We start from the raw sequence: 57671 nt of genomic DNA, 5'->3' as shown, positions 1-57671 counted from the left end.
GGATGGCGGTCTGCCCTGCTCCTGTCAATCACTACAACGGAATTCAGTGCTGGTGCTCGTCGCCCTGCAGGTTCAGCGACCACATCAAGCCAAGCACGGCACCCTTGGCCCGGGGCAGGGCTGTGCGGACCATTTCGGCCCCGATCGGCATCCAGATCAGGAAGTGGGCCCAGAGGGGTGGCTCAAACAGTTTTTCCACGGAAATGACGGCGGGCAACAGAACATGTCCCAGAAAAAGAATGGTGACCCATGGGGCCAGGTCGTCGGTTCGGATGTGGTCAAAGACTTCGCCACATCCGGTGCAAGACGGAACAGCACCAAGATAGGATGCAAGCAGGGGATGGTTGCCGCAGCAAGGGCAACGCAGGTTCAGCCCCCGCCAGACAGAGCGCCACAGTGGACGCTGTGCGCGCAGTGTCCGGTTCTGGTGCTGGTGTTTCTCCCACTCCTTTTCCCAGTTGCTGGGTGTCGGCTTGCTGTTCGTGTTGGTCGGGCCTTGTTCATGGTGTTCAGTGGGCATGGTGTGTTCTGGTGCTCCCGGTGGCATGAGAGTGGCGGATTGCTACGGTTCGTTGCTGGTGGTATTGCTCCCCGCTTTGCAGCATGCGCCCTGTTCCGGTTGGCGTGAAGGCGGAACAGCGGTTGAAACGGTGGTTAAAAGGCCGTATCTACAAGACGCACGTGTCTTTTCGGGGAGAGTGCCGTGGGCACACCAGAACAAACGGCTTGTGGTCGGCGCATTCTGCTTGTCCTGTCGGGCGGAATTGCAGCCTGCAAGGCACCAGACCTGATACGGAGCCTGCGTGAGCGCGGGTTCTCTGTGCGGTGCGTGATGACCCAGGCAGCGGCCCAGTTTGTTACGCCACTCACCGTCTCGGCCCTTTCGGGTGATACGGTGTACCAGGATTTATTTTCCCTGACAGATGAAGCCCAGATGGGCCATATCCGCTTGTCGCGGGACGCAGATCTGGTTCTGGTTGCCCCCTGCACGGCAAGCTTGATGGCGCGCATGGCAACTGGCCTGGCAGATGATTTGGCGTCTACGGTTCTTCTGGCGACGGACAAGCCGGTCATGATTGCGCCAGCCATGAATACCAGGATGTGGGAACACCCGGCAACGCAGGCGAACCGCAGTACGCTTCTGGAGCGTGGGATCCGTATTATTGAACCCGGTGTCGGTGAACTGGCATGCGGGGAGTATGGTGTTGGCCGCATGGCCGAAGTACCCGGAATTGTCGCGGCGGTGGAGGCTCATTTCCGGCTGCATGAATCCAGGTCTGTTCTAGCGGGCCTGAGAGCCTTGGTGACCAGTGGGCCAACGATAGAGGCCATTGATCCGGTGCGTTTCATCAGCAACCATTCTTCCGGGCGTCAGGGCCATGCTGTCGCTGCGGCTCTGGCAGCGTTGGGGGCTGATGTGACCCTGGTCCACGGACCGGTCTCCCTTCCGGTCCCGTCTGGGGTATCCGCTGTGCCTGTCCAGTCTGCCCGCGAGATGTTGCAGGCCTGCCTGTCCGTGATCGAGGAGGGCAGGGTTGATGTTGCCGTTTGTGTGGCTGCTGTTGCAGACTGGTACGCACATTACACATCGTCCAAGATCAAGAAGGGGCAGGACCCTGCGCCGTTGTCCCTGACTTTGCACCCCAATCCGGATATTCTGGCGACCTTGTCCCGACCGGGTCCACATCGGCCACGTCTGGTGATCGGCTTTGCGGCTGAAACCGGTGGTCTGGTTGAGCAGGCCCGCGCCAAGCGGCAACGCAAGGGATGCGACTGGATATGTGCGAACGATGTCTCCCCGGGGACCGGTACGTTCGGGGGCATGCGCAACACCGTGTATCTTGTTACTGAAACAACTGAAGAATCCTGGCCTGCCATGGACAAGACCGAGGTGGCGGCCCGTCTGGCCCGGTCTGTTGCCTCTGCCCTTGGATGCGCCCCATCTGTTTCCTCTTCTGCCGAGAAGGTTTCCTGACAATGACAACATCTGCTCCGACCATTCGCGTTTCCGTGGTTCGTTTGCCGCATGGATCCGACCTGCCCCTGCCAGCGTGTGCGACGGAGCTGTCTGCCGGTATGGATATGTTTGCGGCCTTGGAGAGTGCCGTGACACTTGAACCCGGCAAGCGCGCCCTGGTGCCGACCGGTCTTGCGTTTGCGTTGCCGGCTGGCTTCGAGGCCCAGGTTCGCCCGCGTTCCGGGTTGGCGGCCAAACACGGCGTGACGGTCCTGAATACACCGGGCACCATCGATGCCGACTATCGCGGCGAGGTAAAGGTTATTCTGGTCAATCTGGGTGATGAGCCCTTTGTTATTGAACACGGCATGCGTATTGCGCAGGTCATCTTTGCCCCTGTGACCCGTGCCGTATGGGCCGAGGTTGAAACGCTTCCCGCAACAGACCGGGGTGAAGGTGGTTTTGGGTCAACCGGTACCCGTGCACAGGAGGACAGGGTCGTTCTGTCGTGTTGAAGCCATCACGCAAAGCGTGGTTTGCCCTTGTGGCTGTTCTCGACATTGCCTGTCACGCGGGCGGGCAGCCTGTTCAAAGCCAGGATATCAATCACAGGCAGGGCATTCCCCGCCGTTATCTGGAAAAATCCCTGCAGCACCTGGTGCGTTCTGGTTTGCTGCAGGGGGTTCGCGGACCTCGTGGCGGGTATCGTCTGGCCCTTGAAAGGCGGCGTATTACGGTTGGTGCCGTCCTGCGTGCTGTTCAGGAAATGGAAGAAGAAGGTACACACGATACTCTTCCGGATTCAGCTCTTGGGCAGATGGTGGTGCGCCCGCTCTGGGATGATATGCAGGATGCCTTGATGAAGCGTCTTGAGGCTGTTTCTATTGATGACTTGTGTTTGCGTGCGCGTCGGGAAGGTCTTTTCCCCGAGGCGGGACACGGTATCGATTTCACAATCTGAGAGTTGTGATGACGGTACCTGAAATACTGTACAGCAAGGGGGATATTGATGACATCCGTGACAGCTTCGTTCCGTGGTCGTATTTACGACAGTATCCTCGATACAATTGGCGCCACGCCGCTGGTTCGTCTGAGGCGTCTGGCGGCTGATGCCGGTGTTCATGCCGATATTCTGGGCAAGTGTGAGTTCTTCAACCCTCTGGCATCAGTCAAGGACCGCATTGGCGTGGCCATGGTGGAAGCCCTGGAGGCCGAGGGGCATATCCGGAGGGGGACTGTCCTGATAGAAGCGACCTCGGGCAATACGGGCATCGCCTTGGCTTTTGTTGCTGCGGCCAAGGGATATCCCCTGATTCTGACCATGCCCGACAGTATGTCTGTGGAGCGGCGCAAGATGCTGCGGCATCTGGGGGCGAAGCTGGAGCTGACGCCGGCCGCAGAAGGAATGAAGCGGGCCGTTGCCCGTGCGGTGGAACTTCTGAAGGAAATCCCGGGATCTGTTATGCTGCGCCAGTTTGACAACCCGGCCAACCCTGCCGTGCACCGGGCGACAACGGCCGAGGAAATATGGGCTGATACGGCGGGTGAGGTCGATGTTGTTGTTTCCGGCATTGGAACCGGCGGGACCATAACCGGTATCGGGGAGGTTCTGAAAGCCCGGCGTTCCGGGATCCATATTGTTGCCGTTGAACCGGAAGACAGCCCGGTCCTTTCAGGCGGTATGCCGGGTCCACACAAGATTCAGGGGATTGGTGCCGGCTTTGTGCCGTCTATCCTGAACACATCAGCTTATGATGAAATCCTGCAAATTGGTAACGAGACATCTTTTGCCATGGCGCGCAAGGTTGCCCGTCTGGAAGGGGTCCCCGTTGGTATTTCCGGTGGAGCCGCATTGGCTGCTGCGCTGGAAGTTGCAGCTCGCCCGGCCTTTTCCGGGAAAAAGATCGTCGTCATTCTGCCAAGCTTTGCCGAACGTTATCTGTCAACAGCCTTGTTCGAGGACAGTTGATCCTCGACAGGGGCAGGACTCTGGGCCATATCTGTACCGGGCGTGTGTGCCCTTCCTTTTTCCTGCCGTTGTTTTTCCTGCCGTTGTATGGTTCTTCTCATGGATTTTACCGAAGAACAGGTCCGTCGTTATGCCAGACACATCCTCCTGCCCCAGGTCGGGGTCAGGGGACAAGATGCCCTTTTATCATCCCGTGTCCTGGTGGTGGGGGCAGGGGGGCTTGGGTCTCCTGTCCTGATGTATCTGGCTGCCGCCGGTGTGGGGACGTTGGGGATTGTTGATGATGACCGGGTTGACCTGTCCAATCTGCAGCGTCAGATCGCCCATACAACGGACCGTGTCGGGAAGCACAAGGTTGACAGCGCGTGCCGGACCATCCGGGACCTGAACCCGGATGTGAGGGTTGAAGCGGTTGTTGAACGATTGCTGCCGGACAACGTTCAGGATCTGTTTTCCGGCTATGACCTGATTGCCGATTGTTCCGATAATTTTGAAACCCGTTTCCTGGTTAACGATACGGCTGTGCGTGGCGGCAAAACATTGGTCAGTGCTGCGGTGCTGCAGTTTCAAGGGCAGTTGTGGACGGTTCGTCCCGGTGGGGAGGGGCCGTGTTGTCGTTGTCTGTTCCGCGAGCCGCCCCCTGCCGGAGACGGTCCCTCCTGTGCCGAGGCCGGTATTCTGGGGGCTGTGGCAGGTGTGCTGGGAACGTTGCAGGCGACCGAGATTCTGAAAGAGCTTCTGGGGATTGGTGAGGGGTTGTGTGGCCGGGTCCTTGTGTATGACGCCCTGTGCGCCCGGATGAGAACAATCACGGCGCATCGTGATCCGGAATGCCCGCTATGCCCGGAACCAGCTTCTGCCAATTCCGGGCTTATTCTCTGACGTTGTATGTTGCCTGCCTCAGCTTCCCGGGCTTTTGCGGTTGAAGGTTCCCGGGGCCGGTGAAACAACCTGTGGACCCGCTGGCTGGATTTCCATGACAGCCAGTCCACGTTCGACAATTCCGTCGGGGCGGAAGCGGAACAGGCCATCCCATCCTTCAAAGCCAGACGGATCTGTCAGTTTCTCGGGACGAAAGGCTTGCCCGGGGTGTGCTGCCATGGCGGACAGGCGTGCTGCCAGTGCGGTCAGATCGTAGCCCAGGCTGGCAATCTGGCTCGATGGCGGCTTGCCAAAGGCTTCCTGGTAGCGGTTGATAAAAAGCCCCCGCGCCGCAGGAGGCGAAGCCGGATACCATGCCCCGCGCAGAGCTGGGTCTGTCCGGGTGGTACCTTCGTTCCACAGCATGGGGCCGATCATACGAACGTTGGAGGATGTGACATCAACGCTGGCCAGAAGGGCAAGATCTTCCATCAGGTCTGTGCCCGAAGATGTCATCAGAAGGGCGTCGAACGGCAGGGCCCCCGCTGTTTCACGGATTTGCAGTGCGGCGGCAAGTTTTACGGATTCCGGATCGGTCTTGTTTTCCAGACTCTTCAGTTGTCGGTTCCGCTCGGCAACCCGGGCCTGGAAGGATGTCAGCGTTGCGATTCTGGACCGGGCATCTTCCCCCGTTGTGCGCAGCAGGGTGTTGACCAGTGTGCCGCCCGCTTCCATGACAGCCTGCTCGTAGGCACCGGCCATTGCCCGTCCGAATGGTGTGTCGGTGGACAGGACCGCAAAGCGGGTCAGCCCTTGTTCACGGGCGTAGGAAACAACGCGCGTGGCTTGTTCCCGAATCAAGAAGCCAGCAACATATATGCCGTGTTCAGCCGCTGTGGGGTCTGTTGTCAGGGTCAGGGCCGGAACGCCGGCATTCTGAACCTGCGGGGCAATAGCCTTGACTTCAGAAGAGAACAGGGGGCCGATCAGGATTGATGCCCCGTCGGTAATCGCGCGTTCGGCAGCCCGTCTGGCACCGTCAGGTGTACCGGCTGTATCATAGGGATGCAGGGATGTTGAATCGCCGCCCATGTCAAACAGAGCCAGCTGGGCCGCATTGACAATGGACTCTCCGGTCTTTCCGGTTTCACCACTCAGGGGAACCAGAATGGCGACCTTTGTTTTTCCCTGGAGGAGATCCTGCCGGGTGACAGATTTTCCGCTCTCTGTCTGTGACGGGGTCTTCTCCCCGTGCGGTGGGGATGCTAGGTCTATGCCTTTGCAACCGGCAACAAGAGCAAGGGTCATGATACTGGCCAGTGCCACAAGCCGCTTGAGACAGGCAGGATAACGTGAAACCCGACTCCCCGGGAAAGAAGAAAGGTGCACGGTTAACCTCCGGTGCCACTGGAAAAAGAGAAGGCCATGCTAGCGGTCATGATGCCGTTAGTAAACCTGTGCCAGAACGGACGCTGTCTGCCGGCCTGTATATTGTTGCCACACCGATCGGCAACATGGGCGATATTACGGAACGGGCCTGTCGTGTTCTGGCGGGCGCAGATGTTGTTGCGTGCGAGGATACCCGGGTCACCGGGGCCATGCTCAAGCGGCTGGGTATGTCTGTGCCTCTTCTGGCTTATCACGAGCATAATGCGGACCGGATCCGTCCGCAGCTTCTGGCTCGTGTGGCCGGTGGCGAGGCTGTTGTCCTTGTCTCCGATGCTGGAACACCGCTGATTTCCGACCCCGGATACAAACTGGTCCGCAGCGCTGCCGATCAGGGCCTGTCTGTCATTCCGGTTCCCGGTGCTTCGGCGTTGCTGACAGCGCTTATGGTTGCCGGCCTGCCGACGGACCGTTTTCTTTTTGCCGGTTTTCCGCCGTCCCGTTCAAAGGCAAGACGGGACCTGTTCGCTTCCCTGGCAGCGGTTCCGGCAACACTTGTTTTTTACGAGTCCGTTCATCGCTTGCCCGAAAGTCTGGCCGATATGGCGGCTGTTCTGGGTGATCGCCCGGCCGCAGTCTGTCGTGAGCTGACAAAGCTGTATGAAGATGTACGGCGTGGGGCCCTGCCGGAGCTGTCCGCCCTGTATGAGCAGGAGGGGGCACCGCGTGGCGAGGTTGTGGTGGTCGTAGGGCCTCCGTCCGACACCGGCGAGCCTGTCTCCGCAGACGATATCGATGCCCTTTTGCGGCAGTCGCTGCAAACCCTGTCGATACGGGATGCAGTGTCCTTGGTTGCGGGGCAGACCGGTGTAAAGAGGCGTGATGTCTACGCGCGGGCCTTGGAATTGACAACGCCGGGACACATGCATGGTGACTGAGGGCTGTTCCGGGTCATCAGTCCGTGGTCGTCAGGCCGAGCAGGTTGCGGCTGTGTTCATGGAGCTGATGGGCTGGCGCGTTCTGGGCCGGAATATCCGTGGTGAGCGTGGCAGCGGGGTCGGTGAGCTTGATTTGATTGTCTGCCGGAAGAACCTTGTTGCTTTTGTTGAGGTGAAAGCGAGGGATCACGTGCCGGATGCCCTGGAGGCGCTGTCATCCCGTCAGCGATGTCGCCTTGAGCGTGCGGCAGAAATGTGGATGGCCCGCCATGAAGATGTGTCCTGTCAGGGGGTTCGCTTTGATGTTGTTGTTGTCCCGCAGTCCGGATGCCCGCAACATGTTCCGGATGCCTGGCGCCCTTGGGGGTAGTTTTTGATTCTTATTCGCTGCACAATGCCTGTATGAGGCAAAAAGCACGCGGGTATAACGGCTTGGTCCCGGTCTTTTTTCTCCTGCTTGCCCTGTTTTTGACACCGGGGTGTACCAAGCAGGGGGTTCTTGTTGGTGCGGCCTCGTCCTTTGTTTCTGCGGCGCGTGAAGAGCGCGGGATTGAAGGCGTCGCCACGGATGCCTGGATCTATACAGAGATCCAGCGTCTGTTTCTGGAGGAGGACCACGCGCTGATAACCGACATTGATGTAACAGTCTTCGAGCGCCGTGTGCTTCTGACCGGTATGACCGAAGATCCCAGAAAGGCCCGTGTTGCTGTGCGTCTGGCTGCATCACCCCGCCCGGTCATCGAGGTTATTGATCGTATCCGCCGCTTGTCTCCGGATGAGGATACCGAATACCTGCGCCCTGTCGTGACCCTGAGAGATACACTGATTGCGGTAGAGATCCGCTCTGCACTTATGTTTGATGCCCAGATCCGCGCCATCAATTTCTCGGTCGATGTCGTGGATCGCGTTGTCTACCTGATGGGCATTGCCCAGAATCAGGAAGAGTTGTCCCGGGTCCTGGACTGGTGCCGTTCAGCAGGGTATGTGCGGGATGTGGTCAATCTTGCGGTGCTGCGTACGGACGGGCGTCGTCTTGCATCCGGAACCCGTTTGGCGACGGATTTCCCCGAGGGAGGGCTTTGATGGCAAATCCGGTCACGGACCATATTCTCGACACCTTGTCGGCGGTTGATGATCATGCATTGGATCTTGCCATGGCGGCCCTTGCCTTGGCAGACACAGCCCGGCCCGGACGTTGCTTTGAGTCTTATGTCACCCATCTTGGTATCCTGGTTGCGGAAGCCCTGCGCGAAGCTGGCCGGGCGTCAATGCCGGAGGGTGCCCGCCGGCGGAGCGAGATCCTGCGGTCTGTTCTGGTTGACCGCTGGCATTATCACGGTGATGTCGAAACGTACGAAGATCTGGACAATGCCGACCTGATGCAGGTGATAGACCGGCGCAAGGGACTGCCGGTTACCTTGGGGATCCTGTATCTGCATGTGGCCCGCAAACTGGGTTGGGATGCCGATGGCCTGGCGTTCCCGGGGCACTTCCCGATCCGTGTGTGCGGTAATGCCGGGGACCGTGTCATCATGGATCCGTTCCACGATGGTGTCGAGATTTCACCGGCTGATTTGCGAGCCTTGTACAAAAGCGTCAAGGGGCAGGGAGCCGAGCTGGCCCCCGAGGCCTATGCTCCGGTTACCAACCGCGAGATCCTGTTGCGCCTACAGGGGAACATCCGTCTGCGTGCCCTGCAGGAGGGGGACTATCCAACAGCCTTGGCTGCGGTCCAGAGAATGCTTCTGATTGCCCCGTCCGATTTTCGTCTGTGGCGGGAAGGCGGTTTGATGCATATGCGTCTTGGTGACCTGGACAGCGCCCTGACAGCTCTGGAACGTTATCTTGGTATTGCCCCTCCGGGACCGGACCGGGACAGTATTGCCCGTGTGATGGAAGAGTTGCGTCAGGGGCGGTCTTGAGCCGAGTATGGGGGCACTTTTTACCGTGGACCCTTTTGCGTCCTGTTCAGAATGGATGTTGCCTACATGAGTCTTGCTGTTGCCGTTCAGATGGATCCGATGGAGTCTGTTTCCATCGATGGGGACACCACGTTTGCCCTGGCGGAATGCGCCCAGTCCCGGGGGCATCGGCTGTGGCACTACCAGCCACGTGATCTCAGCTTCCGTGATGGGGTGGTTACGGCCTGTGCCCGTGCCCTGATCGTGCGCCGCGAGCGGGGGAACCTCTTTACCCTGGGGCCTGCCGAGACCCTGGACCTGTCTGCTGTGGATGTGGTTCTGCTGCGTCAGGATCCACCGTTTGACATGAGTTACATTACCAATACTCACTTACTGGAGAAAATTCATCCCCGCACCTTGGTCGTCAATGATCCGGTAGAAGTGCGCAATGCCCCGGAGAAACTGTTCCTGACCCGTTTCCCGGGGTTGATGCCGCCGACCCTTGTTTCTGCTGATCCAGATGCTATCCGGGCCTTCCGGGCCGAGCACCGGGACATTATTCTCAAGCCGCTGTATGGCAATGGCGGTGCGGGTGTCTTTCATCTGAAGCCTGATGACGAGAATCTGGGATCACTTCTTGACATGTTCTTCCAGCAGTCCCGCGAGCCTTTGATGATCCAGCGCTACCTGCCCGAGGTACGCAAGGGCGACAAGCGTATTATTCTGGTGGATGGCAAGCCTGTCGGTGCCTTGAACCGTATCCCGGCTGATGGTGATGCCCGGTCCAACATGCATGCGGGAGGCAAACCTGTTCCGGCTGAACTGACCCCACGTGAAGAGTACATTTGTGCGACCATTGGACCGGAGCTGAAATCACGGGGCCTGATTCTGGCCGGTATTGATGTGATCGGGGACTGGCTGACAGAGATCAACGTGACCAGCCCGACCGGGATCCAGGAGATTCGGCGTTTTGACGGGACAGATATCGCCTCTCTTGTCTGGGATGCCATTGAATCGCGCCGGACCCGGCCTGCCTGATGTTCCGGCTGGTATTTCTTTTGACAACGTTCTGATTTTGCCTGTCTTCTGTAAGATGGGGCTGATATGGTCCCGCTTCTTTTCGATTTGGGCCACAGCCCATGTCTTTTACTGGAAGAATGGCGATCCCTGATGCTGTTTCTGGAAGGTATGATCGTTGGTTTTCTGATCGCAGCTCCGGTTGGACCTGTGGGGATCATGTGCATCCGCCTGGCCCTGAATGACGGTCGTGCCGCCGCTTTTGTCGCCGGTCTCGGGGCTGCTGTGGCTGATACCTTCTATGGCGCGGTTGCCGGTTTCGGCCTGTCACTGGTTTCCGGCTTCCTGATGGAATACCGCGAGGCGTTGTCGCTCGTTGGCGGGTCCGTTCTTCTGGTTCTGGGCATCAGGACATGGCGCCAGCCACCGCCGGAGTTACGGGCTGAATCCGGACTTCACCCCGGTCTCTGGCGTGACTTCACAGCCACATTGTTGCTGACCCTGACAAATCCAGCCACAATTCTGGCCTTTATGGCTGTGTTTGCCTCTCTTGGTTCGGTCCGGGCCGGTGAAAGCCCAGCCCGGGCCTTTACCCTTGTTGCCGGGGTTTTTGCCGGGTCAGCCTTGTGGTGGTTTACGCTTTCGGCGCTGGCCGGGGCTGTTCGGCACCGCTTTAGCCCTGTGTGGCTGACGCGGCTTAACCTTTGTGCAGGCGGGCTTTTGTTCCTGTCCGGTGTGGCAGCCCTGCTCAGCCTTTTTTATCTTGGCTAGTCCTTGTTGTCTGTCTTTTGGCAGCCAAGCTGACTGAGTGCTGACAGATCAGATCGTTGACTTTGCCGTTCTATCCGGAACAATGAATTCTGCGGCAGCGCGGGCCGCATGTGTGTCTTCCCACAGTACGGGAGGTTCTTCATGTCCCTGCGTCTTCAGCTTCAGGACTACCGGCTGACCACGGCGTTTATCCTGTATCACCTGCCAGACCACCCCTCCGTCCTGCAGGAGTTTGTCTGGCAGTTCTACGATGTTGCACCCCGCTACCCCGAACTCCACCGTTTCCTTCATTTCTGGGAGCGGGAGATCGAGGGGCGCCTCCATTCTGTACGGGTTTCCGGCTGCGAGCTCATTACCCCGGGAGAATGGCGCGGTGTTGATACGGAATTGCGGCTGAACTGACCGCCCTCAGCTTCCTGCCAGTGCCGGGATTCCGCCGGATGTGGAATGCTGGAAGTGCAGCGCCTCACCGGGGAAGACCAGCGGATAGGCTGCATGCGCGGCTTGTGCTGCCTCGGCAAACCCGGTCAGGATCAGCTTCAGCTTGTGCGGATAACTGCAGACGTCGCCGACGGCGAAAATCCCCTCGATATTTGTTGCCGCTGTGGTCGGATCGATACGGATTGTGTTGCGTTCCATACCCAAGCCCCACTGGGCAATCGGGCCCAGCTCGGTCGCCAGGCCAAAGAACGGCAGCAACGCATCGGCTTCCAGGCTTCGGGTCTGTCCATCCATATCAACAACATCAACACGGTGGAGAACGCCGTTCTCTCCATGCAGGGCAGATAGTTGGCAGGGCACAACCAGATCAATGGCTCCGGTCTCTGCCAAAGACTGCAGTCGGGCGGCGCTTTCCGGGGCGCAGCGGAATTTGGGCCGCCTGTGGACAACGTGGACACGGGCGGCAATATCTGACAGTGACAGGGCCCAGTCCACGGCAGAATCCCCCCCGCCGGCGATCACCACGCGCTTGTTCCGGAAGTGTTCCCGCTTGGCTACAAAGTAGAAAACGGAATGCCCCTCGTACTGCTCAATCCCTTCCAGGGGCGGACGATTGGGGCCAAAGGCACCGGCACCGGCGGCTATAATTACCACGGCAGCACTGATCCGTGTCCCTTTGCTTGTAGTCGCCAGCCAGCGTCCGTTTTCCCCACGGGTCAGGCCGGTGACCTGCTGCCCCAGATGAAAGACCGGATTGAAGGGTGCCGCCTGCTGTTGCAGGTGATCGACAAGATCCCCGGCCATAACGGATGGAAAGCCCGGGATGTCATAGATAGGCTTTTCCGGGTACAGCGCAGTGCACTGCCCGCCCACGGTATCGAGAACGTCCACAACATGACAGCGAATGCGGACCATACCGCACTGGAAGACGGTGAACAGACCAACGGGGCCGGCTCCTACGATCAGGGCATCTGTATGGTGTATGGTTTCGGTCATGAACAAGCCTGTCCTGGTGACATGCGGGAAAACGGGGGCGACAGAGTGAACTGTTCGTGCCCGGCAATCAAGTTGTTTGGTTCATCGCCGGGTCGGCTGGCAGGGCTGCATCCAGAAGATCGCAGGGCAGGGGCATAAGCCACGGGCCCTCTGTCCACAACAGCGCGCATTGTATGTCACGCTCTGGCCAGATCTTGCGCAGAACAGCCCGGTAGGCAGCCATCTGGAACAAATAGGCTTCCGGCACGTCATGAACATGTCGTGGCGGATGGTGGCCGGATTTGAAATCCACCGCTGTCACTATATCGTTTTCGACCAGAAGGCGGTCAATCACCCCGGATATACTGGTCTTTCCGATGACACCCGAAACAGGAACCTCGGCCAGGGACCCTGGGCCAAAGAGGTGTACAAAAGAGGGTGTGTTCAGGACGGTCATGACCTGTTGCAGGATGATATCCTGCTCAGCCGGATCCAGCCTCCAGACCGGACGGGACAGGAAGGTTCCGGCCGCGTGTTCCCTGACAGCCTGTTCCCGTTCCGGCAGGTATTGCAGGAGGGTGTGAATGATCTTGCCCCGCTGCCGACGGTTTTCGTCTTGTGGTCCATGCAGGAGGGGTGAGGTGGCCGGTGGGTCGGCGACCGGGGGACGTGATGGCATCAGGGGTCGTGAGGGCACCGGTTCTGCAGCAGGCAGGATGCGCAGCAGGGACGGAACTTTGGAAACCGTGGCCAGGGCTTCGGCCCTGTGTTCCCGTGTTCGCGGGGGAACAACCTGTGGGCAGGACAACCGCAGCACGGTTGGTGTCTCAAGGGTTCCATCCGCTTCCAGGAACGGGTCCCGGACTGTTTCGGCCAGCGGGGCCAGGGCACTCTGGATCAGGTTGTACCAACTGTCTTCCGGGGATTCGCGCCGGGTGTCCCAGCCGCAGATGTAGAGTCTGTCCTCAGCCCGTGTCATGGCCACGTAAAGCAGGCGACGGTATTCCCGGGCTGCGGCCGTTCGTTCTGCTGTAACCAGGGCCTCGGTCACAGGCTCTCGGAATGCTGCGGATGGTGGCCAGAGCATGACGGGGTGTTCGTCATTGCTTGACTCGTCCCAGAGAAGAGCTGGTACCCGGGTCGGTATCTGGCGGGTATCCGGCAGAAAAACAACCGGGGCCTGAAGGCCCTTGGAGCCGTGTACGGTCATGATGCGTACCCCACCTGGGCCAGTGTTGTCATTTTCCTCCAGATCGCGGCGGATATCCTGGGAACCGGTTTCCAGCCAGTGCAGGAAGGCTTGTAGGTTCGGAGGGTGGCCGCGGTCATAGGCCAGGGCAAGGTTCAGGAATTCGTCTATCGGGTCGGCGGCATCGGGTCCCAACCGGGCCAGTAGTTTGCTGCGACCGCCCAACGGCCCCACAATGTGGCTGAATAGTTCGAAGGGCGGCAGAAAGTCTGCTTTCTCCATCAATCCACGCAGGGTTGCCCAGGCCGATGCAAAGGCCGGATCTTGGTCACGGTGTTCGCGCAGGGATCGCCACAGGCTGACACCGCGTTGGCGTCCGTGGGAAACCGTGAACAGCTGCTCCTCTGTCAGGCCCAAAATAGGGCCTTTCAGTACACAGGCCAAGGTCAGGTCATCTTCGGGCAACAGCAGGCTGTATCCCAGTGCGATCAGGTCCATGACCGCCATCTGTTCGGTCAGGACCATCCTGTCGACGCCCGCCACCGGGATATCCAGATCTTTCAGGCAACGGACCAGATCATCAACAAACCCACTGCGCCGTCGTACCAGAACCAGGATATCACCGGGGCGAACCGGCCGTCCCTGGCTTTCCAGCGTGTCGCTGCCATTGGTCATCCGCTGGATACGTCGTGCCAGCAACCGGGCCAGCCGGGATGGTGCGCTCTCGCCCCGGATGCGTTCGACAGGCGGTTTCCATGGTGGAGGCTCTTCCAGGGCTGTTGCAGGGACAGGCGGCCAGAGTTCCACCAATCCCCCCTGTCCCGTCCGGAACGGATGGTGGCTGACTGGTTCCCCGGCTGCGGCAACACCATCGACTGCGTGGCTTTGCCGGAAGACCGCATCAACAGCCTGAAGGATAGCTGCTGTGGAACGGAAAGAAACATCCAGGGTGATATCCTCGAACGGATAACCGGATTGCGGGACCATGTAGGCAAAAAGGGCGCGGCTGCGGTCGAATTCATCCGGGTCCGCCCCCTGGAAAGAGTAGATGGACTGCTTGCGGTCCCCCACCGCGAAAAGGGTGCGGTTTCCCTGTGGGCGGTCCCGCCCGTGTCCGTCGAAGAAATCAGATACCAGAGCCTTGATGACAGCCCATTGGTCCGGATTGGTATCCTGCGCCTCGTCAATCAGGACATGATCCAGGCCGCCGTCAAGTTTGTAGAGAACCCAGGCTGCCGTATCGGCGTGCTGTAGAAGCCGGCGTGTCGTGAGAATCAGGTCATCAAAGTCCATCTTCCCCGCCCGCTCCTTGCGGATCTGGTACTCTGCCGTCATGGACTTGGCCAGTGTCAGCAGGGCCAGTGTCGCCCTGAACGTGACGGCGGCTTTCAGGCGGGTGTTGGTGCGGACAATTCGTTCTGTTTCCGCATCCAGCGTTTCCAGGTTGTTCTCCCGCACAGCCTTGGAGGGGAAACGGGACCGTGACCGTGGTTCCCCGTCCGCTGTCAGGAAGGCACGGCCATAGTCCGACCACGTGGCGCAACGTTCCGGGGTTTCAGAAGCAAGCCAGCCGGTTATCCGCTCTGCTGCCTCAAGGTCGGTCTTTCCCCCCCGGGCCAGGGCCATGGCAAGGTTCTTCAGCTGCGCAACAGGTACATAGTCATCCCGGGCAGCCTGCTCCAGGATCCGGTCCGGTGTATCGTTGATATCCAGTCCCAGGCGCTGGGCAAGGCGGAAGGCTACGGGCTCCAGCCCCTGTACCAGAAGTCGCGACAGCCGCCCCCGGTGGGTTGCGATATCGGCCATCAGGGCATTGAACGCATCTTCATGAACATGGCTGGTTACAAGAGCCAATGCAGAGTGAAGGTCCGATGTTTCGTCTTGTCGGGCTGCCAGAAGAATGTGTTCCCGGGCTTCAAGCATCAGTGTGGCGGCATCACGGTCTTCCATGACGGCAAAGTGGGGAGCGATCCCTGCCTCCAGGGGAAAGCGCCGCAGAAGTGCCTGGCAGAAGGCGTGGATCGTCTGGATTTTCATGCCTCCCGGCACATCCAGCATCCGGGCAAACAGGCGCCGCGCCGTGTCGCAGGTTTTCTGATCCGGCGAACACCCGAGCAGGGCCGTCAGGGCGTGTTCCAGATGTTCATCTGTTGCAATGGCCCATTCAGAAAGTGTTCGGGCCAGACGCGTGGACATTTCCGCCGCTGCTGCCCGGGTGAAGGTCAGGCACAGAATACGCTCGGGTGCACTGCCCGACAGCATCAGGTTCAGGACCCGGTCGGTCAGCACCTTGGTCTTTCCGGTTCCGGCATTGGCCCCCACCCATGCCGAAATGGCCGGGTTGGCTGCTTTTTTCTGGGCCTCGCCGGCACGGACCCCCATGGTTTTCATGCCTCACCTCCATCGGCATCGCCGGCAGCCGCCCACTCCCTGACCCGGGCCAGGTGCAGCCAGTCTGACCAAGCCGGTGCCTTTCCGGGGTGGGGGCGTGCCTCGTAAGGTGTATCGGGGTGGGAGAAGGCATCGATCAACCCTCTCAACCCTTCCAGAGCCTGTTTGGCCAGGGTATCCGGTGACAGTCCATGGCCACAGGCGTTTCGTTCCTCTCCTCCGTTGGCAGAGCCTTTCAGGTGCCAGTACAGGAGAGATGTGATCGTCCGTCCGGCAGGAATGCCGGGGAAACCGCCGTGGTGTGCAATCAAGGCTTCCAGTGGCAGTTGGGGTGAGAAACCGGCTGCCACTTCACGGGCAGAGGGCGGGGCCCCGGTCTTGTAGTCCACGATGACCAGGCTGCCATCCTCCAACAGGTCAATCCGGTCAGCCTTGGCGGTCAGAACGAAGTCGCCCAGATCCAGGCTTCCGGATATCTCCACGAATGTTTCCCGTATCATATTCCGCCGCCCTTGCTCCTGGATGGCAAACCAGCGGGCCAGCCGTTCAAACCGGGGCCACCAGAAGGCTTGGACGGATGGCCGGGCGATGGTATCGGCAAACACCTTCTGCCCACTGGCCAGCAGTTCAGCCTCTGGATCGGCAGGCAAGGCGTGCGGGAAGCGTCGTATGAAATCTTCCAGAGCCCTGTGCACCAAAGTTCCGTAGTCAGCCGGGCCGGGCTGGGCATCCAGAGGATCAAGGGGGCGCAGCCCCAGAATATGGCGGGCATAGATGGCATAAGGGTCGCGCATCCACGTTTCAATCCGGGTTGCGGACAGGGCACGTGGCCTTGATTCGACCGGAGGGCGGGGGGCCGGGCGCCGTACAGGTATCATCTGTTCAGGGCGGTCAAACAGTTCAGCCCATTTCAGCCATGGATGCTCCGGCTCCGGAAGGGCAAGGCCGACAGCGGACAGGACCGTTTCAAGACGCAAGAGCCAGCGTGAAGGAACAGTTGGTGTGCCTTCTGCCTTCAGGGAGCGGGTCAGGACGACATGGGGGGAGCCAAGCACCGTCACCAGGTCATGCGCCGTATGCCCGACCTTCTGTTCCGGCAGGGGAAGCCCGAATGCTGTCCGCATCGGGCGGCTCATCCACGGATCTGATCCGGGACGGGGAGGCCAGACCTCTTCGTTCAGGCTTCCCACAATCATGACATCCGCCTGATGCAGGCGGGCTTCCATGGGGCCAAGGATATCCAGGCGGGGGTGACTGCCAAAACGGGTGCGTACGGTACGGCCACGCATCAGGGCATCCAGCAGGCCGGGATAGGCCTGCGGACGGATCTGCCCCAGCACAGCAGCGTGCTCTGCCAGATCAGCGGCAAAGGATGCTGCGGCCATACCGGCATCGGCATCCCACAGCCACAGGGGGCCGGGTCTGTCCGGTGTTGTGGCCAGGGCTTCGGCCATCCGCATGTGCGATTCCAGCAGGATATGCAGGGGTACATCCTGTTCGGCCATCAGGGCGATAAAATCCGCGCAGCAGCGCTCCAGTGCATCCAGGAGAGTGGACAAGCTTTCATCCATGGCCCCGGATGCCAGAGCCGCAGCCCGCAGGCCCGCAATCCCCGGGGCAGGCCGGACACCGCGCAGAACGCTCAGCTCCAGACGCCTGACGCTATCCCGGAACACGGCGGCATCCAGTCCGGCACTGCACAGTGGGTGCTTCAGAAGGGCGAGCAGCGGAACAGGGGCAAAGCGCTGGGCGACCATATCGGCCCCCAGCCGGAGAAACGCCCCGGGGGGGGTGACGGCCAGGGGGCGACCGGCTGAATCATCAACCATAATGCCCCAGCGGGTCAGATCTGCTGCTACCCGTCGGGCAAGGTCCCTGTCCGGTGTCACCAAGGCACAGGTACGCTCCGGTATCGACAGGGTATGGCGCATCAACAGGGCAATTGCCAAAGCCTCTTCCCGCGGGGACGGGCAGTCAAGGCGGGTTATGCCTTGTACGGCTTCTTCTGCCAGGGGTTTGATATGGCGCCATGTGTGGGTTGTCGAGGCCGGGCGCATCAGTTCGCTGCACAGGCGTTCCCGGTCCGGGTTTGCCGTGCGTATGCTCTCTACGCAGGGCCAGTCATGCACAGCATCACGGTTTTTCCCAAGCCGGTCCAGCAGGCGCTTGAGCGCATGTTGGGGATGGCTTTCGTCAATGGCCTCCCAGCTGTCTGCATCCAGGTCGCGATCCAGTCCGGGGAGAACAACGCGTCCCTGTGGCAGCGTCGTTATGGTGGCAAGGAGGCTGGCCACGGCCGGTATGGATCCGGTAATGCCTGCAGCAAGGATCGGACCGGACGGTGGCGTTGTCTGCCAGGCGCGGGCGCGGGCCAACAAAAGGCGGTTCCGGTGTTCCGCAGGGTCCAGGCAGCCCATGCTCTCCAGGATGACGGGCCAATGCCGTGTCAGAATGCTCAGGAAATCGAGCGTAATTTGCCAGTGTCGGGCATAGTCTTCCGGCACCAGTTTTTCCAGGGCATCAAAGCCCAGTCCCTCGGTCTGGACCTGGTCAAGGAGTTGCGCCAGTTCGGATGCCAACAGGGCAGCCCGGTCCGGGGTGCAAGCCTGGCCGGTTGCCGGTGCCGCCAGGATCAGACGGGTTAGCAGCAGCTGGCGATGCAGGGGAGAAATGGGGGGGCGGATGTCCATTGTGCTGTCATCTGTTGCGGACGTATCGGACAACAGGGGCAACAGTGTTATCTCATCCGGGTCGGCAACCGGCAGCAGGCGGGGGAGGAGAAGGGCCTTGCCGTTCGACTGGCGCAGGAAGGCCTCGCGCAGGGTCCGTACAGCCCTGCGTGTGGGAAGCAGAAGGGTGTAGGCCGCCAGCTGCATCGGGTCGCTGCCCGTTTCCTCCAGCAACCCGCGGGCCAGGGTATCTGCGAACGGAAACCGTGCGGGGATATTGAGAAGGGGTCCCCGCAGGGTCACGCCGGTATCCTGGTGCATGGGAGGCAGCGGTCAGCGCACGACCGCTGCGGCATTGTCTGTCGTTGCCGTTGCGGGGTGTTCCAGGTGTTGCAGGATCTGTTCCGTTCTTCCAATGGCTTCGGGCGTTCCGACATGGAACCAGGGGCCATCATGAACAAGACCGTGCAGGCGGTTTGTTGCCAGCAGCTTGTCAAACACCATGTTCAGCGAGAACGGACCGGATGGTGTGTCCATGAAAGCGGCGGGGCCAATCATCATGATGCCGGTATAGACCAGTGGTGCTTCGGTTTCATGGTCCTGAATACGGTGCAGGACACCATGTTCGTTGCGAAAGAAATCACCTCGTCCTTCGTATCCGATGGCTTGGGTCTTGTTTTGCAGCAGAAGCAGGGCATCCATCCGGGCCGGATCCCAGTACCGGGCCAGACGGGGCAGGGTGGCCTCGCTTCCGTTCAGCCAGACAATGTCGGCATTCAGGATCAGGAACGGCGCATTCCCCAAGAGGGGAAGGGCATTGCGTACACCACCACCACTGTCCAGGAGCTGATTGCTTTCGTCAGACAGAAAGATGTCCGGTACCCCCGTTCGTGTGGCCAGATGTGCCCTCATCTGATCCGGGTGGTGATGGATGTTGACGACGGCCCCGGCAACACCAGCGTTTGCCAGGTGATCCAGCGTGCGGTCCAGCATTGTTTTGCCCAGAACACGGATCAAGGGCTTCGGGGTATGGTTGGTCAGTGGACGCATCCGTGTGCCCGTACCGGCTGCCAGAACCATAGCCATGCGGGGAAGAATGCTCATGCCGGTATCCTTTGCCTTGTCTCATGGGGAACATGGCGATTCAGCCATGCGTTCAGGGGGCCAAGCAGCGGGTGTTGGCAGGCTTGTTCCATCAAGCGCCAGACCCGTGGCAGGTGTGGCAGGTAGACAGGCTTTCCGTCCCGTTTCCACAACCGGACAAAAAGCCCGATGACCTTTGCATGGCGCTGGGCGGCCATGACAGACCACGATGCCTGGAAAGCGTCCCGGTCCAGCCCGGGATTGCAGTCTAGATAATAGTCCTGCATGGACTGAACCAGACCCGGGTCGATATCGCGCCGGGCATCTTCCATCAGGCTCATCAGGTCGTAGGTCAGGGGGCCGCGCACGGCTCCCTGGAAGTCCAGAAGTCCGCATGCTTTCAAGCCCTGTCGGCCGGGGAGCAGCATCAGGTTTTCGGCATGGTAGTCACGCAGGACAATCCGCTCGGGCACGGCACGGGCTATGGAAAACAATGTGTTCCACAGGGCATCATACTCGGCCCGTGCATCGTCCGGAACGGGTTTTGCACAATGCAGGCAGAACCAGTCGGGCAGATATCCAACCTCTGTCAACAGGAACGCATCATCATAGGCGGGCAGGAAATCCGGTGCTGGTGCTTGGTGCAGAGCGGTTTGCACATCCATTGCCAGGGAATACAAGTCGCCTTCCCGCGAGCCGGATCCCAGCAGACGGGCATAGAGATCATCGCCGAAATCCTCCAGCAGCAGGAAACCTTGCTCGGCATCTTCAGCCCGTATGGACGGAGTTGATAACCCCAGGCCAGCCAGGTGGCGCCCGATCCTGACAAACGGGCGCACATCCTCCGTGGGGGGCGGGGCGTCCATCAACACACACGTTTCCCCGGTTCCCGTGTCCCGAAGGCGATAGTACGTCCTGAACGAGGCATCCCCGGCCAGAAGGGAGCATGTGGCATGCCCCCATCCATGGGCCTTGCGGAATGCATGCATGGCCGCAAGGCGGTTCGGGTCGGGACGGCGGGGGATAAGAACCTGGTGTGTCATGTGCTCAACCCTGCCAGGCGAGGGGCCCACATCACCGGACCCGAGAAGTGTGCATGGCGCTGCCCACCATCGCCAATGGACAGGGCAAGGCGCAGCGCATGCTGTGGAAGCCAGTGGCCAAGCTTGTCGGGCCATTCGATCACACTGATTCCTCCCGCAAACGCATCTTCTATCCCCAGCTCCAGGGCATCGTCGGCTTGCTCCAGCCGGTACAGGTCAAAGTGCCAATAGCTTGCCTGTGGGGCATCATAAACCTGAAGAAGGGTAAAGGTGGGGCTTGGAACGTCTTCATCCGGGGAGTCGAGGGCAGCCCGGATCAGGGCCCGGCTGAGTGCTGTTTTCCCGGCCCCGAGATCGCCTTCCAGAGCCAGGACATCGCCGGGACGGAGAATAGCGGCCAAGGCATGGCCCAGACGTACGGTGGATGCCTCGTCGGACAGGGTCAGGGATGGGAGTACAGCATCAGTCATCCCGGGGTTATACCCCATACAGTTGTCCTGCAACAGAGGGGAGAATGCAGGCAGCACCAGGACAGGCTGTGCCCGGGGTTATCCCCTTGGGATACGGTGGAATGTAAAGTAGTGGGGCACGCGCCCTTCACGGTGTGCCTTGGCTTCATAACGACTTTCGACAGCATCAGCCCAGCGGATACGCCAATCTGCCGGTCTTTGTGGATTCCAGCAGAACAGGGGATGAACCGGGGCTACGGCAAGGGTGTGTCTCACGTAGGTTGGATCATCGGATGCAACCCGCAAAACAGCATTGTCCTTCATGACCCGGGCCAGGAGATCCAGGTTCCACGGGTTGATGAAACGCCGCTCCCGGTGCCGGGTTTTGGGCCAAGGATCGGGGAACAGAAGAAAGACACGGTCCAGGCAGGCATCTGGCAGAGTATCCAGCCATGGGCGGACGTCATCCCCATAAATCCGGATGTTGTCCAGGTTACGGGACTGTACATGCGACAGAAGCTTGCCGATTCCGTTTACAAATGGCTCGGCCCCGATGAACCCGACATCCGGCCTGGATTCAGCCTGGGCAGCAAGGTGCTCCCCACCCCCGAACCCGATTTCAAGCCAAACTTCCTTGACCGGACGCCGGAACAGGGTTTGCAGGGTCGTCTGCTCCCCTGTTCCGGGCCGGGTAATTTCCAGTTCGGGGAAAAGCGTGTCCATAAGCCCCCGTTGGACAGAGCGCAGGGTCTTGCCATGGCGGCGACCATAAAAGCGACGGCGCTTGCAATCACGCATGTGCTTTTTGTTCTCGCTGTCCCCGGGGTGCATAATGGTAACGCTTTTCTGCATCAGATCTGGATTCTCAGGCGCCGAACTCAGCCTTCAGGGCATCGGCGAGGTCTGTTTTCTCCCACGAGAAGCCACCATCCGCTTCCGGTGTCCGGCCAAAGTGGCCATAGGCCGCAGTCCTAGCATAGATCGGACGGTTCAGGCCCAGATGCTCGCGGATTCCGCGTGGGCTCAGATTCATCATGTCCGGCAGGACCTTGGCAATCTTTGCCTCGTCAACCTTGGCTGTTCCAAAGGTGTTGACGTAAAGGGACAGGGGCTTTGACACCCCGATGGCATAGGAAACCTGGATCAGGCATTTTTCCGCCAATCCGGCAGCAACGACGTTCTTTGCCAGATAGCGGGTGGCATAAGCTGCCGAACGATCCACTTTTGTCGGGTCCTTGCCCGAGAAGGCCCCGCCGCCATGGGGTGCGGCACCGCCGTAGGTATCAACAATAATCTTGCGACCGGTCAGACCGCAGTCCCCGTCGGGGCCACCGATGACAAAACGTCCGGTCGGGTTGACATAGAACTCGCTTTCCGGGCACATCCAGCCATCCGGCAGGACCGACACGACATGGCGACGGACCAGTTCGCGGATTTCTTCGGAAGACGCATTGAAGTGGTGCTGGGTTGATACGACAACAGATGTGGCACCCACAGGCTTTCCGTCAACATACCGCAGCGTAACCTGCGACTTTGAGTCCGGGCCCAGCAGGGTGTTGCCACCATGACGTTCTTCGGCCAGGGACTTCAGGATCCGGTGGGAGAACTGGATAGGGGCGGGCATAAGTTCCGGCGTTTCAGTGCAGGCATAGCCGAACATGATCCCTTGGTCGCCGGCGCCTTCATCCTTGTTGCCTGCCGCATCCACGCCTTGGGCAATGTCGGAAGACTGGCTGTGGATGTGCGAAATAATCTCGCAATCCTTCCAGTGGAAGCCATGCTGCTCGTAGCCGATATCTTTTATGGCTTCGCGGGCGGCTTTACGGAAATGTTCATGGGTCAGGTGATCGGGTCCGCGCACTTCCCCGGCCAAGACAACGAAATTCGTGGTGGCAAGAGTTTCCACGGCAACCCGCGCATAGGGATCCGAGGTCAGAAACAAATCGACAATGCTGTCCGAAATACGGTCGCAAACCTTGTCCGGGTGTCCTTCAGACACGGACTCACTGGTGAAAAGATATTCGTTCCGGGCCACGGGCCTTACTCCACTCAAGGGGTTACACCACACACTCCCCACTGCACCCCATTCCTGACGGAACAGCTCGCAAAAGGGTGACCGCACAAGCACGGTCCGGCAATCCGGCGCCTTATGGCCAGATCATTCCTGCTGGGCAGGAAGTATCGGAAAGGCGCCTGATATGCAAGTAACCTGTATTAATACACGTGCCTTGTGCGGGTTTCCCTTGTGTTCAGGCGGTGCTTTGTTCAGTTGTTATCTGTAAGCAGGTCATTTTCTGACATCATGTCCTCATCATTAATGCATGTGTTTGCACTAGATATGGCGGAAAGAGTTCGAGTCAGTTCATAAATACGACGACGCACTACTGCTTCGTGAATACGGTTGAAAGCACGCACAAGCTCAAGAGTCTCTCGGTTGTGAATTGGTGTGGCTGTATTCTGATTGTCTGTAGGCTGTCCATTATTATCTGTCTTGTTGGCTGTGTTGATGTGGCGTGGAGACTGACAGGCCGTATCATGGGCCATATCCTTGAAAAACTCGCCAATAGATACGTCCAGGATCAGACTTAAATCCCACAGGCGCGATGCACTGATGCGGTTGGCACCGCGTTCGTACTTTTGAACTTGCTGGAATGTCAGTCCAAGTTCTTCAGCCAGGGTACTCTGGCTCATGCCCAGCACGGTTCGGCGGAAGCGGACGCGAGAGCCAACGTGAACGTCAACTGGGTTGGGTTGACCGGATGGCATGCGCCCCCGGGCGGCCCGCAATGATTTGTTGGAAGTGTGCATGATGTATACTCTTTTGTGTCTCTCACTGATGTATGGTGGCAGTAGCCTCAGGATCCGGATCCCGACCGGATCATGCACCTGTCTTTGCATTGTGTTTTGCTTTTCTGACCGTGTGCTCTGAGGCTATGCGTTTCCCGGGTTGATAGCGGCAAGGCAATTCAAGGGCTGTCATTCCGCAGGATCGACCGTAGAAAGTTTGTCACCATTTTGCTTGTATAGGTTGCGTATCTTGCCGCGTCAATCACTTGTGTACGTCACAATAGCTTTCATTTCAGCCTATTGGCAACGTGATGTCCTGAAGGTGATCCTGGCATACGGTGCTGTTTTCGGCTTTGGGCTGTGCTCAGGGTGAGATGTGTTGGCCACTGAAACGTACGCGCAGGGCAAGTGCTGCAAACAGTAAAAGAGTTGCGATCCACAAGGGAATCCTGTGGTGCCAGCGTCCATAAACAGTTTCTGGCAGGGCAAGAGGAAGGTTACTGTCCACAAAGCCAACTGTATCAAGGTCAAGGGATGTGATGACCCGACCCCACGGATCAATAACAGCCGATATTCCGGTGTTGGCAGCCCGAACGACGGGAAGCCCTTCTTCCACGGCCCGTCCAATGGCTGTTGCCAAGTGCTGATAGGGTCCTGTGGATACGCCGTACCACCCATCATTCGTCAGATTGAGAATCCACTCCGGCCGCTTGTTCTGTTCTGTGACCGCACCGGGGAAGATGATCTCGTAGCAGATCAAGGGTGATACGGGTGGTAGCCCGGGCAGTGACAGGGTCCGGGGGCCTTCCCCGGCAGAATAGTCCATGTGTCCCGGTGTCGGGGTAACCTTGTCGACGGGCAGGATGGAGCGTAGCGGAACATATTCCCCGAATGGAACCAGGTGCGCCTTGTCAAAGGGGTCTTGCAGGGACCCGCTGGCATCAACGGCGATCATGGAATTCCAGATCCGGGCAGGTTCCTGTCCCGGAGGCGTTCGCCGTATGGCGCCGGTGACAAGAAGCGGCGCGTGGGCACCGTGGTGTGCGGCTTGTTTCGGGACGGCAGACAGGGCTGACCGGAGTTCAGCATCGGTTACGCCATCTATAGCCCACGGGAGGGCTGTCTCGCCCCAGATAACGTGTGTTGGTGCCGGATCATCTGGATCTGGCGGTACCATGGACAGCGTCATGTACTGCCCAAGGTTTGCCATGCGCGTTCCCTCCTGCCATTTCAGGGTTTGTGGTATGGCGGGTTGAACAAGGCGCAGACGGACTCCGGGAACAGATGGAGCAGGGTCTTCCGGTATGCGTGTCGTCCCGGCTCCGACCATAACGGCAAAAAGGATCCCTCCGATTCCCACGGCGTATCGGCCACCAGGATAGAGCAGTATGACTGGCAGCGAGGCCATGACAACGGTGACAAGTGAAAGGCCGGTGATGCCAATCCACGCTGCAGTTTGCAGAACGGGGAGGGTATCGGTCCACACACTGCCCAGAGGATTCCAGGGGAAACCCGTCAGCAGCCAGCCGCGCAGAAGCTCCATGACAGTCCACAGGGATGCCAAGCCCAGAATGCAGGACAGCCCTTTCAGGCGCAGGGCATGGACAAGGGCTGTTGCTGCACCGATATAGGTTGCCATAAGGGCGGAGAGGCCGCCAACGGCAAGGGGGACCATCCAGCCAAACCGTACCGGATCCAGAAGCAGGGCATGGGATATCCAGTAAAGTCCGGCGCAGAAATGCCCGAAGCCGAAACTCCATCCCATGAGAAAGGCATGTCTGCGGCTATGTGCATGGTCCAGAACCTGTATCAGGACCGGGAACGAGACAAACAGAACCGGAAGAAAGAAGACAGGCGGCAAGGCCAGGGCTGATGCAAGGCCTGCCGCAAAAACAAGCATCAGCTGCCGCATTACGGAAAGACGGGCTGGGTAGAGGGCTATTCTGGCAAGACGTTCCCGCAAAGATTCAGGTGCCAACAGGGATCAGGCCTCTTCCGCAGTGATAGGAGCGGGCAGGTTCCGAATCCGCAAGCGACGAATACGGCGCGGGTCTGCATCGAGAACCTCGAATTCCAGACCGCTCTCGTGTGCGATCAGTTCCCCGCGCAGCGGAATGCGCCCGGCCAGGCGGAAGACAAGCCCACCCAAGGTATCGGTATCTTCCCTGTCGTCTGCGGAAAACAGAGTGCCGAAACGATCCTCGAACATTTCAAGCGTGACGCGTGCATCGGCGGTCAGGCTCCCATCCCCGGCAAGCATCATTTCCGGTTCACTGCCGTTGTCATGTTCATCCTCGATCTCGCCGACAATCTGCTCCACCAGATCCTCGATTGTCACCAGGCCGTCGATGCCGCCGTATTCATCAACGACCATCGCCATGTGGGTCCGCTTCAGGCGCATGTCCACCAGCAGGTCAAGAACCCGTGTTGCCGGTGATATGCACATAACCTTGCGGACAAGGTGACGTAACTCCGGTTCCTGCCCACGCGCAACGACAGGCAGAATGTCCTTGATATGGATCATGCCTACCACATCATCGAGTGTTTCCCTGTATACCGGGATGCGGGAATGTCCCCATCGCCCGGCAAGGTCTGCGACTTCCCGCAGGGGGGTATCCACTTCGATGGCGGTAATATCAGCCCTTGGCACCATGATGTCATAGGCTGTGACATCGCGCAGGTGCAGGATATTTCCAAGGAGGAGGCGTTCATGACCGTTGATGGAATCGGCATCATCATCTTCGATCAGCTCCTCGAGAGCTTCTCTTACGGCCTCGTCCTTGCGTTTGGCACCGGGAAGGAGCCGCCTTAACAGGCGGATCAGGGAGCCGGCTTCATCTGCCCCGTTCTCACGGGGCTTTCTACTGGAAGAATCGTCGTTCATCTTTCGTCTACTGGGCCTGTTGGTCCATCTCTCCACGGATCCTGCAGGCCAAGGCCGGTCAGGATCTCTGTCTCCAGGCTTTCCATTTCTTCTGCTTCGTCATCCTGTATATGGTCATACCCCAGAAGATGCAGCATGCCGTGGACAAGAAGATGGCAGAAATGGTCTTCCGTGGTTTTGCTCTGCTCCTCAGCCTCGCGGGCTGTGGTCTCAAACGCAAGAATTATATCACCCAAGGATTCGGGTATGTCGGGCGGAACGGGCATTCCGGTATCGCGTACGGCGAACGACAGCACATTTGTTGCCTTGTCCTGGCCACGGTAATCGCGGTTCAGGGCTTGTACAGTCTTGTCATCTGCAAGGACGACAGAGACCTCGAACAGCCCGGTTTCTCCGCTTCCTTCCAAGGTTGCCCTGATGCTGCGATCCACACATCCGGCCAACCCCGGGACAAGGTCATCCCAGCGCGGGTCCTGCAGGTCAAGGTGTATCATCACATCGGTGCCGCATATGTCCCGAGCCGGGGTCATGGTTTCAGTTTCCGGCTGTATCATGGCTGTTGCTTTCCTGGTCCCGGCGTTCGTAGGCGTGCACAATGCGGCTGACCAGCTCGTGGCGCAGGACATCGTTCCTGTCAAAACGCAGGAATCCGATTCCCGGAACGCCGTTCAGGATGTCACAGGCTTCCTTCAGGCCCGATTGCGTCCCGCGGGGCAGGTCAATCTGGCTCAGGTCACCTGTAATGACCATACGTGAGTTTTCGCCCAGGCGGGTCAGGAACATTTTCATCTGGGTTGGTGTGGTGTTCTGCGCTTCGTCCAGAATGACGAAGGCATCGGACAATGTGCGCCCCCGCATGAAGGCCAGTGGCGCAACCTCGATTTCCCGGCTTTCCATCGCTTTTGCGATCTGTTCCCCGGGCAACATGTCGTGCAGGGCATCGTACAGGGGGCGCAGATAGGGATCGACCTTTTCCCGCATGTCACCGGGCAGGAACCCCAGCCGTTCACCGGCTTCCACTGCCGGGCGGGACAGGACGATACGGTTCACCCGTCCCTGTATTTTCATGGCAACCGCCATGGCAACGGCCATGTATGTCTTGCCTGTACCGGCAGGCCCCAGCCCAAAGACCATCTCGTGACGGTGCATGAGGCGGACGTATTCCGCCTGATTGGGGCTGCGTGGAACGATCGGGCGCTTGCGGGTGCGGATGGTCAGGTCTTCCACGCCCTCGGCACCAATGACGGCGGCTGGATCAACCGGCAGCATGCGTACGGCAGCATCCACTTCGGCAAAGCCGATCGAGTGGCCACGACGGGCCTCTTCGTACAGTGATTCCAGGACAGCACGGGCTGATACAACGGCCTTGTCCGGTCCCTCCAGCGTCAAGGTATTGCCCACGGGAGACACAGACACGCCCAAGTTTCCCTCCAGACGCTCAAGATTGACGTTATGCGCTCCGTACACCAGTGGCAGCAGGGTGTTCTCGGCAAAAGTCAGGCTGATGCGAATCGGGAACCTCCTTTGTTTTCCGGACCCTGTACGGGGGTGCCCTGTCTTGGGAAACGAGCCGTGCATTACCAATTCTATACCGGACAGGTGCGATCTGTCGCCAAGGGATCGTGACCGGTTTTCCCCACAGGAATGGCGGCCATGCTTGTTGCGCTGCACGAATTTATTCGCACGTGCACAATATCGCCAATGGCTCCGGCTTCGGCTGGAACATGAACGGGTTGCATAAACGGGCTGCGTCCGACCAATTGTCCGGGCTGACGTCCCGGACGATCCAGAAGGACAGCCATTGTTTTGCCAATACAGGATTGGTTGAAGGCATTCTGCTGGCGCATCAACTCTTCCTGAAGAATGGCCAGGCGCTCGCTCTTCACAGGTTCCGGTACCTGGGATTCCATGGCAGAGGCCGGTGTGCCGGGGCGGGGGGAGTATTTGAACGAATAGGCCTGGATAAAGCCGATATCGCGCACCAGGACCATGGTATCGGCAAAATCGGAATCGCTTTCATGCGGGAAGCCGACAATAAAGTCCGAGGACAGGACCAGACCAGGTACCGCTGTTCGCAGGCGATCAACCTTGGCCCGGTATTCGGCTCCCGTGTGGCCACGATTCATGGCCCGCAGGATTTTGTCAGACCCGGACTGGACCGGCAGATGCAGGAAGGGCATCAACTGGGGAATATCGGCGTGAGCGGCAATCAGCTCATCATCAAGGTCCCTGGGATGGCTTGTGGTATAGCGGATCCGGTCCAGACCGTTGATATCGGCCAGCGCACGGATCAACCGCCCCAGACCCCATGTGCCGGTGCCCTGTGCGGCATTGCCATGGTAGGCATTGACGTTTTGTCCCAGCAGTGTCAGCTCCCGCGCGCCATCAGAGACCAGCTTGCGCGCTTCGGCCAGGATATCGGATGCCGGGCGTGAATACTCGGCACCACGCGTGTAGGGAACAACACAGAACGTGCAGAACTTGTCACAGCCTTCCTGTACGGACAAAAAGGCCGAGGGGCCCTGTGCCGTAGGCATTGGCAAGTGGTCGAACTTCGGCTCGGCCGGGAATTCAGTGTCGAGGATGCCAAGGCCCCGCAGCCGTCGCTCGTTTGTGGTGTATCTGCGATCGTCCCGTGCGGCGGCCCGTTCAGCCCGGGCGACCATTTCCGGCAGACGGTGATAGGTCTGCGGTCCCAGCACAATATCCACCCACGGCGAACGGTCCATGATCACCTGGCCTTCGGCCTGGGCGACACAGCCGGCAACAGCAATGATCAGGTCGCGCCCCTGTTCCCGGTTTCCCTCCTGCTGTTCACGCAGCCGCCCGAGTTCGGAGAAAACCTTCTCCGATGCCTTTTCGCGGATGTGGCAGGTGTTCAGAACCACCATATCCGCCTGGGCCTGGTCTTCCGTCGGTTCATACCCAAGGGGCGCCAGAACATCGGTCATACGGGCTGAGTCGTAGACGTTCATCTGGCACCCGTAGGTGCGTATAAACAGCTTTTTCTTGCGTAGCGCCGTCATGGTTCCTGCCGGTATTCCCGGTGTTCCTGCCTATCGTTGTTCGCCCATGCGCAGGGCCTCGATAAAGGCGTTCTGCGGAATTTCCACCTTGCCGAACTGGCGCATCCGCTTCTTGCCTTCTTTCTGCTTTTCCAGCAGCTTCTTCTTGCGGCTGATATCGCCGCCATAGCACTTGGCCGTCACATCCTTGCGCATGGCACTGATGGTTTCGCGGGCAATCACCCGCCCGCCGATGGCTGCCTGGATCGGGATCTTGAACAAGTGCTTGGGAATCAGGTCTTTCAGGCGTTCACAGATTTGCCGCCCACGGTATTCAGCCTGACTGCGGTGCGCCATGAAGGCCAGGGCATCTACCGGTTCGTTGTTGACCAAAATGCCGATCTTGACCAGGTCGCCCTCGATATACTCATCCACTTCGTAGTCGAAGCTGGCGTATCCCTTGGAAAGGGATTTCAGCCGGTCATAGAAGTCAAAGACAATTTCGTTCAGGGGCAGGCGATAAACGGCCATGGCCCGGTTCCCGACGTAGGTCAGGTCCAGCTGCACGCCCCGGCGTTCGCTGCACAGGCTGAGGACGGATCCCAGATAGTCATCCGGAACCATGATTGTTGCCTTGACCCAGGGTTCCTCCACGCGGTCAATCTTGACCGGATCCGGAAAGTCGGCCGGATTGTGAAGTTCTTTGAGCGATCCGTCTGTCAGGTGCATCCGGTACACGACGGATGGTGCCGTGGTGATCAGGTCCAGATCAAACTCACGATCCAGACGTTCCTGAATAATTTCCATGTGCAGAAGGCCAAGGAAACCACACCGGAATCCGAATCCAAGCGCTGCCGAATTTTCCGGCTGATAGTCAAAGCTGGAATCATTCAGCCTCAACTTTGAAAGACTGTCGCGCAGATGTTCGTACTGGGAGCTGTCTACCGGGAATAGGCCGCACCATACCACGGGAATGGATGGCTTGAACCCGGGTAAGGGAGAGGAAGCCGGTTTGGCATCATCGGTGATGGTGTCACCGACCTGTGTGTCGGCCACTGTCTTGATTCCGGCCATGATAAACCCAACCTGTCCGGCGCTGAGTTCCGGCAGTTCGGTCATCTTGGGGGTGAAGACACCGCAGCGGTCCACCTGATAGGCGGCACCGGTTTGCATCATGCGGATTTTCATGCCTTTTTTCAGGCGTCCTTCCTTGATGCGTACAAGAATGACAACCCCGAGATACGGATCGTACCAGCTGTCGACCAGAAGAGCCTGCAACAAGGCATCCACGTTCCCTTGCGGGGAGGGCAGGCGGGTTACAACGGCCTCCAGAACGGCCGGAATATTCAGGCCTGTCTTGGCTGAAATTTCCACGGCATCGTCGGCAGGGATCCCGATCACATCCTCGATCTGGGTACGGACCCGTTCCGGCTCTGCCGCCGGCAGGTCAATCTTGTTCAGGACCGGCACAATTTCGTGATTGGCATCAATGGCCTGGTAGACATTGGCCAGTGTCTGGGCCTCTACCCCCTGCGAGGCATCGACAACCAGCAGCGATCCTTCGCAGGCGGCCAGTGACCGGCTGACTTCGTAGGCGAAGTCCACGTGGCCCGGCGTGTCCATCAGGTTCAGCTCATAGGTCTGCCCGTCCTTGGCCTTGTAGGTCAGGCGGACGGTCTGGGCCTTGATGGTGATGCCGCGCTCACGCTCGATATCCATGGAATCAAGAACCTGTTCCTTCATTTCGCGGTCGGTCAGTCCGCCGCAAAGCTGGATCAGGCGATCGGCAAGGGTGGATTTGCCGTGGTCGATGTGCGCAATGATGGAGAAATTGCGAATATGGCTTAGGTCGGTCATGGCCGTCGTCGAAGTGAATCCTTTGGGCGCGACCATAGGGCCAAAGTGGGCTGCGGGCAATCCTTCAGAACATGTGGGCCTGTTTCTGTGCTTCCGTAACCCGTAAAACGGACGTATGGTGGCGGGCTTGGCAGCCTTTTCAAGAGACATGGTCCGGCTATGCTTGTCGAAATCTCATCAGGTTCCGGCCTTGTGCTGGATATCGCCTATGCCACGGGCAAGAATTTTACCGGTGCGCCTGTTTATGCGCGGGCGGCCTGTTTCCTTGTGCCAGAGGCCGCGCAGGCTTTGGACCGTGCGGCTGCCTTGGCCATGGGACAGGGGCTGCGGCTTTGTGTTTTTGATGCGTTCCGTCCGACGGAAGCCCAGAAAATCCTGTGGAATTTTTTCCCGAACCCCGAATTTGTGGCCGACCCGGCCGTTGGTTCCACCCACAGTCGCGGGGTAGCGGTGGACCTGACCCTGCTTGATGCCGCGACCGGGGTGGCACTGGACATGGGGATGGGGACCCCGTTTGATGATTTCACCCCGGACTCCCACCATGGGGTTACAACCCTGTCTGCCACGGTCCAGCGTAACCGGCTGACCTTGCTTGGCCTTATGCGTCTGGCCGGGTTCGAGCACCTGGAGACGGAGTGGTGGCATTATAATCTTCCTTCCCCCGGGCGTTGGCCGCTTCTTGATGACATGGTCTTTCAAACACGGATGATGCCGCACCATGCGTATTCTTGCCCTTGATACCTCTGTTGCCGCATGTTCGGCCTGCCTGTGGGAAGACGGGCGTGTTCTGGCCGGGGACAGTATGCCGATGATGCATGGTCATGCCGAAGCCCTGGTTCCACTGCTGGCCCGTTTGCGGGACGAGGTCGGTCTTGACTGGGACAGTCTGGACCGTATCGGTGTTACGGTCGGGCCGGGGTCTTTTACCGGCCTGCGTGTCGGGCTGGCGACAGCCCGGGCCTTGCGTCTTGCGACGGGTGTTCCGGTAGCCGGGGTCACAGCAACCCGTGCCTGGGCTGCATCCCTTCCGGATGCGGTACGGGCGACGGCCGGTTCCATTCTGGTTGCCATCGATACCCGACGTGGGGATATGTATGCCGAGCTGTTCCGGGCTTCCGACCTGGTGTCTCTTGCCGGGCCGGAGGTTGTGGCGGCTTCCGATCTCGGGGCCTTTATGCAGCGGGCGGGTGTGGGATCGTCGGTTCCGCTGGTGTGCGGTGATGCCTCAGGGCTTGTTGATCCCCTGGTGCATGCCGGAACTCTTCTTGCAGGACCTGCTGTCCCTTGGCCCGATCCGGCTGTTGTGGCTGCTCTGGCGGCAGGGGCGGTGCTGCAGGACGGGGACGCTGTACCCTCCGCGCTGTATGTCCGTCCGCCTGATGCCGCCATACCAGCTAATGGCGGGCAGCTCCGTCCCGGTGCTCCGGCTCCATGATGGATGGGGCCATTTCCCTGCTTCCCTTAACGCCGGTCTATGCGGATGTCCTTGCCGCCGTGCATGCCCGTGCTTTTGCCCGCCCGTGGCTGGCCGTAGATTTTCGGCAGATGCTGGAGACCAGTATTGTTTTTGGTCGTCTGGCTGTAGCGGGAGAGCAGCCGGCGGGTTTTGCCCTGTTCCGTGCTATGGCGGGGGAGGCTGAAGTTCTGACTCTGGCTGTTGATCCGGATTATCGTCGCCGCGGCATTGCCATCACCCTTCTGAAGGCTTGTCAGGTCGAAGCGGGTACACGTGGTGCGCAAAAGGTCTTTTTGGAGGTGGCAGAGAGCAATGCCGCAGCCCGGACCCTTTACCAGGCCCTGCGTTACGAAACGATTGGCTGCCGTTCAGGGTATTATCTCCTTGAGGACGGCAGCCGTGAAAATGCTGTGGTCATGGGGCTCAGGCTTGTGCCAGAAGGGCTCGCAGGCGATAGAGTTCCTCCAGGGCCTGACGCGGGGTCAGATCATCCGGGTTAAGGGTCTCCAGGGCGCTCAGGACCGGTGGCACCGGAACTGGTACGGGGTCCGGTTCTGGCTCGGGGTACCGTTCCTGGCGTCGGGCTGCAGAGAACAGGGGCAGATCATCGGTCAGGCCTGCAGCCAATCCACCCTGATTTGTTTTTTCCAGACTCTCCAGAACCTCTCCGGCCCTCTGGATCACGGCAGCAGGCAGTCCGGCCAAGCGGGCAACATGAATACCATAGGAGCGGTCGGCGGCACCTTGTGCAATCTCGTGCAGGAAGACGATAGACCCTTTCCATTCCCGGACCTTCATCGAATGGCAGGACAGCTGGTCAAGCCGTTTGGTCAAGGTGGTCAGCTCATGATAGTGGGTGGCAAACAGGGCCCGGCACCGGTTGATATCGTGAAGGTTCTCCACGGTGGCCCAGGCGATGGACAGGCCGTCGAAGGTGGCGGTTCCGCGCCCGATTTCATCCAGGATAACCAAGGAGCGCGGCGTGGCCTGGTTCAGGATGGCAGCCGTTTCCACCATTTCGACCATGAAGGTGGAGCGTCCGCGTGCAAGGTCATCGGCTGCCCCCACCCGGCTGAAGAGGCGGTCCACCACGCCGATCCGGGCGTGTGAGGCGGGGACAAAGCTGCCGGTTTGTGCCAGCAGCACAATCAGGGCATTCTGGCGCAGGAAGGTTGACTTACCCGCCATGTTCGGGCCGGTAATCAGCCACAGGCGCTGTCCGTCTGAAAGGCAGCAGTTGTTTGCCACAAAAGAGGACTCTCCGGCCTTCTCCAGCGCGGTTTCCACGACCGGATGGCGCCCGCCCTGAATGTCAAGGCTGGTATCATCCAGCATCACGGGGCGTGTGTAGCGACGTTCAACAGCCAGTTCTCCCAGACCGGACACAACGTCCAGTGTTGCCAGGGCCGCCCCGGCTGCGGCAATGTCGGTGGCGCGGGCCAGGGTTTCCTCGGCCAAGGTCCGGAACAGGTCGCATTCCATGGCCAGGGCCTTCTCGCCGGCACCGCGGATCCGGTCTTCCAGGTCCGAAAGCTCCACCGTGGTAAAGCGGACGGCATTGGACATGGTCTGGCGGTGGATGAATGGCCCCTCGCGGTCCATCATTGTTTCGGCCCGCTTGGCGGGTACCTCGATAAAGTAGCCGAGCACGTTGTTGTGCTTGATCTTCAGGCTGTCAATTCCGGTGGAATGAACATAGGTGTTTTGCAGGGCGGCAATCAGGCGCCGGCTTTCGTCGCGCAGCCCCCTCAGTTCGTCCAGGACAGGGTTCCAGCCCGGGGCAATAAAGCCACCGTCGCGGACCAGAAGCGGCAGATCAGCCCCCAGTGCCCGGTTCAGGGTGTCGGCAAGGGTATCGTGTGTTCCCAGATTGATGCACAGGGTATCCAGAAGGCTGCCTTGTGGGGGTGATACCTGACTGCGCAACAGGACCCGGATGCCCGGAATCTGGGCCAAGGTATCGCGGATGTTGGCCAGATCGCGTGGCCCACCCCGGCCAAGGGACAGGCGGGACAGGGCGCGCTCCACATCCGGACAACGGCGCAGGGCCTCACGCAGGGTGGTGCGCAGGGTATCGTGCCCGGTGCAGGTTTCGACGGCATCCAGACGGTCATTGATGGCACGGATGTCTGTTAGGGGGGCAGACAGCCACGAGACCAGAAGCCGTGCCCCGGGGCCGGTAACCGTTCTGTCAATCGTGGCCAGAAGACTTCCCCGCCTTTCCCCGCCCATGGTCTGGGTCAGTTCCAGATTGCGACGGGTCGCCGCGTCAATCCCCATCACCGCGTTCTCGGCCAGGCGCCGGAGCGGCGAGAGGCGCGGCAGACGGCCTTTCTGGGTCAGTTCGATATAGTCCACAAGGGCCCCGGCCGCAGCAATTTCGCCGCGACTGAAGCTTCCCAGTCCGTCCAGGCCGCGCAGACCGAACAGGGCTTCCAGACGCTTTTGTCCATTGGCGCTGTCAAAGCGTGAGCCGGGAAGGGGTGACAGGATGTTGCGCCACTCTGCAAGGACGGGTGCTGTATCCTCGCGCGTGGTCAGGCGGTCGGGGACCAGAATTTCACCCGGAGACAGGCGGGCCAGTGCCATGCCCAGTGTTCCCGGCCCGACCGGCTGGGTCTGGAAATCACCGGTCGATACATCAACCCACGACAGCCCCAGACAGCCCCCACTTTCGGCGATGGCTGCCAGATAGTTGTGGCTTCGGGCATCAAGCAGGGAGTCCTCGGTCAGGGTGCCGGGGGTGATGATGCGTACAGCCTCGCGCCGGACCAGACTTTTGGCCCCGCGCTTGCGGGCTTCGGCCGGATCTTCTGTCTGTTCACAGACCGCCACCCGGAAGCCCTTGCGGATCAATTTGGCCAGATAGGCCTCGTGGCTATGCACCGGTACTCCGCACATCGGGATCGGTTGTCCCATATGCTGCCCACGTGCGGTCAGGGCAATGTCCAGCGCCTCGGCGGCCTGTTCGGCATCGTGGAAGAACAGTTCGTAGAAATCGCCCATCCTGTAGAACAGAAGGCAGTCTTCGTGTTCGGCCTTGATCGACAGGTACTGTCGCATCATCGGAGTTGTTGTTTCCGGTATGGATGCAGCCGTTGTATCGGCGGGTGTGGTTCCGGAAAGGGAGCAGGCGGGCAAAAGATCGGCGTCGGTCACGGAACAACCCTGGAAACTATGTTTGGCGGGAAAACTGCTGGTGACCATAACGGCATTCCCGATGTCTTGCCAGTGCCGGACTGCACGATGTGCATACAAAGCCCGTGACGGGGAAACTCTGTGTACGCCGTATCGCCGTTGTAAAATACGCTGGGCATCCTGTCGGCTGGCGGGCACTATGGCTGTGTCGTTCTTCGCCCCGTTCTGTCCAGCAAGGATTATTGGTCTTGGTTTCGCGCCCATCGGACACGGTCACCCCTGTACGCGAGCTGGTTGGCATCCTGCCAACGCCCGATGCGCTGGAGACATGCATTCGTGCACTGCTGAAAGTCGGATTTGTGCGCACGGATCTCTCTGTTCTTGCCGGGCACGATGCTGTCGGGGCCATGGGGCGGGGTGAACAGTCCTGGCAGGACCGGCTTCTGCCGCTGTTGGCTGAAACCCGCTACGAAGTTCCTGTTGTTGCAGGTACGTTGATTGCTTTGGCGGGAAGTCCGGGTGTGGCCCTGGTTGGTATTCTGGCGGCGGCGGGTGTTGGTCTGGCAGCTCTCAAGGAAGCATTTGAGGAATATGATGCTCTTCCCGATGCAGACGATTATGCCTGTGCTGTAGCCAATGGCGAGCTTCTGCTATGGGTTTTGCTGACCGATCCGGGGGACGAGGAAAAAGCGCGTCTGGTTTTGATGGAACACGGGGCCCGTGCCCTGGCTGTTCATGAACAGGTGCCTGCCGTGGATTAGGCGGGCAGGAACAAGGGGCAGGACGGGGGTCATGGGGGAAAAAGGTGACAAGTCATTCCGGGCGACGCTGGAGCGGGATGCCCTGGCCATGCATGCATCGGGTCGTCCGGGCAAGATCGAGATCGTACCGACCAAGCCGCTGACCACCCAGCGAGACTTGTCCTTGGCCTACAGTCCCGGTGTTGCCGCGCCTTGCCGCGAGATTGCCCGGGATCCGTCCCTAGCGTACGATTATACGACAAAGGGCAATCTGGTTGCCGTTATTTCCAATGGTACCGCCGTTCTTGGGCTTGGTGATATCGGCGCTCTGGCCGGTAAGCCGGTGATGGAAGGCAAGGCGGTTCTGTTCAAGAAATTTGCCGATGTGGATTCCATCGATCTTGAGGTCGATACGCATGATGTGAACGAATTTATCAACTGCGTTCGTTTCTTGGGTCCCAGTTTTGGCGGCATCAATCTTGAGGATATCAAGGCCCCGGAGTGTTTCATCATCGAGCAGCAACTGCGCGAGATCATGGACATTCCGGTTTTTCATGACGACCAGCATGGCACCGCAATCATTGCGGCGGCCGGGCTGATCAATGCCTGCAAGTTGACCGGTCGCCAGCTGAACGAGGTACGGATTGTTGTCAACGGGGCCGGGGCCGCCGGGATTGCCTGTGTCGAACTGATCAAGGCCATCGGCGTGCGTCACGAGCATGTCACCCTGTGTGATACCAAGGGTGTTGTGTACGTGGGGCGGACCGAAGGCATGAACCAGTGGAAATCCGCTCATGCCATCCAGACGCCGGCCCGCACGCTGGCCGAGGCCATGGAGGGGGCAGACGTCTTTCTGGGGGTATCGGTCAAGGGGGTCGTCACGCCGACCATGCTGGAATCCATGGCGGCACGCCCGATTGTTTTCGCTATGGCCAACCCGGATCCGGAGGTCACACCGGAAGAGGTGTATGCAGTGCGGACCGATGCGATTGTTGCAACCGGGCGATCGGATTACCCGAATCAGATCAACAATGTGCTTGGATTCCCCTATATCTTTCGCGGCGCCCTGGATGTGCGGGCCCGTACCATCAACGAGGAAATGAAGATTGCCTGTGCCAAGGCTTTGGCCGCCATGGCGCGCGAGGATGTCCCCGATGAGGTGGCGGCGGCCTATTCCGGTCGGCGGCTTCAGTTCGGGCCTGAATATCTGATCCCGGTTCCCTTTGATCCCCGACTTGTATCGACCATTCCCCCCGTGGTGGCAAAGGCGGCTATGGATAGCGGGGTTGCCCGTCGTCCGATCGAGGATATGGACGCATACCGGAGCGCCCTTGCTGCACGTCTCAACCCCATGGTCGGGTCCATGCAGGCGATTTTTGCCGAAGTGGCCGCTCGCTCATGCCGGGTTGTCTTTGCCGAAGGTGAGGAAGAAAAAGCAATCCGTGCGGCTCTCGCATTCCGGAATGCCGGTTATGGGTATCCGGTTCTGGTTGGCCGCAAGGAACGGATTGCCGCCACAGTCAGCAGCCTTGGACTGGATGCCGATGCCCTGGAGGGGGTGGAAATCCATAACGCCGCCCTGTCGGAGCGGAACCATTATTACGCGGACCATGTGTACAGTCGGATGCAGCGGCGCGGGCTGTTGTGGCGGGACTGCCTGCGTCTGGTCAATCAGGACCGGAACGTGTTCGGGGCCTGTATGGTCTGCCTGGGGGATGCCGATGCCATGGTGACCGGCCTGACCCGTACCCATGGAAGTGTTCTCAAGGGGCTTTTAAAAGTTGTGGATCCCAAGCCGGGATCCCGTATCTTCGGGATGACAATCATGCTGTCGCGTGGCCGGACAGTGTTTATTGCCGATACCACCATTCACGAAACGCCCTCGGCGGAGGAGCTGGCCGACATTGCCGTCGGTGCAGCGGCCAGGGTGCGGCAGATGGGGCATGAGCCAAGGGTGGCCCTGGTCAGTTATTCCACGTTCGGCAGCCCGATGGGGCCGGATACGGCCCGTGTTCGTGATGCGGTCCGTCTTCTGGATGCACGGGATGTCGACTTTGAGTACGACGGCGACCTTGGGGCCAACGTGGCCCTGGACAGCGAGCTGATGAAAGTATACCCGTTCTGCCGTCTGTCAGGGCCGGCGAATATTCTGGTCATGCCCGGACAGCATTCAGCCAATGTGGCCTACAAGCTGATGGACAAGATGGGTGGAGCGACGGTCATCGGTCCAATGATGATTGGCCTGGATGCGCCGGTACAGATTGTGCACCTGGACGCCAACGTCTCTGATCTGGTGACGATGGCGGTTCTGGCCGTTCACGATTCCCTGCGCCGTTGAGCGGAAAGTGTCACCAAAATTTCTCTTTTCCGGACAATCCGATCCGGATCATTCTGTTGGATCCCGTATTCTGGCAGGCACTGTTGCTATTTCATGCTTACAGTCTGCCCCGGATCAAGGATTGACTATGCCCGAAGCCCACAGGTCCGTTTCGTTGTCCCGTTGTGTTCGTGTTGCCTTGATTGGCAGTGTTCCCCCGGTGGGTGTGCTGATTGGCCTTGTGACGTTGGGCCGCCTGCCGGTCGGTGATGCCTTGTTGTCCTGGCTCTGCATCGTGGTTGGCCTGACGGTTCTGGTGCGGCCTTTTCTGGCTGATCTGGCTGCGGTTGCGGCTTGTTTGCGTGATGATGGCGTGGGGGAGGGCAGTCATCACCTGCCGGATCTCCGGTTCTCTGAAACCGGCCGCGACATTGTTCAAGCTGCGGCGACGCTCAGGAGCGAGATACGCCAACGGCTGAGACAATCCGAGCACATGGCCAATATGCATGGTTCCCTGATTGCCAATATGCCGCAGCCCCTGATTCTGGTTGGTCAGGACCAAATTGTCCTGACCGCCAGTCCGGCTGCGGGTGCGTTGTTTGCCAAGGATGTTGTCAACCGCCCGCTGGCATCAGTCCTGCGTGATCCGCCGGTTCTGGAAGCTGTTGCCGGAACCCTGCAATCCGGTGTTCCCCGATCCTTGAACCTTGTGGTGTCTTCTGGCCCGGTCGAGCGATACTTTGATCTGAAAATTGAACCAGTCCCGGCTCCAGAGGGTGACCGACAGGCTGTCTTGTTGTTTCACGATGTTACCGTTCTGGTTCGTGCCGAGAAAATGCGGGCTGACTTTGTTGCCAATGCCAGCCACGAGTTGCGTACGCCCTTGACAGGAGTCATCGGGTTCCTGGAGACCCTGAATGGCCCGGCCCGTGATGACCCTGATGCGCGGGAGCGGTTTCTTGGTATCATGTACCAGCAGGCCCTGCGCATGAAGCGACTGATTGATGACCTGATGTCCCTGTCACAGGTTGAGCTACATGAGCACGCCCACCCGACAGAAGCCGTAAACTTGGCTCTTGTCGCCTCTGATGCGGTTGCAGTCCTTGAACCTCAGGCCGAGGAGCGTGGTATATCCCTGGTGCTGGATGTTCCGGGCAGTCTGCCCCCAGTTCCCGGGGATGCTGACGAATTGTCGCAGGTCGTGCAGAACCTGCTGACCAATGCCATCCGTTACGGACAGGACAAGAAGCCGGTAACAGTCGAGATAAGGGTCGGAGGCAAACCACCCCCGTCCATGCCTCGCAACGGGCGTGATCATTGCCTGTCGCTGACGGTACGGGATCATGGCGTTGGTATCCCGCGTGAGCATATTCCCCGCCTGACCGAGCGTTTCTACCGCGTTGATCCTGTTCGTTCCCGTCAGCTGGGTGGAACCGGGCTGGGCTTGGCTATCGTGAAGCATATTGTCAACCGCCATCGTGGTACGCTGCATATCGACAGCACTCCGGGGCAGGGCAGCGCCTTCAGTGTATGGCTCCCCTACATGGAGCAACATTGTCACCAGACAGGGAAAACGGGCTGACATCCGTTGCTCCGGCAGTGCTTTTGGTCAATGATGCGCCCCCGCCCCGGAGTGGGCCGTTTTTGTTGTTGAGGAGGTATAGGCTGTGCCCGGTAATCCGCATACGGTCCGGTCGTTTGACCATGACATCAATCGTCTGAACCAGACCATTGCCCATATGGGGGGATTGGCGGAAACACAGCTGGTATCAGCTCTTCAGGCCATGGAGCAGGGCGATACGGATCTGGCGGCGCGTGTGATCGGTGCTGATGGTCAGGTTGACGGTGATGAGGATAGCATTAATGAACAGGTTGTGCGTCTGCTGGCCCTGCGTCAGCCGGTTGCCGATGATCTCCGCCTGATCATGTCGTCGCTCAAGGTTGCCTCGGCCCTGGAGCGGATTGCCGACCATGCGACCTCGACCGCTCATCGTGTTGAGGTGTTGCGTCAGTCACCACATATCCCGGCCATTCGGTCCGTCCTGCGCTTGGGATGGCTGGTGCGCGACCTTCTCAAGGAATCCCTGGATGCCTTCCTTGCCCAGGATACAGACCGTGCCCACAAGGTGCGCGACAGCGACCGGGAGGTTGATGACCTGTACTCATCCCTGTTCCGCGAGCTTCTGACCTATATGATGGAAGACCCGCGCAATATCACACCGTGCACGCACCTGATGTTTATTGCCAAGAACCTGGAGCGTGTTGGTGACCATGCAACCAATCTGGCCGAGATTACCTGTTTTATTGTGACAGGTCAGCAGGTGACCGGGCAGCGCCCCAAGGCGGACCATAGCTCTTCGATGAGTTTGTAAGGGTCTGTTCCAAGACTGTAAAAAGCAACACGGCGGCCTATAAAGGGCCGCCATGTCTCTTTTTGCTTTGTCTGAGTCGGCTACGCCTTACCCTTTTTGCTTGGCCCGTTCGATTGCTTCGGCAATGGCCCGGCCGGCAGCCTCGGCATCACCCCAGCCCTTGACCTTTGCCCATTTTCCTTCTTCCAGATCTTTGTAATGCACGAAAAAGTGCTCGATCTGCCGGATCAGGGTTGAGCGCAGGTCTGTATAGTTCTGCACGTTGTCGTGATAGGGATGCAGTTTCGAATGCGGCACAGCTAGGATTTTCTCATCCCCGCCGGACTCATCTTCCATGTACAGGACCCCGACAGGGCGTGAGCGCAGCACGGACCCGACAGCCACAGGCATGTTGCTCACCACCATGACATCAATCGGGTCATTGTCATCGGAAAGGGTATGCGGTATAAAGCCGTAATTGCACGGATAGTGCATGGCTGTGTGCAGGAAGCGGTCAACGTACATGGCTCCGCTTTCCTTGTCGACCTCGTATTTGACCGGGTCGCTGCGCAGGGGAATCTCAATAATAACATTGACATCATGCGGAGGGTTGTTTCCGACAGGGATCTTCTTGATATCCATCTGATATGGCCTCGGTTGTCCGGTTGCTGCAGCAGGAAAGCCTGCGTGGCGAACCTGGATGAGAACGGGTGAATCCTAATGGCAGTATGGCCGGGATGCACCAGGGAATTGGTCTCTGTTTCCCGTTGGTTTTGTACGTGTCAGACAGGACCTGTATCTTCGGCCCGAATTGGAAGGCGGGGTGGCGTAATCGACAGGTGCCGTTCAACCATCTTCAGCGCAAGTGTCAGGCCGTAGATCATCAACAGATAAATCAGTCCGGCTGCGAGCAAAACTTCCAACGGTTTGTAAGTTCGTGCGATAATAATGTTTGCACTTCCCGTCAGCTCGGCAAGCGTGATGGCGGATGCCAGCGCAGACCCCTTGATCAGGAAGATGATCTCGTTTCCATAGGCAGGCAGACACATCCGGCAGGCCCTTGGCAGGACAATACGCCAGATGACCTGTCGACGCGTCATCCCCACGGCGTGGGCTGCCTCAACCTCGCCAGCTGGCACGGCAACGATACTTCCACGCAGTATTTCCGCAGAGTAAGCCGCCGTATTCAGGGTGAAGGCGATCAGGGCGCACCAGTATGAATCCCGCAACAGGGGCCACAACAGACTGTCACGAACAGCTTCAAACTGGCTGAGCCCGTAGTAGATCAGGAAGATCTGGATCAGCAACGGAGTCCCGCGGAAGAAAAAGATGTAGGACCACGGAAGAGCCTGTATCCACCAAGGCCCCCCGATGCTGCGCAACACACCCACCGGCACGGCAATGAAAAAGCCGATGATGACTGAAAGTGTCACCAGCTCTGCTGTCAGAACCGCGCCGTCAAGCAGGTGCGGCAGGCTTGAGATCATCAGGTCAAGGCTGAAGTCCATGGTCGTAAAACCTCAGGCAGGGCGGCGGATGCCGTGGTATGTCCTTTTTTCGAGGACATGGAGTACGGCGGTTGTAACCGCTGTCAGCAGCAGGTACAGGGCAGCGGCTGCAGAAAACATGGTAAAGGAATCCCGTGTTGCGGTACGGGCCATGTCGGCCTTGTACATAAGGTCGTGCACACCGATGACAGAGACCAGGGCGCTGTCCTTCAGCAGAACGAGGAACAGGTTCCCCAGTCCGGGAAGGGCCAGCCTCCAGACCTGGGGCAGGATAATGCGACGGAATACAAGAAAGCGCCCCAATCCTATAGCCGTACCGGCTTCGATCTGCCCCTTGGGGATTGATTGGAGGGCACCACGGAAAACTTCGGTGGCATAGGCGCCAAAGGTTGTGGCCAGTGCCAGGCATCCGGCCGCAAAAGGTTTCAGTTCCAGGGGCCACCCCGGAATCAGGCCCAGCAGCCACGAACCACCATAGTAGACCAGAAGGACGACCAGCAGTTCCGGTAATCCGCGCAGAACGATTGTATAGAGCTCAGCCAGTCCCCGCAGGGGCGCAGGGCCATAGACCTTGGCCGTTCCGCCGGCCATGCCCAACACAATACCAATGCACACAGAAACCACAGAGACCTGCACGGTCACGAGAAGACCTTCCAGGAGTTGTAGGCCAAAGCCGTATAGCAAGATACAATCCTCTACGGTTGGCGGCCTTTGCTTCTGTCACAAAGCGGCAGGCCACCGTGGTGGGTATCAGTAGATGTCAAACGGGAAGTAACGCGCGTTGATCTTTGCGTAGGTTCCATTCTCGCGAATGGTCTTGAGGGCGCTGTTCAGGCGTTCACGCAGGGCATCCCCCTTGCGCACGGCAATGCCGACCTTGTCACCATCGTAAAGGACCGGACCCTTGAACTCGAATTTTTCCCCCATTTTCGACTGCAGCCAGTCATAGGTGACATAAACATCGGCGATGATGCCATCCAAGCGTCCGGATGCCATATCGGAAAAGACTTCTTCCTGGCCGGCATAGAGCTTCAGGTCCACGCCCTTGTAGTTCTGTTCAAACCAGATTGCCGCAAATGTCGCGCGTTGGGCACCAATAGTCTTCCCCCGCAGGCCTGCCCTGGAGATATCCAGCGGCTTGCTCTTCGGACCACTGAACTGTAGCTTGTTCGAGTAGTAAGGGCTTGTGAAATCAACTGCTTTCTTGCGTTCTTCAGTAATCGACATTGAGGCAATGACTGCATCGTACTTTCGTGCCATAAGGCCGGGGATAATGCCATCCCAGTTCTGGGTGACAATTTCACACTCCGCCTTCATGGTTTTGCACAGGGCCTTGGCAATATCGACATCAAAGCCGACCAACTCTCCCTTGCCGTTGACGCTGCTGAACGGGGGGTAGGTTCCCTCGGTTACAATGCGGATCTTTTCGGCAGCAACAGCGCCGGATGCAGACGCAAAAGCAAGAACCGCCGCCATGATACAGCTGACAATTTTTTCCACGAGAGCACCCTCCTTGCGTTTTCGGGGTTATGATTGACTGTTTTTATTATGCCGCTCAGGACAGGTGGCTGGAAAGGAACTGACGCAGCCGGGGTGATGATGGGTTGGTCATGACCTGAGATGGATGTCCCTCTTCTTCTATCCGCCCCTGGTGCAGGAAGACAACCCGGTTCGAAACATCACGGGCAAAGCTCATTTCGTGTGTGACAACCAGCATTGTCCGGCCTTCCTCGGCCAGTCCACGCATGACACCAAGCACCTCTGCCACCAGCTCGGGGTCCAGGGCACTGGTTGGTTCGTCGAACAGGATAACCTGCGGATCCATCGCCATGGCCCTGGCTATGGCCGCCCGTTGCTGCTGCCCACCGGAAAGATGGGACGGGTGTACGTGACGCTTGTCTGCAATACCCACCTTGGCCAGAAGAGCTTCAGCCTTTTCATTTGCCTCTCGCCGGGAGAGGCCGAGAACCTGGACAGGGCCTTCGGACACATTCTCCAGAATGGTCATGTGTGGCCACAGGTTGAAGTTCTGGAAGACAAAGCCCAAGCGGCGTCGCAGTGCGGTCACCTGTCGTTCGCTGGCAACAGCCATGCCCCCGTTACGGTCGGGGCGCATGCGGATTTCTTCTTCCCCAATGCGGATCGTACCTGAATCCGGCACTTCCAGCAGGTTCAGGCATCGCAGGAACGTGCTTTTTCCCGACCCCGAGGAGCCAATGACAGAGATGACATCGCCTTCAAGAGCTGTAAGGGAAACGCCCTTCAGGACCTCCAGTCCATGGTAGCTCTTGTGGATATTGTCGGCAACCAGGGCAACAGCCCTGTTGTCACCGGGGATCGCTTCACTTTGCACCGTATCCTCGACAGCGGGAGCCGGAGCGCAATGGTCTTGCTTGTGCCCCGGAATTGCAGAAGAGGGCTTGTTCTGTGCCAGTTTGCAGATCTTGTCAAGAATGTTTGTTTTCATTTGATTCGCAAAGTCCTTGAATTGCGGCTTGTTTTATTCACATTGATCCGCCTTTCAGGCTTCATTGCATAGTTTATCGTGTTGCTTCTCTCTCCATGATGCTCATTATATCGCATCCTTCTACATGTATTTATCTTTCAGTCATCATTCTGGGATGTTCTTGTCGTCTTTGTGCATCATATTTGTAGTTATATCCGTCATAATGACGAAAATTTACATCATTATGTTAATTCATGTCCGTTCGCTCCTCTGTGATCCTTGTTGCCTGGAAGTACGGCAGTCCTGTACGTTTCCCACGGATTTAAGGGTGTGGTCGGGTGCCTGGGCATGAAAAACATAAATTTGACGTCTGACAATGTTGATGGCTGTTCGCCGGAGATCCTGCATGCCTTGACGGTGGCATCGGTTGGCAGTGCAGCTGGCTATGGCGCTGATGACTGGACAGCCCGGGCCCAGGATTCCTTCCGGGAAGTGTTCGAGAAGCCTGATCTGGTCATGTGGCCGGTTATAACGGGAACCGCTGCCAACAGCTTGTCCCTGTCTGCCCTGTGTCCGCCCTGGGGCAGTATTATCTGTCAGCAGGACAGCCATGTAATGGGTGATGAGGCTGCTGCGCCGACGGTTTTGGGTGGTGGGGTCCAGTTGATTCCCGTTCCGGGAGAGCAGGCTAAACTGTCACCCGAAGGCGTGGAGGTGGCCTTTTCCCGTTCCTCTTCCCATGGAATTCATCGTGCCAGGGCTGCGGCTGTGACCCTGACGCAGGCTACCGAACTTGGAACGGTTTACAGCCTTGATGAGATCGAGGCTGTATGCTCCGTTGCCCGGTGCTTGGGAATGGCTGTGCACATGGACGGTGCACGTTTTGCCAATGCCGTTATGGCGACGGGTGTTTCTCCGGCGGATATGACTTGGAGGGCCGGGGTGGACGCCTTGTCATTCGGGGCAACCAAGAACGGGGCATGGGCGGCAGAGGCTGTTTTGTTCTTTGATCCCCGGCATGCGGACACCTTCGGGCATCTTCTGAAGCGGACCGGCCACCTTCTCAGCAAGAGCCGTTTTGTGAGTGCCCAGCTGGAAGCGATGCTGGATGATGGCCTTTGGCTACGCAATGCATACAATGCCAACGCCATGGCCGCGCGCCTTGCTGCTGGTCTTGGTGATCTCCCGGGTGTGGAACTTGTCATGCCGGTTCAGGTTAACGAGGTCTTTGTGCGCCTGGCTCCGGGCATGGCCGATGCGCTCTCGGCCTCCGGTATTGGTTTCTGCCCATGGTCGGACCTTGGGCCTGATGTTGTCCGTATGGTTTGTTCCTTTGCCACCAGCGTCGAGGATGTAGACAGTGTCTTGGAAATGGTGCAGACCCTTTCCGGGTCTCTGTCCGGTGTTGGTTGACTCCGTCTTTACAGCGTCTCCACGTCGTCCTAGAACTGGCCATTCAGGATTATGAACGTCCGCTGCGCCCCAGTCTGAAGAAGTACCCCCATGAAGACAACCAATGATATCCGTGCCACTTTTCTTGACTATTTTGGTCGTCATGGCCACCAGATCGTTGAGTCAAGCCCCCTGGTGCCCCGTAATGATCCGACGCTGATGTTCACCAATGCGGGGATGGTGCAGTTCAAGAATGTCTTTACCGGTCAGGAAACGCGCCCATGGACGCGGGCGGCCAGTTCGCAGAAGTGTGTTCGGGCAGGGGGAAAGCACAACGATCTCGACAATGTGGGGTATACAGCCCGTCATCACACCTTCTTTGAAATGCTGGGAAATTTCTCTTTCGGTGATTATTTCAAGGAAGAGGCCATCCATCATGCCTGGACGCTGGTGACCCGTGAGTTTGGTCTGCCTGCTGACCGGCTTCTGGTGACGGTGCACACTTCGGACGAGGACGCCGCCGGTTTGTGGCGTCGCATATCAGGTCTGCCGGACAGCCGTATCATTCGCATTCCAACGATGGATAATTTCTGGATGATGGGGGAGACGGGTCCGTGTGGTCCGTGTTCGGAAATCTTCTTTGACCATGGTCCGGGTATTGCCGGTGGTCCTCCTGGCAGCGCTGATCAGGATGGCGACCGTTTTATCGAAATCTGGAACCTGGTTTTCATGCAATTTGAACAGGTTGATGCCGAAACCCGGATCAATCTGCCCCGACCGTCCATTGATACGGGGATGGGTCTGGAACGCTTTGCCGCCATTCTTCAGGGCAAGCACGATAATTACGATATTGATCTGATGCGTGGCCTGATCGAAGCCGTGGCCGATGTTGCCAATACGGATCCGGATGGTCCGCACAAGGTAAGTCACCGTGTGATCGCCGATCACCTGCGTGCGGCATGCTTCCTGATTGCCGATGGTGTTCTGCCGTCCAACGAGGGGCGGGGTTATGTCCTGCGCCGGATTATGCGCCGGGCCATGCGTCATGCCCATATCATGGGATGCCGGGAACCGGTCATGTACCGTCTTGTGCCCGCCTTGCTGCGGGCCATGGGCCTGGCATTCCATGAGCTGGAGCGTGCCCATGCCCTGATTGTCGAGACCCTGCGTCTGGAAGAAACCCGTTTCCGCCAGATGCTGGAGCGTGGCCTGCGTCTGCTGGATGCGGAGAAAGAGCGTCTGCCCTCTGGTGGGACCTTGCCCGGTGGTGTTGCCTTTACCCTGTACGATACTTATGGCTTCCCGCTGGACCTGACCCAGGACGCCCTGCGTGGCGAGGGGTATACCGTTGATCTGGACGGCTTCCATACAGCCATGGACCAAGCGCGTGAGAAGGCGCGCAAGTCCTGGGCTGGTTCGGGTGAGGCGGCAACCGATGCTGTCTGGTTCGAACTGCGTGAGAGCGTCGGGGCAACCGAGTTTCTGGGGTATGCCACCGATGAGGCCGAGGGCAAGATCCTGGCCCTGCTTGTCGATGGCAAGCGTGTGGACCGTGCCGAAGCGGGGCAAACCGTTTCTGTTGTGGTGAATCAAAGCCCGTTTTACGGCGAATCCGGTGGCCAGGTCGGTGACCGTGGGGTCATTGCTCTTGTCGAGGGTACGGGGCGCGTATCCGTAACTGATACCCAGAAGAAGCTGGGTGATCTGATTGTACATACCGGCGTTGTGGACGAAGGAGCGCTTGCGGTTGGTGGTGCCGTATTCCTGAAAGTGGATACGGAAACCCGCCTGGCCATCCGGGCCAATCATTCGGCCACGCACCTGCTGCACACAGCCTTGCGCCGGCGGCTTGGGGAACATGTTACCCAGAAGGGGTCTTTGGTTGATGCTGATCGTCTGCGCTTTGACATTGCGCATCCCCGTGCGGTGACCGCTGCGGAGATTGCCGTTGTCGAGGCTGATGTCAACGCGGCAATCCGGGCCAATGTCGAGGTTGTCACCCGTCTGATGGATCCTGATTCCGCTATCAAGGCTGGTGCTATGGCCTTGTTTGGTGAGAAGTACGGTGATGAGGTGCGTGTTGTCAGTATGGGGGATGTGTCAACGGAGCTGTGCGGCGGCACGCATGTTAACCGTACCGGCGATATTGGTTTGTTGCGGATCGTGTCCGAAAGTGCGGTTGGTGCCGGTGTGCGCCGGATCGAGGCGGTCACCGGTCGGGGGGCTCTGGACTGGATTTCTGTCCGCGAGGGGCTGTTGTCCAAGGCTGCTGAGGCGCTGAAGGCTGCTCCCGCAGAGGTTCCGGATCGTGTTGCCGCGCTGGTAGAGGAACGTCGCCGGCTTGAACGTGAGCTGGAAGACCTGCGTCGGAAGGCTGCTCTTGGGGGTGGAGCAGGTGGGCAAGGGGTTGAGCCAGTGACGGTTGATGGTATCTCTTTCGTGTCACGGCTGTTGGATGATGTGCCTGGCAAGGACCTCAAGGGGATTGCCGATGACCTTATGCGCCAGATTGGATCGGGAGTTGTTGCCTTGGCTTCGTCCTTTGAAGGAAAGGCGAGTCTGGTTGTGGCTGTCTCCCCCGATCTGGCCAGTCGTTTCAATGCCGTAGATCTGGTTCGGGCTGGTTCGTCTGTTGTTGGCGGCAAGGGAGGCGGTGGTCGTCCCGACATGGCCCAGGCCGGGGGACCGGATGGTGCTGCTTCCGGGGCAGCGCTGGACGCGATCCGGTCCAGCCTTGCTGGCTGAGAAGGCGAGAAAATGGCACCTGAAAGCAGGGCAATCTGCCCCTCTGCTGCGCAGCACAATTCCGGTCTTGACTTTTAGGGTAAGAGGGGGCACTTTTGTCTCATGCTGCGGTGCAGTGTGAACTGTCTTCCTCTATAAGGCTTGGTCCTGATTTGTTCTGGGCTATGCCTGCGAATGCCCCCGGGAGGGTCCGATGTTCAGGTCATTTGATGACGTTGTAAGTTTCAACAAGGCCAACGTTGATGCTTTTGTCCAATCCGGGAACCGTCTGGCCGCCGGAGTGGAGGAGATTGCCAAGGAAGTTTTCGGTTATACCGGAAAGACACTTGAGGTTGCTGTCCAAGGTAGCAAGGCCTTGGCTTCCTGCAAGAATCCGGATGATATGGCGCGCGTGCAGCAGCAGTTGGCGCGGGAGAGCTGGGACAAGGCTGTGGCCCAGTCTTCGAAGTTGTCCGAGATGGGTGCCATTGTGGCCCGTTCGGCGCTTGAGCCAATCCAGGCGCGTTACAAGAATGCGGTTGAGACCATGGTCTGAACGCATTATCCCTGAGTTCTTTCCTTGATGCCCGGCCGGGGTTTCTCCGGCCGGCTTTTTGTTTTTCAGCCTACATTGTTTTCTGTTGGACATGCTCTGTGTTGTCCCTATGGAATCGGTAGTTCCCTTCTGGTGCAATAAGATGCTTGAGCCTTTGGCCGGGAGCGTCTAGGGTGGGGTCCATTTCTCCGGGGACGTGGTGAAATGGTAAACACTGACGACTTAAAATCGTCCGACCTATGGTCTTGCGGGTTCAAGTCCCGCCGTCCCCACCATTGTCTTTCTATGTGATAATAAAGGATAATGTAGGCCGCTGAAGAGGCGCAAAGATTACTTTTGATGGGGAATAGAAGAGTTGTAAATTCTTTTGGTTGAAATTTCGGTGTATTCAGGACACGTTTATCTTTGGTTGTTTATGCATAGTCGAAAAGTTGTATTGGCTCAGGTATGGCAGGAGTGTCGGGAGAGTCCGGCAGGGGACAGGCAATTATGGCAGGTCAGGCACCCGCTTTCCATCGCGCGTCGGATCCGGCCCATCTTGTGTCCGGACAGCGCCATCTTGTCGAATTGTTCCTGTCTTCTTTCTTTATCAATGTAGTTGCCTTGGCATTGCCGCTGTCAATGCTGCAGATCTATGATCGCATTTTGCCTAATCATAATATGGCAACCCTTGATCTTCTGGCATTGGGTGTTATCAGCGCCTTGATCCTGGAAATGCTCTTGCGCACCTTGAGAGAGGGATTGGCCGGTCTTGTGTCGGCCCGCTTTGAACATCGTGGCCATTATGAAAGTTTGCGCAGGCTCTTGTCCCTGCCCATGTCTCGCTTCGAGAAAGACGGGGGGGGGACTCATCTGGAGCGTCTGTCATCAGTGGACAAGCTGCGTGACTTCCATGGTGGACGGATGCTGTTGGCCTTGGCTGACTTGCCTTTTATAGGGATATTTTTGTTTGTTATTCTCTTCCTGGGCGGGTGGCTTGTTTTCGTGCCCATCCTGATGACGGCTGTGTTTGTCATGGTGTCCCTGCACCAGGGGGACAAGCTGCGTTCTGCCACCGAAGAAACGGGTGAGCAGTATGAGCGTCGCTTCAATTTCATGTTGGAGACTCTGTCAGGCATCCAGACGGTCAAGGCTCTCTCTGCCGAGGCGCAGATGCTCAGGCGTTTTGAACGTCTCCTGGAGAATGCCATAAGTGGGCGCCACATCCTGGCTATTCGTCAGGGAGCCGTCCAGATGCTGGGGGCTATCTTTACCCAGGCTTTGACAGTCGGGACGGTTGCCTTTGGAGCCATGCTGGTTGTGGACCATCAGATGACAGTCGGGAGTCTGGGGGCCTGCACTATGCTGGCCGGGCGCATTGCCCCCCCTGTGCAGGCGGCTTTGTCTGTTTGGCTCCGCCGTCAAAGCAATACGATGGCAGAGCAGAGGGTTGCCGAAACGTTTGCCATTGCCTTGGATGAGGACAAAGATCCCTTGGTCATCGACAAGGGGGTTCTGACACTGGACAACGTCTGTTATGGGCGGAGGCCTGATGGATCATGGCTTCTTGATTCTGTGTCCCTTACTTTGCGTCCGGGGGATTCCATCAGCATTCGTGGTGCTAATGGCAGCGGAAAGTCCCTGTTGCTATGGTTGATGACAGGTCATCTTGTTCCCGAGCAGGGGCGTGTTCTGGTTGATGGGCAGGATCTTGCCAATGTGCGTCGGGATGATCTGTGGCAGGCGACCGGTTTTCTTGGCGAGCATGGCGAACTTGTTGCCGGTACTTTTCTGGAAAATCTGACGCTTTTTGATCACGAAAGGGAGCGTACAGCCCTTGCTGTGGCTGAAGAGCTTGGCTTGAATGAATTTGCTGCGTCCTTGGCCCAGGGGTTTGATGCTCCGCTGGGTGGTCGTATCGGCAGTGCCTTGCCCCGCGGGGTTATCCAGAGAATATCGATTGCAAGGATATTGGCTCTCGATCCTGCTGTTATTCTTTTCGATGATGCGAATACGCTTCTGGATGGAGCTTCGGACCAGCTGCTGATGCAGGCCATGCAGCGTCGGATGAAGGATCGCGCTTTTGTCATTGTGAGTCACAGGCCATCGACATTGAAAATAGCCCAGCGTCATTATGAACTGGTTGCTGGTCGTCTGGTTCCATTACCGGGCCCAGATGGTGTGGTCCGCGCGGTTCCTCCGGAACAGGGGGCGTGAGCGTGGTCATATCCGATGGTGATGTTGTCGATGGCTACAGCATGAACAAGGGGATAGGAGTCAGGGTGTCGCCAGAAGAGACTGGCCCTGATGCTACAGGTGCGGGGCCGGTACGCTACCGTTCCCGTCCGCTGGAGCTTCCCGACGAGTCATTGCTGACCCGCAATGACCTGGGGCTTTGTCTGCCTGTTCTTCTACGTGCGTTGGGTTGGGACGGGGATACTCGCCACTTGATTGAGTCCCTGCCTTACTTCGGAGGTCCCCTGGACTTGACCGGTCTGCGCCGGACCATGGTTGATCTCGGTTTCTCCAGTGTTCTGAGGGTCGGGGTTGTTTCATCCATCCCGGACCGGGAACTGCCCTGTCTTTTTCTCCCTGACGATGCGGATGCCTGTGTTGTTCTGTCCCGGGAACACGATGGCTTGCATGTTTTCATGCCCGGTTATGGTGTTCAGGTTATTGATGACGTGAACCCTGGCGTTGCCCTTGTCTTCCAGGCGATTGAAGATCCTGATGCCCGGGCTTCTTCCTTGCGGGAAGGGTCGTGGCTGGGTGGCATCCTGATGCGGTTTCGTCCCCATCTGTGGATTGCCCTTGCCCTGACAGCTGTTATCACGTTGCTGGCGATTACATCCCCGCTGTATGTGATGGCGATCTATGATAGGTACATATCATCTGGGTCGCTTTCTACCTTGGGGTCTCTTGTCCTGGTCATGATTGTTGCCCTGACAGGTGAGCTTGGTGCCCGATCCTTGCGTACAAGGTTGCTGGCTCGAGTCGGCGCGCGAATCGATATTCTGGTCGGGCGGGCTGTTTTCGAGCGCCTTTTATATCTTCCGCCAAGTGTTACAGAAGGGGCCAGCGTTGGTGCACAAGTGTCCAGGGTCAAGGACTTCGACACGGTACGTGAGTTTTTGACCGGGCAGAGCGCCCAGTCTGTCCTTGACGTACCCTTCTCGGTTCTGGTAATCGCCAGCATGTACATTCTGGCTGGCTGGCTTGGGCTGGTCCCGACAATTGGTGCTCTTGTACTTGTTGCTATGGGTTTTCTGGCCAGAGAGCCCTTGCGCCGTCAGGTAGCCGAAGCTGCGCGGGCGACCTCAAACAGGCAGGAGCTTGCTATTGAGGCGGTGCGCCTTCACCGGCTGTTGCGTACGACGGGTGCGTTCTCTGTATGGTTGAACCGTTATCGCATTCGCTCTGCGCGGGCAGCGCAGGCTAATTTCGGGACCAACCAGACGGTTGCTTTCTTGGCTGTTGCCGCCCAGGGCGTTGTCATGTTGTGTGGCGTTGCCACGTTGTGGTTTGGCGCTGTGGCTGTCCTTGCCGGTGTGATGTCCACGGGTGGGCTTATTGCCTCGATGATCCTGTTGTGGCGCGCCTTGGCGCCGTTCCAGGCCGGGTTTATGGTGCTGGCTCGTTCCGAGCAGGTGCATTCCAGTATCCGCCAGATCGACCGGCTGATGGAGATGATACCCGAGCGTCCGCCTCATGCCTTGGTTCGGCCAGTGCGTGAACTGGGTGGTAGCATACAGGTCAGTCGCTTCAGTCTGCGTTACAGCCAGGATAGTGAACCGGCCCTGCTTGGTGTCAGCTTTGAAGTGAAGCCTGGTGAGGTGGTCGCCGTTGTTGGTCGGAATGGTGCTGGCAAGTCGACCCTGATCAAGGCGTTGGCCGGTGTTCTCAAAGGCCAGACCGGCATGGTCAAAGTTGATGGTATGGATATCCGTCGCTTTGATCCGCTGGAGTACAGAAGGGTTATTGCCTGGTGCCCGGAAGAGCCGGAGATCTTTCGGGGTACGGTGATCCAGAATATCCAGCTGGCTGACCCGTCGGCGTCCTTGGCTGATATTCAGGAGGTAGCCGGTCTGGTTGGTTTGGCTGATGACCTGAGGGAGCTGCCCGATGGTCTGGAAACGCGGTTTGGTGACCAGAAAGTTGCCTCTCCCAGTGTGCGGACCCGCATAGCCCTTGCCAGGGTTCTGATGCGCAAGGATGCGCCGATCGTTCTTCTGGATGAACCGGCAGGTGGGTTGGATGCTGCCGGTGACGAGGCTTTGATGAACGTGATCCGCCGCTTGCAGGGCAGGGTTACGGTTGTTGTGGTGACGCATCGTCCCAGCCATGTCCGGCTTGCAGACAAGCTTCTGGAGCTGCGTGATGGTCAGGTTGTGCGTTTTGTGGATGTTGAATCGCTGACGCCCTCCCGGCCGGCTCCCCCCGTGGAGCAGGCAGAAAAGAGTGATGGAAAAGGACAGAAGCCTGACAATGGCCCCTGACAAGGTAGTGCAAACAGCAATAGCGCATCCGGTTGTTGAGCGTGGCCGCCGTCGGCAGCGTCCTCAGGCCCATGTCGTGCACTTGGAAGAAGATATCAGCGACCATCGTCGCGGGCTTCTGTTTATCGTTGCTGCTATTGTTTTTGCATTTACCGTTTGGGCTTCTACACAGCCGGTTGCCGAGACGGCGGTGACGTCCGGTCAGGTTGTGCCTGTTGATCCTGTACTGAAGATCCAGCACTTCGAGGGCGGTATTGTCCGTGAGGTTCTGGTGCAGGAAGGCGATCACGTATCCATGGGCCAGCTGTTGTTGCGTCTTGATCCAGCTGCCTTTGAGGCAGAGCAAGGTCAGTTGCTGACGCGTCGTGCCTTTCTGGAGTTCCAGCTCGGGCGGTTGCGTGCCTTTGCAGCGGGAGAGGATGTGGACTTGTCATCTTTGTCCGGGGGCAACTTTGCTTCTATCGGGGAAGATCAGCAGGCCATTCTTGCGGCGCAGATTCGTTCCCTGAAGGACAGAAGATCTGTTCTGCAAAGCCGGCTGGGGCAGCGCAAAGCGGAAGAGGCAGGCCTGGTTCAGCAGCTTCAGTCCAGCGCCAAGGAAGTTTCGGCCCTCTCGCAGGAACGGGATGTTTATCGTCGTCTTTTCCAGCAGGGGATTGGCTCCAAGATCAGCATGTTGCGTGCGGAGCGGGAGCTTGCCGGCCGGCAGGCAGAGCAGTCCCGGATGCAGGGGCAGCTGGAAAGTGTTCGCGGCAGTATCGCCGAAGTGACGCAGCAGTTGATGGAGCTTGAAAGCAGTGGCCATGAAGAGACGGTAAACCGCATTGGTGCCGTGGCTGCAGAGCTTGCAGAAGTTGAGGAAGCCTTGGGGCGTGCCCGTGACAAGGTGAATCGGCTGACGGTTACGGCTCCGTCTGATGGCGTGATCAAGGGGCTTGCTGTCAGGCATGCCGGCGAGGTGGTAACGCCCGGGCAATTATTGGCCGAAATTGTGCCCGGTGCGGGAGAGATGGTTGTCGAGTCCCGTATAGCAACAAAAGACATTGGCGCGGTTGAGGTTGGTCAGACCGTGCGGGTCAAGGTAACGGCTTTTGATTACGCTCGTTACGGAAGCATTGATGGAACCTTGGAATTAATATCGGCCACAACATTTTTTGATGAACAGGGACAACCTTATTACAAGGCTCGTATCCGTTTGTCCCAGAACTGGATCGGAAAGATCCACAACAGGCTCTTGCCTGGCATGGTTGTGCAGGCTGATATCTTGACCGGCGAAAAGACGCTGATTGAGTATCTCCTGAAACCAATCTACGTAGCGGCAACCCAAGCCTTCACAGAGCGCTGAGAAACACAGCTCTGTACGGGTTTCCAAAACACGTATACACATTAAGGCTTGCTGCAACCGTTGCACGGGGCAGCGGCCTTGGTATCAATCTGTTGTTTTGAAGAGGTTCGTATGACAGACAAGAACTCTACGGTGGTTCTGCCTGAAGAGGTAGAGAACGTTACTCCGGGTGTGTCTTCTGTGTCTGGGCAGGCTGACCTCTTTGATGCTGTTCTGTCTGGTGATGTTGCAGATCTCAGACCGCGTGTCGCGGGTGATGACGAAACGGATGATCCGTTGGATGCCATTGCGCGTGAAGCCAATGATGACAGCCAAGAACAGAATCGTTCGGAACGCAATCTGACGAGCCATGCAACGACCCATACCGGCAGCCGTCGCGATGCGGATGTGAACGGTTATATCTCTGATGACGAAGAAACGCTGGTTACCTCTTCAGGGTTGGAAGAGCGCCGGCAGGTCTCCGATATTCAGGAGACCGGGGGTGAAGTTGTCACGCAAGCGCAGTCTGGATCCGTATCTGTAGACCGTTCGGAAGTCTCGGTGGAGCGTCAGGAGCAACGCTCCGAGCTTGTGGAGACTGAGGGCGAAGATAACGAAGACGCTGATGGCACGGATGAATCTGTTTCTGTTGAAGATCAAGAAATAACCGCCTGGCGTGGTGACCGTCGGCGTCGGGATTCGGATGAGGAGTATACTCAGCCTGACGGCGAAGAGAGCGATGCGCTTGTTGAAGAGACTCTGGAGCCAGAGATCTTGGATGCCGTTGTCCTGCCGACTGAGGAGCAGCATGCGGATATTGTGCCTGTTTCGGATGGTCTTTCGGATTTGAAGGTTGAGCCGGTTCCGGTTGCGGAAACGGCAGCTGGTGCGGTTGTGCCGCTGAGCATTTCCTTTACGGAAAAGGACGGCAAGGAAGCGACGACGTTTGCGATCAGCCTGACGGATGCTCCGGCCGGGACGCAGGTCGGTTATCGTGACGGTAACGGCACCTTCGTTGCGGTGCCTGGCGGGACACTGGACGAGACGCAGGTCGGAACGGCTGCGGTGAAGGTTCCTGCGCATTGGAGCGGCGCTTTTAGGGCGACGGTCACGGCGACGTCGACAGATGCAGGTGCCCCATCGTCTGCCGTTCGTACCGCCGGTGTCGCGGTCAATGTGACGCCGGTTATTGATGTACCGGACCTGAGGGCTGGGTCCGATCCTGTGACAACGCAAGAGGACACGGTTGTTTCCCTTGGGATCCAGCCGGTTTCCCTTGTTGACACGTCCGAGACGCTTTCGGTGAGTGTGTCCGGTTTGCCCGCGGGTGCGGTCCTCGGGACGCTGGCCGGGGACGTGTTTACGCCGCTTGCGACATCCGGCGGTCCGGACACGAGCCATGCTGTTGCTGCCAGCAAGGTTGGCACGCTTGCGGTGCGCCCGCCGGAGAATTGGAGCGGCGCTTTCACGGCGAGGGTCAGGGCGACGGTTGTTGACACGCCGGAGGGCGGTGGCAATGCGGTCACGAAAACCGTTGATGTTCCTGTCGCGGTCAATGTGACGCCGGTTATTGATGTACCGGACCTGAGGGCTGGGTCCGATCCTGTGACAACGCAAGAGGACACGGTTGTTTCCCTTGGGATCCAGCCGGTTTCCCTTGTTGACACGTCC

49 protein-coding genes and 1 tRNA gene are annotated in these 57671 nt (G+C 58.7%); 27 read left to right on the top strand and 23 right to left on the bottom strand.

Going from position 1 to position 57671, the window contains the following annotated elements; translation table 11 throughout:
- Positions 1-43: 43 nt before the first annotated feature.
- On the bottom strand, positions 44-520 hold the full coding sequence (locus HEQ61_RS07415; RefSeq protein WP_168020565.1) for a DUF983 domain-containing protein: 477 nt from the start codon (positions 518-520) through the stop codon (positions 44-46).
- 183 nt (positions 521-703) lie between these two features.
- Here HEQ61_RS07415 and coaBC point away from each other — a divergent pair, with 183 nt between their 5' ends.
- The 5 genes from coaBC (at position 704) to HEQ61_RS07390 (ending at position 4808) form a co-directional block, all read left to right on the top strand.
- Positions 704-1975 (top strand): bifunctional phosphopantothenoylcysteine decarboxylase/phosphopantothenate--cysteine ligase CoaBC, encoded by a 1272-nt coding sequence (coaBC, locus tag HEQ61_RS07410; protein ID WP_168020566.1) that lies wholly within the window; start codon positions 704-706, stop codon positions 1973-1975.
- Positions 1976-1977: 2 nt separating this feature from the next.
- Positions 1978-2472: a dUTP diphosphatase gene (gene dut / locus HEQ61_RS07405; protein ID WP_168020567.1), complete on the top strand. Its 495-nt coding sequence runs from the start codon at positions 1978-1980 to the stop codon at positions 2470-2472.
- Complete coding sequence (locus HEQ61_RS07400; protein WP_168020568.1) at positions 2466-2918, top strand: RrF2 family transcriptional regulator; 453 nt, start codon at positions 2466-2468, stop codon at positions 2916-2918. Before dut ends, HEQ61_RS07400 begins: the two co-directional genes overlap by 7 nt.
- A 48-nt stretch (positions 2919-2966) precedes the next feature.
- Entirely contained in the window at positions 2967-3926 is a 960-nt protein-coding gene (cysK, locus tag HEQ61_RS07395; RefSeq protein WP_168020569.1) for a cysteine synthase A, read from the top strand.
- 99 nt (positions 3927-4025) lie between these two features.
- Positions 4026-4808, top strand: a complete 783-nt coding sequence (locus HEQ61_RS07390; RefSeq protein WP_168020570.1) for a HesA/MoeB/ThiF family protein — start codon at positions 4026-4028, stop codon at positions 4806-4808.
- A gap of 18 nt (positions 4809-4826) precedes the next feature.
- On the opposite strand, the gene HEQ61_RS07385 is transcribed toward HEQ61_RS07390, so the two are convergent.
- The gene (locus tag HEQ61_RS07385; RefSeq protein WP_168020572.1) at positions 4827-6176 is read right to left on the bottom strand and encodes a penicillin-binding protein activator; all 1350 of its coding nucleotides are present in this window, start codon (positions 6174-6176) and stop codon (positions 4827-4829) included.
- 68 nt (positions 6177-6244) lie between these two features.
- Here HEQ61_RS07385 and rsmI point away from each other — a divergent pair, with 68 nt between their 5' ends.
- From rsmI to HEQ61_RS07350, 7 genes are all read left to right on the top strand, one after another.
- Positions 6245-7111 carry a 16S rRNA (cytidine(1402)-2'-O)-methyltransferase gene (gene rsmI, locus HEQ61_RS07380; RefSeq protein WP_322099222.1) on the top strand — a complete coding sequence of 289 codons (867 nt, stop codon included), beginning with the start codon at positions 6245-6247 and terminating at the stop codon, positions 7109-7111.
- Positions 7101-7481: a YraN family protein gene (locus HEQ61_RS07375; protein ID WP_168020573.1), complete on the top strand. Its 381-nt coding sequence runs from the start codon at positions 7101-7103 to the stop codon at positions 7479-7481. The genes rsmI and HEQ61_RS07375 overlap by 11 nt, the downstream gene beginning before the upstream one ends.
- Entirely contained in the window at positions 7472-8194 is a 723-nt protein-coding gene (locus HEQ61_RS07370) for a BON domain-containing protein (protein ID WP_168020574.1), read from the top strand. Before HEQ61_RS07375 ends, HEQ61_RS07370 begins: the two co-directional genes overlap by 10 nt.
- On the top strand, positions 8194-9033 hold the full coding sequence (locus HEQ61_RS07365; protein ID WP_168020575.1) for a SirB1 family protein: 840 nt from the start codon (positions 8194-8196) through the stop codon (positions 9031-9033). Before HEQ61_RS07370 ends, HEQ61_RS07365 begins: the two co-directional genes overlap by 1 nt.
- 66 nt (positions 9034-9099) lie before the next feature.
- Positions 9100-10050 (top strand): glutathione synthase, encoded by a 951-nt coding sequence (gshB, locus tag HEQ61_RS07360; protein WP_168020576.1) that lies wholly within the window; start codon positions 9100-9102, stop codon positions 10048-10050.
- A 66-nt stretch (positions 10051-10116) separates the two neighbouring features.
- Complete coding sequence (locus tag HEQ61_RS07355) at positions 10117-10800, top strand: LysE family translocator (protein ID WP_322099221.1); 684 nt, start codon at positions 10117-10119, stop codon at positions 10798-10800.
- Positions 10801-10941: 141 nt separating this feature from the next.
- Complete coding sequence (locus HEQ61_RS07350; RefSeq protein WP_168020577.1) at positions 10942-11202, top strand: usg protein; 261 nt, start codon at positions 10942-10944, stop codon at positions 11200-11202.
- A 6-nt stretch (positions 11203-11208) separates the two neighbouring features.
- On the opposite strand, the gene HEQ61_RS07345 is transcribed toward HEQ61_RS07350, so the two are convergent.
- The 15 genes from HEQ61_RS07345 to lepA form a co-directional block, all read right to left on the bottom strand.
- The gene (locus tag HEQ61_RS07345) at positions 11209-12237 is read right to left on the bottom strand and encodes an NAD(P)/FAD-dependent oxidoreductase (protein ID WP_168020578.1); all 1029 of its coding nucleotides are present in this window, start codon (positions 12235-12237) and stop codon (positions 11209-11211) included.
- Between the two features lie 67 nt (positions 12238-12304).
- Entirely contained in the window at positions 12305-15796 is a 3492-nt protein-coding gene (gene addA / locus HEQ61_RS07340) for a double-strand break repair helicase AddA (protein ID WP_168020579.1), read from the bottom strand.
- Positions 15793-18768: a double-strand break repair protein AddB gene (addB, locus tag HEQ61_RS07335; protein WP_322099220.1), complete on the bottom strand. Its 2976-nt coding sequence runs from the start codon at positions 18766-18768 to the stop codon at positions 15793-15795. Before addB ends, addA begins: the two co-directional genes overlap by 4 nt.
- A 30-nt stretch (positions 18769-18798) precedes the next feature.
- Complete coding sequence (locus tag HEQ61_RS07330; protein ID WP_168020581.1) at positions 18799-19569, bottom strand: nucleotidyltransferase family protein; 771 nt, start codon at positions 19567-19569, stop codon at positions 18799-18801.
- Positions 19566-20591: an aminoglycoside phosphotransferase family protein gene (locus HEQ61_RS07325; RefSeq protein ID WP_168020582.1), complete on the bottom strand. Its 1026-nt coding sequence runs from the start codon at positions 20589-20591 to the stop codon at positions 19566-19568. Before HEQ61_RS07325 ends, HEQ61_RS07330 begins: the two co-directional genes overlap by 4 nt.
- On the bottom strand, positions 20588-21061 hold the full coding sequence (gene tsaE, locus HEQ61_RS07320; protein ID WP_168020583.1) for a tRNA (adenosine(37)-N6)-threonylcarbamoyltransferase complex ATPase subunit type 1 TsaE: 474 nt from the start codon (positions 21059-21061) through the stop codon (positions 20588-20590). The genes HEQ61_RS07325 and tsaE overlap by 4 nt, the downstream gene beginning before the upstream one ends.
- 78 nt (positions 21062-21139) lie before the next feature.
- Positions 21140-21892, bottom strand: coding sequence for a tRNA (guanine(46)-N(7))-methyltransferase TrmB (trmB, locus tag HEQ61_RS07315; protein ID WP_245183187.1), 753 nt, complete (start codon positions 21890-21892; stop codon positions 21140-21142).
- A 13-nt stretch (positions 21893-21905) separates the two neighbouring features.
- The gene (gene metK, locus HEQ61_RS07310; RefSeq protein WP_066133841.1) at positions 21906-23075 is read right to left on the bottom strand and encodes a methionine adenosyltransferase; all 1170 of its coding nucleotides are present in this window, start codon (positions 23073-23075) and stop codon (positions 21906-21908) included.
- A 230-nt stretch (positions 23076-23305) separates the two neighbouring features.
- Positions 23306-23848, bottom strand: coding sequence for a helix-turn-helix domain-containing protein (locus HEQ61_RS07305; protein WP_245183186.1), 543 nt, complete (start codon positions 23846-23848; stop codon positions 23306-23308).
- Positions 23849-24191: 343 nt separating this feature from the next.
- A complete protein-coding gene (gene lnt / locus HEQ61_RS07300) occupies positions 24192-25805 on the bottom strand; it encodes an apolipoprotein N-acyltransferase (protein ID WP_168020584.1) in 1614 nt (537 codons plus the stop codon).
- A gap of 6 nt (positions 25806-25811) precedes the next feature.
- Entirely contained in the window at positions 25812-26711 is a 900-nt protein-coding gene (locus tag HEQ61_RS07295) for a hemolysin family protein (protein ID WP_168020585.1), read from the bottom strand.
- Positions 26708-27265, bottom strand: coding sequence for an rRNA maturation RNase YbeY (gene ybeY, locus HEQ61_RS07290; protein ID WP_322099219.1), 558 nt, complete (start codon positions 27263-27265; stop codon positions 26708-26710). The genes HEQ61_RS07295 and ybeY overlap by 4 nt, the downstream gene beginning before the upstream one ends.
- Positions 27246-28289 (bottom strand): PhoH family protein, encoded by a 1044-nt coding sequence (locus HEQ61_RS07285; protein WP_168020586.1) that lies wholly within the window; start codon positions 28287-28289, stop codon positions 27246-27248. The genes ybeY and HEQ61_RS07285 overlap by 20 nt, the downstream gene beginning before the upstream one ends.
- An 8-nt stretch (positions 28290-28297) precedes the next feature.
- Positions 28298-29737: a tRNA (N6-isopentenyl adenosine(37)-C2)-methylthiotransferase MiaB gene (miaB, locus tag HEQ61_RS07280; RefSeq protein ID WP_168020587.1), complete on the bottom strand. Its 1440-nt coding sequence runs from the start codon at positions 29735-29737 to the stop codon at positions 28298-28300.
- 30 nt (positions 29738-29767) lie between these two features.
- Entirely contained in the window at positions 29768-31573 is a 1806-nt protein-coding gene (gene lepA, locus HEQ61_RS07275) for a translation elongation factor 4 (protein ID WP_168020620.1), read from the bottom strand.
- 159 nt (positions 31574-31732) lie between these two features.
- Between lepA and ddpX the strand changes: the two genes are divergently transcribed.
- Genes ddpX through rimI form a run of 3 tightly spaced genes read left to right on the top strand, consistent with a single transcriptional unit; the run spans position 31733 to position 33529 of the window.
- Entirely contained in the window at positions 31733-32311 is a 579-nt protein-coding gene (ddpX, locus tag HEQ61_RS07270) for a D-alanyl-D-alanine dipeptidase (RefSeq protein ID WP_168020588.1), read from the top strand.
- On the top strand, positions 32292-33008 hold the full coding sequence (gene tsaB, locus HEQ61_RS07265; RefSeq protein WP_168020589.1) for a tRNA (adenosine(37)-N6)-threonylcarbamoyltransferase complex dimerization subunit type 1 TsaB: 717 nt from the start codon (positions 32292-32294) through the stop codon (positions 33006-33008). Before ddpX ends, tsaB begins: the two co-directional genes overlap by 20 nt.
- Complete coding sequence (gene rimI, locus HEQ61_RS07260; RefSeq protein WP_209315679.1) at positions 33005-33529, top strand: ribosomal protein S18-alanine N-acetyltransferase; 525 nt, start codon at positions 33005-33007, stop codon at positions 33527-33529. The genes tsaB and rimI overlap by 4 nt, the downstream gene beginning before the upstream one ends.
- On the opposite strand, the gene mutS is transcribed toward rimI, so the two are convergent.
- Positions 33453-36095, bottom strand: a complete 2643-nt coding sequence (gene mutS / locus HEQ61_RS07255; protein WP_168020623.1) for a DNA mismatch repair protein MutS — start codon at positions 36093-36095, stop codon at positions 33453-33455. The genes rimI and mutS overlap by 77 nt on opposite strands.
- Before the next feature lie 182 nt (positions 36096-36277).
- Between mutS and HEQ61_RS07250 the strand changes: the two genes are divergently transcribed.
- The 4 genes from HEQ61_RS07250 (at position 36278) to phoU (ending at position 41596) form a co-directional block, all read left to right on the top strand.
- A complete protein-coding gene (locus HEQ61_RS07250) occupies positions 36278-36928 on the top strand; it encodes a hypothetical protein (RefSeq protein WP_322099218.1) in 651 nt (216 codons plus the stop codon).
- A 31-nt stretch (positions 36929-36959) separates the two neighbouring features.
- A complete protein-coding gene (locus HEQ61_RS07245) occupies positions 36960-39245 on the top strand; it encodes an NADP-dependent malic enzyme (RefSeq protein ID WP_168020590.1) in 2286 nt (761 codons plus the stop codon).
- Between the two features lie 7 nt (positions 39246-39252).
- On the top strand, positions 39253-40806 hold the full coding sequence (locus HEQ61_RS11515; RefSeq protein WP_168020591.1) for a sensor histidine kinase: 1554 nt from the start codon (positions 39253-39255) through the stop codon (positions 40804-40806).
- Between the two features lie 85 nt (positions 40807-40891).
- Positions 40892-41596, top strand: a complete 705-nt coding sequence (phoU, locus tag HEQ61_RS07235; protein WP_168020592.1) for a phosphate signaling complex protein PhoU — start codon at positions 40892-40894, stop codon at positions 41594-41596.
- An 87-nt stretch (positions 41597-41683) separates the two neighbouring features.
- On the opposite strand, the gene ppa is transcribed toward phoU, so the two are convergent.
- The 5 genes from ppa to HEQ61_RS07210 all read right to left on the bottom strand — a co-directional run bounded on the left by ppa (position 41684) and on the right by HEQ61_RS07210 (position 45550).
- Positions 41684-42217, bottom strand: coding sequence for an inorganic diphosphatase (gene ppa / locus HEQ61_RS07230; RefSeq protein WP_168020593.1), 534 nt, complete (start codon positions 42215-42217; stop codon positions 41684-41686).
- A gap of 140 nt (positions 42218-42357) precedes the next feature.
- On the bottom strand, positions 42358-43083 hold the full coding sequence (locus tag HEQ61_RS07225; RefSeq protein WP_168020594.1) for an ABC transporter permease: 726 nt from the start codon (positions 43081-43083) through the stop codon (positions 42358-42360).
- 12 nt (positions 43084-43095) lie between these two features.
- The gene (locus HEQ61_RS07220; RefSeq protein WP_168020595.1) at positions 43096-43767 is read right to left on the bottom strand and encodes an ABC transporter permease; all 672 of its coding nucleotides are present in this window, start codon (positions 43765-43767) and stop codon (positions 43096-43098) included.
- Positions 43768-43833: 66 nt separating this feature from the next.
- Complete coding sequence (locus tag HEQ61_RS07215; protein ID WP_322099217.1) at positions 43834-44583, bottom strand: transporter substrate-binding domain-containing protein; 750 nt, start codon at positions 44581-44583, stop codon at positions 43834-43836.
- Between the two features lie 55 nt (positions 44584-44638).
- Positions 44639-45550 carry an ABC transporter ATP-binding protein gene (locus HEQ61_RS07210; RefSeq protein ID WP_168020596.1) on the bottom strand — a complete coding sequence of 304 codons (912 nt, stop codon included), beginning with the start codon at positions 45548-45550 and terminating at the stop codon, positions 44639-44641.
- A gap of 327 nt (positions 45551-45877) precedes the next feature.
- Between HEQ61_RS07210 and HEQ61_RS07205 the strand changes: the two genes are divergently transcribed.
- From HEQ61_RS07205 to HEQ61_RS07170, 8 genes are all read left to right on the top strand, one after another.
- The gene (locus HEQ61_RS07205; protein WP_168020597.1) at positions 45878-46942 is read left to right on the top strand and encodes a threonine aldolase family protein; all 1065 of its coding nucleotides are present in this window, start codon (positions 45878-45880) and stop codon (positions 46940-46942) included.
- A gap of 90 nt (positions 46943-47032) precedes the next feature.
- Complete coding sequence (alaS, locus tag HEQ61_RS07200; protein WP_168020598.1) at positions 47033-49666, top strand: alanine--tRNA ligase; 2634 nt, start codon at positions 47033-47035, stop codon at positions 49664-49666.
- A gap of 193 nt (positions 49667-49859) precedes the next feature.
- Positions 49860-50201, top strand: a complete 342-nt coding sequence (locus tag HEQ61_RS07195) for a phasin family protein (RefSeq protein ID WP_168020600.1) — start codon at positions 49860-49862, stop codon at positions 50199-50201.
- Between the two features lie 190 nt (positions 50202-50391).
- Positions 50392-50476 (top strand) — tRNA-Leu (locus HEQ61_RS07190).
- A gap of 214 nt (positions 50477-50690) precedes the next feature.
- Positions 50691-52397 (top strand): peptidase domain-containing ABC transporter, encoded by a 1707-nt coding sequence (locus HEQ61_RS07185; RefSeq protein ID WP_168020602.1) that lies wholly within the window; start codon positions 50691-50693, stop codon positions 52395-52397.
- A complete protein-coding gene (locus HEQ61_RS07180; protein WP_168020604.1) occupies positions 52394-54676 on the top strand; it encodes a peptidase domain-containing ABC transporter in 2283 nt (760 codons plus the stop codon). Before HEQ61_RS07185 ends, HEQ61_RS07180 begins: the two co-directional genes overlap by 4 nt.
- Positions 54642-56021, top strand: a complete 1380-nt coding sequence (locus HEQ61_RS07175) for an HlyD family type I secretion periplasmic adaptor subunit (protein ID WP_168020606.1) — start codon at positions 54642-54644, stop codon at positions 56019-56021. The genes HEQ61_RS07180 and HEQ61_RS07175 overlap by 35 nt, the downstream gene beginning before the upstream one ends.
- A 111-nt stretch (positions 56022-56132) precedes the next feature.
- Positions 56133-57671, top strand: a 1539-nt coding sequence (locus HEQ61_RS07170; protein ID WP_168020608.1) for a hypothetical protein, incomplete at its 3' end; no start/stop codon positions are given.

The organism is Haematospirillum sp. H4485 (assembly GCF_012102745.1).
In the GTDB taxonomy this organism is placed as follows: domain Bacteria; phylum Pseudomonadota; class Alphaproteobacteria; order Rhodospirillales; family Rhodospirillaceae; genus Haematospirillum.
The sequence above is the reverse complement of the archived record's forward strand: the minus strand, read 5'-3'. Positions and strand labels throughout refer to the sequence as shown.

What these genes read in the sequence shown, in the direction of transcription:
- HEQ61_RS07415 (WP_168020565.1), bottom strand. Translation starts at nt 520, where the DNA reads ATGCCCACTGAACACCATGAACAAGGCCCGACCAACACGAACAGCAAG.
- dut (WP_168020567.1), top strand. Translation starts at nt 1,978, where the DNA reads ATGACAACATCTGCTCCGACCATTCGCGTTTCCGTGGTTCGTTTGCCG.
- cysK (WP_168020569.1), top strand. Translation starts at nt 2,967, where the DNA reads ATGACATCCGTGACAGCTTCGTTCCGTGGTCGTATTTACGACAGTATC.
- HEQ61_RS07390 (WP_168020570.1), top strand. Translation starts at nt 4,026, where the DNA reads ATGGATTTTACCGAAGAACAGGTCCGTCGTTATGCCAGACACATCCTC.
- HEQ61_RS07375 (WP_168020573.1), top strand. Translation starts at nt 7,101, where the DNA reads ATGGTGACTGAGGGCTGTTCCGGGTCATCAGTCCGTGGTCGTCAGGCC.
- HEQ61_RS07365 (WP_168020575.1), top strand. Translation starts at nt 8,194, where the DNA reads ATGGCAAATCCGGTCACGGACCATATTCTCGACACCTTGTCGGCGGTT.
- gshB (WP_168020576.1), top strand. Translation starts at nt 9,100, where the DNA reads ATGAGTCTTGCTGTTGCCGTTCAGATGGATCCGATGGAGTCTGTTTCC.
- HEQ61_RS07355 (WP_322099221.1), top strand. Translation starts at nt 10,117, where the DNA reads ATGGTCCCGCTTCTTTTCGATTTGGGCCACAGCCCATGTCTTTTACTG.
- HEQ61_RS07350 (WP_168020577.1), top strand. Translation starts at nt 10,942, where the DNA reads ATGTCCCTGCGTCTTCAGCTTCAGGACTACCGGCTGACCACGGCGTTT.
- HEQ61_RS07345 (WP_168020578.1), bottom strand. Translation starts at nt 12,237, where the DNA reads ATGACCGAAACCATACACCATACAGATGCCCTGATCGTAGGAGCCGGC.
- addA (WP_168020579.1), bottom strand. Translation starts at nt 15,796, where the DNA reads ATGAAAACCATGGGGGTCCGTGCCGGCGAGGCCCAGAAAAAAGCAGCC.
- HEQ61_RS07330 (WP_168020581.1), bottom strand. Translation starts at nt 19,569, where the DNA reads ATGAGCATTCTTCCCCGCATGGCTATGGTTCTGGCAGCCGGTACGGGC.
- HEQ61_RS07325 (WP_168020582.1), bottom strand. Translation starts at nt 20,591, where the DNA reads ATGACACACCAGGTTCTTATCCCCCGCCGTCCCGACCCGAACCGCCTT.
- tsaE (WP_168020583.1), bottom strand. Translation starts at nt 21,061, where the DNA reads ATGACTGATGCTGTACTCCCATCCCTGACCCTGTCCGACGAGGCATCC.
- trmB (WP_245183187.1), bottom strand. Translation starts at nt 21,892, where the DNA reads ATGCAGAAAAGCGTTACCATTATGCACCCCGGGGACAGCGAGAACAAA.
- HEQ61_RS07305 (WP_245183186.1), bottom strand. Translation starts at nt 23,848, where the DNA reads ATGCACACTTCCAACAAATCATTGCGGGCCGCCCGGGGGCGCATGCCA.
- HEQ61_RS07295 (WP_168020585.1), bottom strand. Translation starts at nt 26,711, where the DNA reads ATGAACGACGATTCTTCCAGTAGAAAGCCCCGTGAGAACGGGGCAGAT.
- ybeY (WP_322099219.1), bottom strand. Translation starts at nt 27,265, where the DNA reads ATGATACAGCCGGAAACTGAAACCATGACCCCGGCTCGGGACATATGC.
- HEQ61_RS07285 (WP_168020586.1), bottom strand. Translation starts at nt 28,289, where the DNA reads ATGCACGGCTCGTTTCCCAAGACAGGGCACCCCCGTACAGGGTCCGGA.
- miaB (WP_168020587.1), bottom strand. Translation starts at nt 29,737, where the DNA reads ATGACGGCGCTACGCAAGAAAAAGCTGTTTATACGCACCTACGGGTGC.
- lepA (WP_168020620.1), bottom strand. Translation starts at nt 31,573, where the DNA reads ATGACCGACCTAAGCCATATTCGCAATTTCTCCATCATTGCGCACATC.
- ddpX (WP_168020588.1), top strand. Translation starts at nt 31,733, where the DNA reads ATGCTTGTCGAAATCTCATCAGGTTCCGGCCTTGTGCTGGATATCGCC.
- tsaB (WP_168020589.1), top strand. Translation starts at nt 32,292, where the DNA reads ATGCGTATTCTTGCCCTTGATACCTCTGTTGCCGCATGTTCGGCCTGC.
- rimI (WP_209315679.1), top strand. Translation starts at nt 33,005, where the DNA reads ATGATGGATGGGGCCATTTCCCTGCTTCCCTTAACGCCGGTCTATGCG.
- mutS (WP_168020623.1), bottom strand. Translation starts at nt 36,095, where the DNA reads ATGATGCGACAGTACCTGTCGATCAAGGCCGAACACGAAGACTGCCTT.
- HEQ61_RS07245 (WP_168020590.1), top strand. Translation starts at nt 36,960, where the DNA reads ATGGGGGAAAAAGGTGACAAGTCATTCCGGGCGACGCTGGAGCGGGAT.
- ppa (WP_168020593.1), bottom strand. Translation starts at nt 42,217, where the DNA reads ATGGATATCAAGAAGATCCCTGTCGGAAACAACCCTCCGCATGATGTC.
- HEQ61_RS07225 (WP_168020594.1), bottom strand. Translation starts at nt 43,083, where the DNA reads ATGGACTTCAGCCTTGACCTGATGATCTCAAGCCTGCCGCACCTGCTT.
- HEQ61_RS07210 (WP_168020596.1), bottom strand. Translation starts at nt 45,550, where the DNA reads ATGAAAACAAACATTCTTGACAAGATCTGCAAACTGGCACAGAACAAG.
- HEQ61_RS07205 (WP_168020597.1), top strand. Translation starts at nt 45,878, where the DNA reads ATGAAAAACATAAATTTGACGTCTGACAATGTTGATGGCTGTTCGCCG.
- alaS (WP_168020598.1), top strand. Translation starts at nt 47,033, where the DNA reads ATGAAGACAACCAATGATATCCGTGCCACTTTTCTTGACTATTTTGGT.
- HEQ61_RS07195 (WP_168020600.1), top strand. Translation starts at nt 49,860, where the DNA reads ATGTTCAGGTCATTTGATGACGTTGTAAGTTTCAACAAGGCCAACGTT.
- HEQ61_RS07185 (WP_168020602.1), top strand. Translation starts at nt 50,691, where the DNA reads ATGGCAGGTCAGGCACCCGCTTTCCATCGCGCGTCGGATCCGGCCCAT.
- HEQ61_RS07175 (WP_168020606.1), top strand. Translation starts at nt 54,642, where the DNA reads ATGGAAAAGGACAGAAGCCTGACAATGGCCCCTGACAAGGTAGTGCAA.